Source organism: Nitrosomonas sp. GH22, assembly GCF_009833115.1.
GTDB classification, from domain to species: domain Bacteria; phylum Pseudomonadota; class Gammaproteobacteria; order Burkholderiales; family Nitrosomonadaceae; genus Nitrosomonas; species Nitrosomonas eutropha.
In genome coordinates this window covers 1-56776 of record NZ_QRCA01000026.1, presented here as the reverse complement: position 1 = coordinate 56776, position 56776 = coordinate 1, and the positions used below count along the sequence as shown (strand labels likewise).

Genomic DNA, 56776 nt, shown 5'->3' with positions numbered 1-56776 from the left:
GCTTACGGGCATGTTCCAGTAACAGTTTGAGTGAATGAGAAGTGGCCATGATTCATCTTATCCGGTTACAGATTCAGGGTAGTTAGTTTGTCCATGCTTTTGGCATAGTTTTCCTGCTCGAACATGCCTTGCTGCAGGAAAGATTCGAGTGCCGGATAAAGCGCGATAGCCTGATCCAGTTGAGGATCAGTGCCACTGATATATGCGCCAACGCTGATCAGATCATGGCTGCGCTGGTAGCGAGAGTACAGCGCCTTGAAACGCTGCGCCTGACCAAGCTGCTCGCGTGTTACCAAGCTGGCCATCACCCGGCTGATCGAGGACTCTATATCTATCGCCGGGTAATGACCGGCGTCGGCCAAGTGTCGTGAAAGAACAATGTGACCATCGAGAATGGCGCGTGCATTATCAGCGATGGGATCGTTTGGATCATCATTTTCGGCCAGCACGGTATAAAAGGCAGTAATTGATCCACTGCCCCGTCGGCCATTGCCAGCGCGTTCTACCAGTTGGGGCAAGCGAGCAAATACCGAGGGAGGATAACCCTTAGTGGCAGGCGGTTCGCCAATGGCAAGTGAAATCTCGCGTTGTGCCATGGCAAAGCGGGTGAGTGAATCCATGATCAGCAGCACATGCTTGCCTTCATCGCGGAAATATTCAGCTATCGCTGTCGCGTAGGCAGCGCCATGCAACCGCATTAGTGGTGAGGTATCAGCCGGGGCAGCCACGACCACTGAGCGTGCCAGGCCTTCCTCTCCCAGAATGGTTTCGATGAATTCCTGCACTTCCCGGCCCCGTTCCCCGATCAGTGCTACCACGATAACATCCGCGCTGGTATAACGCGCCATCATGCCGAGCAAGACACTTTTACCCACACCACTACCGGCAAACAATCCCATGCGCTGGCCACGACCCACGCTCAACAGGGTGTTAATCGCACGCACGCCAACATCCAGTATTTTTTCGATGGGTGCCCGTTCCAGTGGATTGAATGGACGGCCATAAAGTGGAACGTTGTGCCCGCACTGGAGCGGACCGAGCCGATCAAGTGGTTCACCGACTCCGTTCAGGACACGCCCCAGCAGTTCCGGGCCGACACTGATGTGCTTTGCCCGGTCAGCTGCACGTCGTCGCGGATGCTGTATCGCCCCGATGCGGGGAGGTGTACCGGTATATTCAACGGGAACTACTTTTGCGCCGGGAGTCAGTCCGTAGATATCGCCGGATGGCATCAGGAAAAGCCGTTCTCCGGAAAAGCCGACTACCTCCGCTGTAACACTGGTGCCATTTGGCAGAAAAACAATACAACTGGTCCCCACTGCCAGTTTGAGGCCGACTGCCTCCATCACCAATCCGGCTACACGGGTCAGTGTACCGCTGATGAGCAGAGGGTTGACAGGCTCAATCAGTTGTTGGCAATTCTGAATGAAGCCGCGCCAGAGCGAGGTATGTGTTGGCCCGATGGTGTCCATGATGGTGCCCGCCAGATAGTGTTATGTCAGCCAGTCTGGATCCTGGCTGAGAGCGGCCAGGGTGCGTTGCCAGCGAGTAGACAGTGTGGCGTCCACTTCACAACCACCTGATTCAACCCGGCAACCACCAGGTTCAATTTGTGCATCTTCCTGGATATGCCATTTGGGGTGTGCCGGATGATCTTCCAGATGCGTGCGGATGCGGGCAGCATCATCAGGATGCAAGGTTAGCTGGATTGGCTGTGAAACAGAAGTTAGCTGACGAATTGCATCTTCAACAATCGGAAGGATCAGTTCCGGTTTGATCTGCAAAGCCTGGCCGGTGATTTTTCTGGCCAGATCAACGGCTAATGCCAGCAAATCCTGCGCCATGGCCTGGTCAATGTCTTTCACCTCCCGTGCAAACGTATTTATCAGTGCTTGAAAGCGTTGTGCTTCCGCTGCGGCTGTTTGCTTTGCTTGTTTCATGCCTTCCTGATAACCCGCTGTTTTTCCTTCCTCATGAGCTTGCTGATAAATCTGTTCGATCTGCTCGGCAGTTGGTAAAACAATAGTGTCCTGTCCGGTTACTTCCTGATCAGATATCATCTGCTTTTCAGGTTGGTTAACTGGTTTTGTGGCCTGAGGTATTTTTTGTGAAAATTCCGTTTTCTGTCTGGATTTAAGTGGGTCAAGCGAACCGAATTCCCACTTTTGCCAGGAGGAAAGATCTTTCTTGGGGATGACGTAGGCTGCTTCCATATCTTTGCATTTCCTTTTTCATATATGCGGTATCTGAAAAATCTGCTGCTTACCCTGTGTGGCTAGATAGATAGCAGCGCCTTTTAGTCGTGATGCCAGATGATTTCAGCCTTTTCAAGGCTTGACAGGATAAAAGGGAGAGGATTCGTAACGACGCACAATTTTCTGTTATTCACAATAAATACAGGCATCTAAAGGAAACCATCTTCTCCTCTTCCACCCAGCGCGACACGACCATCATCGGCAAGCTGGCGTAAAATCTTGAGAATTTTCTTCTGTTCAGCTTCCACTTCGGAGACACGAACCGGCCCTTTACTTTCAAGGTCTTCACGCAGCACTTCAGCGGCACGTTGCGACATGTTCCTGAAAATCTTGCTGCGCAGTTCCTCTTTTGCGCCTTTGAGTGCCGTGATGAGCGAATCCGACTGAATTTCCCGCAGCAGCAGCTGTATACCCTGGTCGTCAACCTTTAACAGATCATCGAAGACAAACATCTCATCCATGATGCGTTGCGCGATTTCTTCGTCATACTGGGTGAAATTTTCAATAACACTGTTTTCCAGGGCAGTGGGCATAAAGTTCAGGATCTCTGCCGTGGTACGGACACCGCCCATACGCGGCTTTTTGATGCTATCAGTCCCTGACAGCAGTTTACTTAGCACGCCATTTAATTCACGCAATGCAATCGGCTGCACACTGTCTAGCGTGGCAATGCGCAGCAGGACATCGTTACGCAGCCGTTCGGCAAACTGTGCGAGAATTGTGCTGGATTGATCGCGCTCCAGGTGGACTAGAATCGTGGCGATAATTTGTGGATGTTCATTCTTGATCAGCTCTGCAGCGGCAATAGCATCCATCCACTTCAGACTTTCTATGCCGCTGGTGTCATCTCCCTGGTTGATACGATCCAGCAGATTGGCTGCTTTCTCCTCCCCCAGAGCCCTGATCAGCACGTTACGCAGATAGTCGAGTCCGTCCTGTCCCAGCGAGGTTCTGTCATCAGCTTGCTGGCAGAACTCTTCCAGTACCAGTTCTATTTTTTCCCGCTTGATGTCGTTGAGAGCGGCCATGGCCTCACTCAGTTTCTGTACTTCCTTGGGGCCAAGATAGCGAAAAACCCGGGAAGCTTCTTCTTCTCCCAGCGACATCAACAGGATTGCACTTTTTAATATTCCTTCATCGTTCATTGCCGGATACCCATCCCTTGACGACGTTGGCCACAATGGCCGGTTCATTGGCAGCCAGTAATCTGGCCTTTTCCAGATTTTGTTCCAGAGTCATTACCTTGATCGTATTGATCGCAGCTTCATCCTGTTCTGAATCCTTGGCAGTTAATGCCGGAACAGGAGCAGGCGGTGGAGGAGGCAACAGATTTTTCAGAAATGGCCGGAAGATTTTTTGCAGGAAGAACAGCACAATGGCGGCAATTAGCAACTGTTTGCCAATATCTTTGGCGAGCAGAACAGTATCCGGATCTTTCCAGAGCGGCAGTTCTTCCAGAATTTCCTCTTTCAACCTGAATTGACTGTTGGTGACGGTCAATGTGTCGCCGCGAGCCTCGCTGAAACCGATGGCCTGCTTGACCAACGCCGTAATCTTTTCAATTTCTTCGCCAGAAAGCGGTTCGTTGATCGGGTTGCCTTCTTCATTCATCCTTGTGCGGTAATTGACTACCACGGCTGCTGAAAGTCGGTTGATCTGCCCGGTTGACTGGCGGATATGTGAAATGGTTTTATCCACTTCGTAGTTAGTGGTGGATTCCTTCCGGGTATCGGTAGGCGTTGTCTGAGCAGTTTCCTCCTGACCTTCTTTGGTTTCTACCGGTGCCTGGGCCGGGGCAGGAGGGCGATTTGACAGCGCACCAGGCACGCCGCCATCGGGTTGTGAAATAGAAACCGATTCGGATTTCTGCTGGCTACGAACGGCTGCAGATTCTTCTGGGTTGTTGTTGGGTCGGTAAGTTTCTTCGGAACGCTCAATGCGGGAAAAATCGATATCCGCAGTCACCTGTGCATGTACATTATCCTGGCCGGTGACAGGCGTCAGAATAGCTTCAATGCGTCGGACGAAATTCTGTTCCATATCCTGTACATATTTAAGCTGGCCGGGGTCAAGCCCGGTTTCCATCTGATTTTCTTTCTGGCCGCTTAACAAATTGCCCTGCTGATCAACAACTGTGACATTTTTGACCGTCAGATCGGGAATGCTGCTGGAAACCAGATGGACGATGGCACTGACCTGTTCGGGGCTCAGCATGCGTCCATGGTGCAGGTTCAGCAGTACAGAAACACTTGGTTGTTGGCGTTCCCGGGTAAACACGCTTGGCCTGGCAATGGCCAGGTGCACCCGTGCTCCCTGCACGGCTGACAAGGACTGGATCGAGCGGGCTAGCTCGCCTTCCAGTGCGCGCTGGTAATTGACTTGTTCCAGAAACTGACTGGAGCCAAATTTCTGGTTTTCCAATATCTCGAAACCAGATAGATTGCCCTTGGGTAATCCCTGTCCTGCCAGATGCAGACGGACTTCATGCACCTGATTGACCGGAACCAGAATCGAGCCACCACTCTCGCTGAATTGGTATGGAACGTTCATCTTTTGCAGGGCATCGATGATTGCACCGCCTTCCTGTTCCGATAAGTTTGCATAAAGCACGCGGTAATCCGGTGTCTGACTCCACAGCCATGTTCCTGCGAATAGTGCGATCACGGCAGCTGCTGCCACCATCAATCCCAGCTTCTTTTGGGCCGGCAGTTGTTTGATTTTATCCAGCTGACTAAATGCCTTTTTCTCTCTCTGGATTTCTTCTTGAATAGTTGCCATGAAATCACCTCCTGCCCGGTTGATCGGGATTGACACAGCTTAACGAATATTTGAGCTGATTCTGGTTTGGCATATGAATATCGAACGTGGTTAAACGAATACCGGAATTATCAGGATATTCACCAAGCCTGAATTCCGGAACAGAGAACATTTGTTTGTGCTATTCCAACCGTAATCCGGGTAGGGGGTGGTGCTAAGCTGAGCAACGTCGAAATTGGGTTTGTTTTTCCATGAAAACAGAAGTTACTGCTACATCACTAGCCAACCATGAACAGCTCAGGCAGGCGTTTACTGTATTCAGCCAGGCCTCCAGCCAGCTTTCCGGAATCTATCGCGAATTACAGCAGCAGGTTTCCCGGTTGACTGAAGAGCTGGCGCTGGCCAATGGAGAATTGCAACGTGAGCTGGTTGCCAAGGAAGCACTTTCGCAACAGCTGGGTCAGTTGTTGACAGCACTGCCTGGTGGTGTTGTTGTGCTGGATCATCAGGACCGTATCAGCCGGGTAAATCCGGCGGCGATTCGTTTTCTGGGAGAACCATTACTGGGGATAACGTGGCAGCGGATCGAGCAGGAACGTCTGCAGCCAACTGGTCTGGCCGGGGAATGGTTGGCAGTAAAAACTGCTACTGCCGCACCTGATTTATGCAGGATCTTTATCGAAAACAGCCTCTCGGAAACCACCAGAGAAAGTATTTTGCTGCTGCATGACATCACAGAAGCCCATGCGCTACGCGAACAAAATCGCCGTAACCAGCGGCTGGCAGCAATGGGCGAGGTGGCTGCCGGCCTGGCGCATCAGTTGCGCACACCTTTATCAACCGCATTGCTATATGCCGGACACTTGAGCGCTGAAACACTTGATGCTCAGGAACGAAGCAGCTTTGCCGCTAAAACGATAGAGCGGCTCCATCATCTTGAGCATCTGATCCGTAACATGCTCCAGTTTGTAAAAGGAGAGTCTGTGCCTGCGGGGAAAGTGAAATTATCTGTGCTGTTACGTAAATTACAGCAGGTGATGGTACCTCAGATGCAGCAACGTCAGCTTCGCTTCGTGGTGGAGGATAACAGCATGGGGTCCAGCCTGAATGTGAATCGGGATGCGCTGAGTAATGCCGTAATGAATCTGCTTGATAACGCCGTGCAGATTGCGCCTGCGGGCAGCCTGATCACGCTGGTTTGTGAAACAACAATGAATGAAGCGAGGCTGATCATCAGTGACGAAGGCCCGGGAATTGATCCGGTGTTACACGAACGGGTGTTTGAGCCGTTTTTTACTACCCGGACAGAAGGAACCGGCCTGGGGTTGGCTATCGTGCATAACCTGATTCAGTCGATGCAGGGTGAAATCCGGATTGATTCAACGCCTGGTATTGGAACCCAGTTTACGATCTGCCTACCAAGAGCGGCAAAGGCACGAGCCAATAAATTTGTCCCGGCAGGTGAAATGGCAACAACTAAAAATGAGGACAGATAAAAGATGCAAAATTTGCCTGTACTGATTGTAGAAGATGATCCGGATTTGCTGGAAGCGTTGTGTGCAACCCTCAAATTGAAGGGTTACGCCAGTCTTGCCGCCAGCGGAGGTGAGCGGGCTCTTGATCTGTTACGCAGCCATCCAGTAGGGTTGGTTATCAGTGATGTACAAATGCGTCCGATGGATGGCCATACGCTGTTGCAGAATATCAGGCGAAGTCATCCGTGGATTCCGGTTGTGCTGATGACCGCTCATGGTGAGGTAGACAAGGCCGTAGCTGCAATGCGTGCTGGAGCGAGGGATTATCTGCCTAAGCCGTTTGATCCGCACAACTTGTTGGCGTATGTCGAACGTTACTTGCTGACGATCAGCAATGAGGATGAACCGGAAGTTGTGGCGGAAGATCCCCGTACCTTGACATTGTTGTCATTGGCAAAGAAAGTAGCTGCGACTGATGCGACCGTAATGCTGATGGGGGAAAGTGGCAGTGGCAAGGAGGTGTTGGCCCGGTTTGTGCATCGTCATTCGTCGCGTGTATCTCAACCTTTTGTCGCAATCAATTGTGCTGCCATTCCCGAAAATCTGCTGGAAGCAACCCTGTTCGGTTATGAAAAAGGAGCGTTTACTGGTGCATTTCAGGGGCAGGCAGGAAAGTTTGAGCAGGCCAATGGTGGCACTTTGCTGCTGGATGAAATTTCGGAAATGCCACTTAGCCTTCAGGTAAAACTATTGCGTGTATTGCAAGAGCGTGAAGTGGAGCGGGTGGGCAGCAATAAAGCTGTCAAGCTCGATATTCGTCTGATTGCCACTTCCAACCGGGATATGCAGGCGTATGTGCGGGCAAGCCAATTTCGTGAGGATTTGTACTACCGGCTGAATGTTTTTCCACTAGAGATTCCTCCGTTGCGTGAACGCGTGCAGGATATTGTGCCATTGGCGCAGTATATTCTGGATAAATCCACCCAACCTGGCTGTACGTTGACAAAATCAGCCATGCTGTCTCTGGAACGGTACACCTGGCCGGGAAATGTTCGTGAGCTGGAGAATGTGATGCAACGTGCCATGATTCTAGCGACAGGGCCAATTGAGCCTGCGCATCTGAACTTACCGGAGTCGCCGATGAACAAGTCTTCCCAGGAGAATGTGCAAGGAGTAGCTGAATCCTCTCTGTGTGACATCAAATCACTTGAGCGAGATCATATTCTGCAAACACTGGCGGCTGTGAACGGTTCACGCAAACTGGCTGTACAAAAACTCGGTATTTCCGAGCGGACATTGCGTTACAAGCTGCAGCAATACCGGCTTGCCGAATGCTGATCAATTTTACAAAAGCGGAGAACAAATATGAATATTGCATCAGGGATGGATCAGATGCTGGCGCAGCTCAAGGCAACCTCGGATCTGGCAGCGGGCGGCAATAAGCCCGCCGCGGTCGCGCCTGCAGCTTCCCAGGCGGATTTTGGCCAATTACTTAAGTCTGCGGTTGATCAGGTTAATACAGTGCAGCAGACTGCCAATCAACTCAGTCAGGAATTTGTGCGCGGCAATCAGGATGTCGAGCTGCACGATGTCATGATTTCCCTGCAGAAAGCCAATGTTTCCTTTCAATCCATGATTCAGGTACGCAACCGGCTGGTAACGGCTTATCAGGAAATAATGAATATGCAAGTGTAAGATCCTGGGCTGATAAAGAACAAAGGGACAGATTATGGCCATACTCCAAACATTTTCCGAGCAGGCGATCTCGCCAGCAAGAGCAAGCGATATAAAAGAGCCAGATTACAGCGTGAATTCCCGGCCGGAAATATGTTTTTTTCTGAATGGGATCATGGAGGAAAAATCTCTGATTTCACTGTACCTTGCGCGGGACAGTCACTCCGCTATTCTCTCATCCATTCTGGCGATTGATCCGCAGCAGAAGCTGTTGATAATGGATTACGGTATTAATGAAACACTCAATCAGATAGCGCTCAAAAGGGGATATCTGCGGTGTATTACCAGCCATAACCAGATCCGGATCGAATTTGATTGCGATAATCTGCAACGTGTCCAGTTTGAAGGTCGTCATGCATTCAGTGCTGATATTCCGGAATCACTGAAACGTTTGCAGCGGCGCAATTTTTACCGGGTCACTACGCCCATCACCAATCCTGCAGTTTGTACTATTCCTTTATTGCGGGCAGCAGACGAAGCGCCAGTTGTCTACAGCCTGCTGGATATCAGCTGTGGTGGCATGGCGTTGATAGATCAGCCAGATACCGATACGCTTCTGAAAGCTGGCGCAACGCTTGAACACTGCCGGATTGATTTACCAGGAGACGGTAACTTGTTCAGTTCAATTGAAGCCTCCATCCAGATCGCGTACGTCGGTACGGTTATTCTGAATAACGGAAATACTTGCCCGCGCATTGGTTGTGAATTTATCAATCTACCCGAGAAATCAAGGCTATTGATACAGCGTTACATTACAAAACTGGAGCAGCAGGCAAGAAAACTTGAAACTGAATCCGGTATTTGAAACCAGTGCCGCCGGTGTCATCAGGCGGGTGTTGTCACCATGCCGTTTTCCAGCCGATAGAGCCATGCCAGAAGCTCGGCTATGGCTACGTATAACTCCGGGGGGATGTGTTCGTCCAGGTCAACCTGCATCAGCAATGCTACCAGTTCTGCCGATTCATGCACGTATACTCCGGCTTCCTGCGCTCGGCGGATAATTTCCTCTGCAATTAGTCCTTGTCCCTTGGCAACTACCTGGGGGGCTGTCATGCCACTGTGGTAAGTGAGTGCTACCGCTCCGGGGGTGATCGCCCGTCCCGCTGTGGTGAGTGAGTCGATCGGCTCGCTTTGATTTTCTTGCTGATTCAATTCAGGATTCTTCATGCCGCTGGATCTCCATTGCGCGAATTGTTAGCCCGGTTACTTGCATGGCGTTGGCCAGTGCCATCTGTTCTTTTTTGAGTTGCTGCGTAATATTGTCGGAATCAGCATCTAGCCGGATGCGCATGCCTTGTGGATCAATCATAAGCGTGGCGGTAATTTTTCCCAGATTCGGTAAGTGCAAGTGGATACGAGTCTGCCAACGGCCGGATTTCCCGGTTATTTCGCCGTCAGCCTGCTCTTTTTCCTGATGATTACCGGGGTACTCGGTGATGTCCCATTCCATGGCCTGCCCCGGCCAGACTTCTCCTCGCCATTGGATGGTTCCAGTTTCCAGCGTGTGCAACTGTTGCTGCACCAGTGAAGCTGCCTCTGGCGTAACCAGCGCTGTTGACGTTGAAGCGGTGGCTATTGTGGGGCCAAGCAATTTTCCTTGTGGTTCCTGCTGAAGTTGCTGCAATGATCGCTTGCCATTTAGCCATCTAGCTAAATGTGCTTCATAAAATAATCCACTGATTGCCAGTGCCTGCTGCAATTGGCCTGGCAGTTGTGCTTTATCTGCGCTGATAACGGGGGGAGTCGGTAGTAGAGGAGCGGGGTTGCCTGCTGCTTTAGAGGTAGGCAGGCTGGGTTGACTCAGCAACTGTGCGATGAGTTTTCCGGCCGGGCTAAGCGTTGCCGGGTTACTGTTACTACCTGCTGGTGTATCAGTGTGTAACAGAAATTTTAAGCGTGGAGATTGCTCGATCAGTGTCAGTTCCAGAAGATCTCCGGTATCGACTGCAGCGGGCATACGCATTTGTAGCCATCTGCCCGCAACATTGACCATGGAATGACCATTTGCCAGCCGTTCCCCCATTTGCGCCATATACTTCTGACCCAGCGTAAAGGCTGGCGTATCGGATTGCGTTGCATCCGGCACCGGATTAACGGCACTAATCGGCCGGATCTGTGAAACCGTATCGGTAGGTGTGGCAGAAAGAATAACAGCAGGATTGACCGGGTGAGAAATCATAATGCTGCTCCGTCGTGACTGGTTTTTAAATCGGATTCAAAGAGTTCGTGCTCCAATCATATCCTGTCAGAGCAAAAAATTGCTCAACTGGTTATTGGCACTGCCGGTGGCCATGAAGATTATTATCACTTTGCGGGCTGCTTTTATTTTCACCTGCCGCATTTTTGCGAATGGTACACTTTAACCGCGAGTGCAGCGTGGCGGGTAAGGCAACGCATGGCTGACGGAACAAGGTGCTCTGCAAAAAAATTACTGAATACGGCCAATGCTCGCGCAGATGTGAGGCATTGGCTAGAGCATTTTTGATTTAAATATATGCATGTAATAGACTATTCTCTATCACAACTGATGGGGAAGGTTATGCATGCCTATTCACAAGATCTTCGAGATCGCATTCTGGGTGCGTTGGATCGTGGCGAAGGTCCAACGGCAATTGCCCGGCGCTTTGAGGTGAGTCGCATGTGGGTGTATCAGGTACGCAAGCGATGGAAAGAAGAAGGCCAGCGCCATAGCTTGCCGATGGGAGGTTATCGGCGATCCCGCATTGCGCACAAGGAAGCGCAGATTCGGCAATGGATAGAAGCCACGCCGGATCTAACGCTTGTCGAGCTTAGTGAACGTTTGGCTGCGGAAGGCATTCAGATCAAGGTGCCGGCGCTATGGCATCAACTGAACAAATGGGGGTTGAGTTTTAAAAAAAACCCTGCACGCCAGCGAGCAATCGCGCACAGACGTACGTCAGGCACGAACTGAGTGGGCCCGCGAGCAGCAATTGTGGTGGCCGACAACCTGTCTTGTCACAAGATTTAAGGCGTTCGCGCAGCCATTGAAGCGGCAGGTGCCACGCTGCTCTACTTACCGCCGTATTCATCACCTGATCTGAATCCAATCGAGAAAATGTTCTCCAAACTCAAAGCCCTATTATGCAAAGCCGCCAAACGAACCATGGATGCCTTATGGGCGCAGATCGGCAAAGTGTTGGATCTGTTCACTCCCGAGGAGTGTGCCAACTACTTCGCTTCATGTGGATATGTAAATAAGTAAACTAAAAATGCTCTAGGGTATGAAATAGCTGAGCAGTATTACGTCTACTATTTTGGCCTGTTCTCGATTCTGGTGTACCAGCCCTGATAGACTTCATCCGGCCACAGGGATTTTATCCAGATCAGGATGTCATCAATTTCCTGATCTGTAAGGATCCCTTCCCAACCAGGCATACGACCTTCTCCCGGAGGGCCGCCGTTTAGTATAAAGCGTTTCAGTTCTTCGGTGGAATGGTGCCAGGCGTGTGCAGTGCCATTCAGTGGTGGTGGTGGGTATCTGCCATTTTCCAGTGGTTTGCGCCAATCCGGAGTGCCTTCCGCATTCTGACCGTGACACACCGCACAGTTTTTCTGGAAAAGTGTTTGGCCATGCGCAACTTGATCGGGGTCAAAATCGCGTGTGATCTGTTCCGGAGATATATCCCTGCCCAAAATACGATCTAAGGCGCTGCCTGCCGAGCGAGTGTCAGTTTGCTCTGAGCAGGCAGCAATAAGTAACAATGACATGAGCGCTACGGCTCTTGCAGGTATCACGTTATTTAAGTCTTAGAATTGATTTGGTTGTACTATTTTCAGGTATTTTATCTGTCTGTGATTTGCCCGGACCATATCGGTTGTAGATTTCTGCTGCGCTGCGTTTGTCTCCAGGTTTTCTGATTAGCAGCACGTTATAGGCATCAACACGTCCGGTTTCCATACCCGGGGAGCCATGTGGCATTCCGGGGGCTGACAGGCCGACTGCTCTCGGGCGTTCTTTCAGTAATTGTTTGATGTCATCAACCGGAACATGCCCTTCTATGGCATAGCCATTAACCAGGGCGGTATGACACGACCCCAGTTCGGTGGAGATGCCAGCTTCTGCTCTGGCATTATCGTTACCGACATCATGGATGTTAACGGTGAATCCGTTGTCGCGCATGATATCCACCCATTTGGTACAACAGCCACAAGTTGGGCTTTTATACACTTCCATGGTTGCAGCCACTGCCGTGCTGGCAACGCCTGATAGTGCGATGGTTAGCAGGGAACGGGTAAAGAATTTATTGAGTTGTTTTTTCATGTGCTCTCCGATATGGTTTTGCCTTGTATTCGCTTGAATTGGTTGGGACTGAACAATTAATGATAAGCGCGTATCCTGGGCATTTAGAAAAATGGAATTGTTTCTTGCGCGGTTGGACATTGATAGCGTGTATAACGTTCTCCCTGATCCCTGGCTGGCAGTCGTTACATTGTTATAATTTTTTGCTTGAGTGGTATTGTTATTCAACAAATATGAAACCTTGAAGATATAACTATAACCGACTTTCTCATATATCCGTGATAGACAGCAGAAACAACTAATTATTGTATTGTTCAAGTGTTAATTTATACAAATGTTCTTTCCTTAACTTTGTGTGAAATAGTTACCTGGCTGATTTTTTTGATAGCTTTCTTATTTTATTTTTCTATAAATTCATATGATTACGGATACATTTTCCAGAAAATCCGAATACAGCACTAATAAGTTGCGTAAAAGACTGAGGCGGCTTGTTGGCACGGCTATTGCCGATTTTAATATGATTGAGAGCGGTGACCGGATTATGGTGTGTTTGTCCGGTGGAAAGGATAGCTATGCGCTGCTGGATATTTTGCGCAATTTGCAAGCACATGCGCCACTGGATTTCGAACTGATTGCAGTTAATCTGGACCAGAAGCAGCCGGGTTTTCCTGAGCATGTATTGCCTGGTTATTTGTCAGAAATAAATATGCCCTTTCGTATTGTTGAACAGGATACCTATAGTGTTGTAAAACGAGTGATTCCTGAGGGGAAAACGACCTGTAGCCTGTGTTCCCGTTTGCGTAGAGGAGTGCTTTACCGGGTGGCAACCGAGCTGGGGGCAACCAAGATTGCCCTGGGACACCATCGCGACGATATTCTGGAGACTTTTTTCCTGAATATGTTTTATGGGGGCAAACTGAAAGCAATGCCTCCCAAACTGGTAAGTGATGACGGGTGTCATGTGGTAATTCGACCGCTGGCATATTGCAAGGAAAAAGATCTGGCTGCTTATGCCCAGCTTGTCCAGTTTCCTATTATTCCTTGCAATTTATGTGGTTCGCAGCCGAACCTGCAGCGGCAGGTAATTAAGGAAATGATGCAGCAATGGAACAAGAAATACCCCGGTCGGCTTGAAACGATGTTTACAGCTTTACAAAATATTCAGCTTTCACACTTGGCGGATACCAGTCGCTATGATTTTGTCGGAATCAAACCACATGGTATTGCGACGGAAGAAGGGGACAAGGCATTTGATGAGGAGTTACTTCCTGACAGCCCGGTTGGTATGAATCATGATGATGCCGCATCCGAGCTGGATGAAGCATGCAGTACCGAGGCTGTCCAGGGTGGCACTATATAGCATGTCTTCTTCAGTATATCTCTGCTTTATTCAATCCCGGCTTCGTGCGCTTGTTGATCAGCATGATAGCTGGAGCGTACCATTGGACCGCAAGCAGCGTGGCTGAATCCAAGATTGGTGGCAATGCGTTCGAAGGTTTTAAAATCTTCGGGTGAAACATAGCGCATGACCGGGTGGTGACCAATGCTGGGTTGTAAATATTGGCCAATGGTTAGCATATTAACTTGATGTGCGCGTAAATCCTGCATAACCCCGATAATTTCTTCATCGGTTTCCCCCAGCCCCAGCATCAGACCGGATTTGGTCGGAATATGAGGGGAAGCTGCTTTAAAATCCTTGAGCAATTGCAATGAATGTACGTAGTCTGCGCCCGGCCGGCACTGCTTATATAAGCGCGGCACAGTTTCCAGGTTATGGTTCATCACATCAGGTGGACAGGCAGATAGTTTCTCCAGTGCGATTTCCAGTCGGCCACGAAAATCCGGGACCAGGATTTCAATCCGTGTTTGTGGAGATTGAGCGCGAATTGCGCGGATGCAATCTGCAAAGTGTTGTGCCCCTCCGTCTCTAAGATCATCGCGATCCACGCTTGTGATGACAACATAATTGAGTTTCAGCACTGCGATAGATTTGGCCAGATGCATAGGTTCATCCGGATCGGGGGCATGGGGCCGCCCATGCGCTACATCACAGAACGGGCAACGCCTGGTGCATAAGTCACCGAGTATCATGAAGGTTGCCGTACCGCGCCCGAAACATTCCCCAATATTCGGGCAGGAGGCTTCCTCGCAGACGGTATGTAATTTATTCTCGCGCAGCAGGCGTTTTACTTCCTGGTATCTCTGACTGTTAGGCGAACGCACGCGAATCCAGGAGGGTTTGCGCAATAGCTGGCCGGATTGTTCTAGATCAATTTTAATTGGGTTGCGTGCCGTTTTGGCGGTGCCTCTTTGGTGGGTATCAGCGACCATGGGGGGTGATTATCCTATGGGTTAGTTGAGCAATAAAATTCTGTGCCAGTTTGCCAGCAAGTACTTCTTTGTTATCCGATATGCCGAGCTCTTTTGCCTGTGTGACACGCAAGCCGGGATAACCGCAAGGATTGATTGCAACAAAGGGAGCAAGATCCATGTCTGCATTAAAGGCGATACCGTGGTAGCACGCGCCGCGTCTTATTTTCAGTCCCAACGAGGCAATTTTGGCGCCGTTGACATACACTCCGGGCGCATCTTGGCTGCCGTTTGCAACGATATCGTATTCATCCATCAAGTTTATCACGGCCCCTTCCATTTTTCTGACCAGTTGTCTGATACCAAGCTGCCAGCGATGTAAGTCCAGCAATAGATACATGATTATTTGCCCGGGGCCGTGATAGGTTATTTGCCCCCCTCGGTCGGTTTTGATGACGGGGATGTTGCTAGGAAAAAGCAGGTGCTCAGGTTTCCCGGCAATTCCCTGAGTGTAAACTGGAGGGTGTTCCAATAGCCAGATCTCATCAGGAGTTTCACGAGTACGCTGCTGCGTAAAATCTTTCATGGCCTGCCAGGCTGTGAGGTATTCCGTAATCCCCATGTTTTTTACTGTAACGGTAAACATATAGCCTGTTTTTGGAGCGTGATTCAGTTTTTTAGTTTGCATGCCCGTTGTTCAGGGTGGGACATGTGTTTTTCTACAGAATGGGCTTATTACTCGTGGTGAGTATGATGATATCGAACACTGATCAGCCTACAGAAGCATCGTTACCATTGGGTGGTTATGCAGTGTCTGATAGAGAGAATCCAGCTGTGTGCGCGAAGTTGCGCGGATTGTGCAGGTAAGGCTCAGGTAAGTTCCGCATTTACTGGTACGAACTTCGAGAGTTGTATCGTCAAAGTCAGGAGCATGTGTTTTGACAATGGCCAGCATGGATTGAGTGAATCCCTGCTGTGCCTTCCCCATAATTTTTATTGGGAAATCACAAGGATATTCAATAAGCGATTCTTCTGTCATGAGATTGTATTACTGGGGCGAGGTGTATCCGCGCATTACTGTCTGTTTATATGCTTGATAGTGCCGATTGAGTTGCTGAAATATGGGGCCGGGCACACCATTGCCAACCGACTGCCCATCGAGTCGGGTAATGGGAAGGATCTCTTTAGTGGAAGAGGTGAGCATAACTTCCTGAGCGGTACGTAATTCAGTCTCTGAGACATCTCTTATTGCGTGAGGAATGTCATGAGTTACGGCCAGTTCCAGTACCACATCGTAGGTGGTACCAGGCAATATACGATGATCTTTGGGGGGGGTCAGCAGCTGGTTGCCTTTCACAATAAAAATATTGCTGGCTGCTCCCTCGGTCAGCAATCCATTGCGCAGCAGGATGGTTTCCATGGCATGCTCATCCACCGAAAGCTGGCGTAATAATATATTAGGCAAGAGAGAAATGGTCTTGATATCGCAGCGACCCCAGCGATTGTCTTGTGCAGTGACAGCCGATGCTCCGGATGCGAGCAATCCTTCGGGCGGTGTCAGTAGAGGGCTGCTCATCATAAAGACGGTTGGTGTTATTCCGTGAGGGAATGCGTGATCACGTTTCGCTACGCCACGAGTAATATGCAAGTAAAGATACTGGTCATCGTATTCGTTCAGCTCAATTATGCGTGTAACCAGATCAATCCATTGTTTTTCAGTATGTGGATTCTGGAGGCGTATCCCATCAAGGCTGTACTGCAGGCGGGAAAGATGTTCGTTCAGCCGGAACGGTTTGCGCGAATAGACTGGTATAAGCTCATAGACCCCATCTCCAAAAATGAAACCTCTATCCAGTACCGGAACCGTAGCTTGTTCTATTGGTAGAAATTTTCCGTTGAGATAAATCATGCTTTTATTGTCCGCGAGATTAGTTGAACAGCATTTTCAGATTATCCCATGCGCGCCCGAAGAAATTGGCTGTATCAACAGCTTCCAGAGCAACCAGGGGGTAAGTGGCCACTTCCAATCCATCCAGGACAAATTTTACCTTTCCTATTTCCTGGCCTTGATCAATGGGTGCAATAAGTGGCTGGCGATATTCCATTCGAGCCTTTACCCCTTCGACCTTACCTTTAGGGAGTGAAAAATAGATATCCTGATTAAAGCCGACTTTTATTTTATTTTGTGTGCCTTTCCAGATTTGAACATTTGCGACCGGCTGGTTCTTTTTGTAAGGGTGTGCCGTATCGAAAAACTGGAACCCATAATTTAGTAGGCGTTGGCTTTCAATGCTGCGTGCATTAGGTGAAGCGGTACCCATCACTACAGAGATAAGGCGCCGATGATCACGTTTTGCTGAGGTAACCAGGCAGTATCCGGCAGCTTCCGTCCACCCTGTTTTCATGCCGTCAACATTAGGATCCGTCCATAGAAGGCGGTTACGGTTTTGCTGGGTAATGCCGTTGTAGGTATATTCGCGTAAGGAGTAGAGCGGGTAGTATTCTGGAAAATCCCTAATAATGGCGCCTGCCAATAATGCCAGATCATTAGCTGTGCTGTAGTGATCAGGATGAGTCAGACCAGTTGAGTTGGTGAAATGCGTGTTGTGCATGCCCAGGCGTTTTGCTTCTTCATTCATCATGTGCACAAGCAGATCCTCTGAACCGGCGATCAGCTCTGCTAGGGCAACGCAGGCATCGTTCCCTGATTGTACAATTACCCCATGAATTAACTCATCAACAGTTACTGGTTTGTTTGGCTCGATAAACATACGTGATCCTGCCATGCGCCAGGCTTTTTTGGATACGGGCACGACCTGGTCCAGCTTGATACGTTCCTGCTTCAGCGCGGAGAAGACAACGTAGGCTGTCATCAGCTTGGTGAGCGAAGCAGGATCCAGTCGTTCATGCGGGTTGGAGCTGGCGAGTGTCTGGCCGCTGTGAAAATCGGTCAGAGTAAAGGATTTGGCAGCAATTGACAGTTCCGGCTGTTGTGACCATGCCGGAAAAACGGGCATCAATAAGAACAGGAAGAGGATAAACTGTTTCATGAGGGTCAGCAAAAGCTTCATTATACTCTGACTTTGCAGCATGTATTTCTTGAATCCAGCTTGCCTGGATGCAAATTTGACATTCTTAATGCGCTAACTCATAATTCGCGGTTATCTTGTACTACAAAAACAAAGGATATTCAGTGAAAACCTTTTCTGCCAAGCCACATGAAGTAAAGCACGAGTGGTTTGTGGTTGACGCAACCGATAAAGTTCTGGGTAGATTGGCGGCAGCTATTGCTCATCGCTTGCGTGGCAAACATAAGCCTATTTATACACCGCACGTAGATACTGGTGATTATATTGTGGTTATCAACGTGGATAAATTGAGAGTCACTGGTAATAAGGCGGAAGATAAAATATATTATCGTCACAGTGGCTATCCCGGGGGGCTCTATGAGACCACCTTTAAAAAGATGCATGCGCGTTTTCCTGCCAGGCCACTTGAAAAAGCTGTGAAAGGTATGTTACCCAAGGGTCCACTTGGGTATGCCATGATAAAGAAATTGAAAATTTATGCCGGGGATATACATCCTCACGCGGCTCAGCAACCGCAGTCACTGGAAATTAACGCTTAATCTTATAAATTATGGCTATTCAATATAACTACGGAACCGGCCGTAGAAAAAGTGCAGTTGCACGGGTTTTTATTAAATCAGGTACAGGTGTTATCACGGTAAATCACAAACCTGCCGATGAGTATTTTTCTCGTGAAACAGGGCGTATGATTATCCGTCAGCCATTGGAGCTGACTGGGAACAGTACTAATCTGGATATTATGGTCAACATACACGGGGGTGGAGAATCCGGGCAGGCTGGTGCAGTCAGGCATGGCATTACCCGTGCGTTGATCGATTATGATGAAACGCTAAAGTCGGTTCTAAGTAAAGCAGGTTTTGTAACAAGAGATGCACGTGAAGTAGAGCGGAAGAAAGTTGGTTTTCGTAAAGCAAGACGTCGCAAACAGTTTTCTAAACGGTGATTGTTGTTGTTTTCTGGACAATACGAAAAAGCCGCCCTCTTTGTTGGGCGGCTTTTTCGTATTAGGTTCACAACACAAGATACCGACTGCTTTTTGATAAAAAATTAATTTTTTAGCTGTTGTTTCCTAGAGATGATTAATGTTGGTATTGTAGGTGGGACAGGTTATACGGGTGTCGAGTTATTACGTATTCTCGCACAGCACCCGAAAGCCAAGCTTAAAGTTATTACCTCTCGTCAAGAGGCTGGAATAGGAGTTGACGATCTTTTTTCCAGTTTGCGCGGACAGATTACGCTTAAATTCAGTGATCCGCTCAAGGTAGACTTTGGAAAATGTGATGTCGTCTTTTTCGCAACGCCAAATGGTATTGCTATGCAACAGGCAAGTGCATTACTTGGATCTGGAATAAAAGTTATTGATCTGTCTGCTGATTTCAGGATTAAAGACGTTGCGGAATGGGAGGAATGGTATGGCATGTCGCACACAGCTCCTGAATTGGTGGCTGAAGCAGTCTATGGTTTACCCGAAGTTAACCGTGAAAAAATCAGGAATGCAAGATTGATTGCTAATCCCGGTTGCTATCCAACAGCGGTGCAGCTGGGTTTTATCCCGCTGATCGAAGCAGGGGCCGTTGATGAAAATCATCTGATAGCCGATACCAAATCAGGTGTTTCCGGAGCAGGGCGCAAGGCCGAAATACACACACTATATGCAGAAGCATCAGACAATTTCAAGTCTTATGCCGTAGCGGGTCACCGTCATTTACCTGAAATCAGACAAGGCTTATCCGAAAGATCAGGTAAGCCGATTGACCTGACTTTCGTGCCTCATCTAACCCCAATGATTCGGGGCATTCATGCCACATTGTATGCAAGACTGACCCAAAATGTTGATTTACAAGCTTTATATGAAAGCCGTTATGCTAATGAACCCTTTGTTGATGTTCTTCCAGCAGGCAGCCATCCGGAAACACGTTCTGTACGTGGTTCAAATTTCTGCCGGATTGCAGTTCATCGTCCCCGGAATGGCGATACTGCAGTAATACTCTCGGTTACTGACAACTTGGTTAAAGGGGCTGCCGGACAGGCTGTTCAAAATATGAATATTATGTATGGGCTGCCAGAGAAGATGGGCATTCAGCATATTCCGTTGCTACCCTAGCAGTTTGTGATTAAAGAGTGAAGTGACTGAAAGAACGTCATATTGCAGATAATATATGCATAGTAATACCCCGGGAATTTCTGAAGAATAAGGGAACGAATTGCTGCATAACAAAAAAAATATTAATGCACCCAGGGTGGTTATACGTCCTCATGTTCCCTGGTATCGACGTTTGCTGATAGCGGCTATTGGGATATTACTGGTAGCCTTGCTTGCTTATGGAATGTACATGGTTGGGCAGGGAGCGGCTCAACCAGCCAGTAACGTTGTAGCCGATCCAGTTCTTGAACAGATACTGGAATCGAACAGTTGTCTAGAGAAATATGACTCTGCTCTTTGCTCACAGCTTGCAGAGCTTGTCAGGCAGCTGCAGATCAGCAACGCGACCCGCGCTGATCTGGTAAAGCAGGTTAAGTCTCTGGATGAGGAAAATGAGCGCCTGAGAGAGGACCTGAGCTTATTTCAGCAGATGGTTTCCGGTAATGAGGATTTACCTGGCGTCGAACTGGTTATTCATCGTTTTACGCTTGAACAAGGTCAGCTTCCTGGTGAATACCTGTATACACTATTACTTGCCCAAGGTAGTCAGCGTTCAAAAGAATTCAACGGTAAACTGGAGTTTGTGGTTGGGTTGCTTCAGAATGGTGAAGAAAAATTCATTTCTCTTGTAGACGAGAATGCATCCAAAGAATTTCCAATAAACTTTCGCTTCTACCACAGACTGGAGAAAAGCTTCCAAATACCAGCTGATACGGTAGTGAAAAATTTGCAGGTTTTTATCTATGAGAATGGTTTAAATGAAGCAGTGCTGACAAAAACGATTCAGTTATCTCAAAAGGAATCGGGGAATGTTCGGAAAAAAACGTAGGGTAGTCAGTGATATCGATACGTTAATCGGGGAAAATACCGTGATTACCGGTGATATCCAGTTTGCTGGCGGATTGCGGGTTGATGGCCGTATCAGCGGTAGCATCATGGCGGCGGGCAATAAGCAGCATTCCTTGCTTGTGTTGAGTGAACAAGGGGTGATTGAAGGAAAAATCAAGGTGCCGTATCTGGTGATTAATGGAATCGTCAAAGGACCGATTCACTCCGATGAGAGTCTTGAACTACAGCCTGGTGCAAAAATCACCGGGGATATTTACTACAAAACTATAAAAATTCACCAAGGTGCTGTAGTTGAAGGAAAAATGGTTTGTCATGAGAACTCGCAACCGGAGAAGCTGATTACCTACGTCGCATCAGCCGAGGAGCAGAAAGAAAAAGCGGAATAAAATTCTATTGCGGTTGATTTGACCTGTCTAACCCAGTATTTCTGTTGCGTGCTGAAGTGTGGCAGCGGTCAGATTTTCACCACCCAGCATACGAGCAATTTCCTCAACTCTTTCTGCTGCATCAAGTTCTGCAATATGGCTAGCTGGCAGTTGGTTATCATCTATTCCGGCAGTTTTAGATACACGCCAATGATGATCGCCTTTGGCCGCTACCTGCGGAAGATGAGTAATACTGATTACCTGCCGCGTTTCTCCCAGTTGATGCAGCAATTTACCGATTATTTCAGCGATGCGTCCACCTATTCCGGTGTCTATTTCGTCAAAAATAAGAGTGGGAGTGGTGCCAATCTTGCTTGTAATAACCTGAATCGCCAGGCTGATACGCGATAACTCACCGCCAGAGGCTACTTTATTCAGTGGCCGCAATGGCAGATCTTTGTGGGCGGATACCTGAAATTCGATCTGCTCCAGGCCATGCAGATTGCCCGATGGCACTGGTATCAATGCCACATTGAAGCGACCACCGTCCATTGCCAGCGCCTGCATGGATTCTGTGACTTGCTCGGACAGCTGATTTGCCGCACTCTGCCTTGCCTGACTTAATTTGTCTGCAAGATTTTTATAATCATTGCGAGCAGATTTCTCTGCTTCTGCCAACATTTCGTTGTTTGAAATGTTTCCCACTATCTCCAGATGCTGTCTGGTTGTTTCCAATAGCTCCGGTAGCATTTCCGGAGAGACGCGATATTTCCTGGCCGTTCCATGGATAGCAGCAATACGTGTCTCGATTTCCTGCAGCTTGCGGGGATCAATGTCCAGATGTTGCTGATAGTATTTCAGTTCATATACTGCTTCCTGAAGTTGTATTTGTGATGATTGTAACTGGCTGCAAATTGGTTCAAGTGTTTTGTCAATATTCGACAAGCTGTGCAAGTGGGCGATCACTGCGCTGAGTTGTGGCAATACCGCAGCTTCACTTTCCGATAATGCTTCCAGACTGGACTGAGCAGTTTCCAGCAGGCTGGCTGTATGCGTCAGCCGGTTGTGTTCTGCTTGCAGGGTTTCCCATTCTTCAGATGAAAAGTGCAGAGCAGTCAGTTCCTGCAGTTGCCATGACAGAAGTTCGTGCTCTCGTATATTTTGCTCGCTTTGCTGTTTCCACGAGAGTCTTTGCTGACATAGATCTTGCCAGTGCCGATAGGAGGAGGCGACTCGCCGGGCAAGATCTGATTCACCGGCCCAGGTGTCCAGCAGTTCGCGCTGTTTGTGGCCCTGCATCAGCAACTGGTGTGCATGTTGACCATGGATATCAACCAGCCATTCACCTGCTGTTCGCAATTGTTGCAGGGTGGCAGCGTGTCCATTGATGAAATTACGCGAACGTCCGCTGGTTTCCATGATTCTGCGCAGCAGACAAATGCCGGTTTCGTCTTCCAGTGCATTCTCCTGTAACCATGTCTGTAGCGCAGGAATGGCGCTTACATCAAATTGTGCGGTGATTTCGGCACGTTTACAGCCATGCCTGATTTGACTTGTGTCGGCGCGTCTGCCTAATACAAGTTCCAGTGCGTCGATTAGAATGGATTTTCCTGCACCTGTCTCACCTGTCAGAACGGTAAAACCGGGTTTGAAGAGCAGATCAATGTAATCAACTATAACGAAATTCTGAATAGATAGATTTTGCAACATGGATACTAACTAACGGCTGTTTTTCTGAAGGATGCTGCTCCAACCGAGTTTTTCCCGCAGCATACGGTAGTAACTGTGATGGACGGGATGCAGAAGTTTTATTGTTTCCGGACAGCGCCGAACCAATACTCTGTCATGCTCGCCCAGATCAAACCAGGAATGGCTATCTGTATAGATCTTTGTCTCAGTTGTATAATGAATTTTGATTTCAATGACTGCATCTGCACCGATTACGATCGGACGGTTGCTAAGTGTATGCGGACAGACAGGAACCAATATCATCAGGTTGAGTCCTGGGTGCAGGATCGGCCCACCGGAGGAAAGTGCATAGGCTGTTGATCCGGTAGGGGTTGCAATAATGAGGCCATCTGATCTTAAAGAATAAACATATTCTCCATTGATATGGACCTCAAGCTCGATCATGCCACTGCTGATGCCGCGATGAAGCACTACATCGTTGAAAGCCAGTTCTTTAAAGACGCTTTCCCCATGACGTGTGACTTCGGTGGTGAGCAGCATCCTGTTCTCTACAATAAATTGGCCCGCTAGCATGTCATTCAGGGTTGCATACATGGTATCGACTGTAAGATCTGTCAGAAATCCTAATCTGCCCTGATTGATACCGATCAACGGAACACTAAATGGAACAAGTGTACGAGCAATATTAAGCATGGTGCCATCTCCCCCCAGCACAATTGCAAGATCAGCCTGTCTGCCGATTTCTTCCAGAGCCACTACGGGATATTGGTTTTTGCCAATATGCGCGGCTGTTAAATCATCCAGTACCACGCTGGTGCCCCGATCAGTCAGATATTCTGCCAGATTCAGCAGAGGCGTCATGATATCGGGATTTTTGTGTTTCCCGATCAATGCGATTGTTTTGAATAAAGTGCTGCCCATGTATGAAAAGGGAGGTGGAACAGTAAAAATATCCGGATTCCTGCTGCAGGTGATCAGGATGAATTCAAGTGATTGTAAGTACTGGATATTACCGTAGCCTATCCCAAAAAAGTAAAAATGAGTTGAAAAACTGTATTCCACTTATATGTAGCATTTGAAATCCCCGCTTTAGGCTGTCTCTGCTCGTGGCAGGACCGATTCGTGTAAAATAAATATATGCTTAACGAACGCGCGAAAATTCTGCTTAAAACCTTGGTTGAACGGTATATCCATGAAGGCCAACCTGTTGGTTCGCGTTCGCTCGCCAAGTTTTCAGGACTGGATCTGAGTCCGGCCACGATTCGTAATGTAATGACTGATCTGGAGGAAATGGGGTTTGTTTCCAGCCCGCATACATCTGCCGGGCGTATGCCAACCACACTTGGCTACCGTTTTTTTGTTGATACCTTGTTGGTGGTGCAATCTCTGGATAATGAACAGATTACTCTACTGGAAAACCGGATGCACCCAAATAACCCATCGCATTTGATTAATGTTACCTCTCGCTTGCTTTCAGATTTGACCCAGTTTGTTGGTGTGGTGGTAACACCCAAGCGAATGGGAGGGGCGGTATTTCGCCATATTGAATTTGTGCCATTATCTGAAAAACGGATTCTCCTGATTCTGGTAACGCCAGAGGGGGATGTTCAGAACCGGATTATTTTTACTGAAACGGTTTATAACCAGTCTGACCTAATTGAGGCTGGGAATTTTCTCAATCAGCACTATGCTGGTTGTGCGCTGGAAGAAATTCGTTCCGGGTTACAGCACGAATTGACACAGTTGCGCCGGAATATGACAGATCTTATGAATGCGGCAATAGAAATAGGTAATGCTGCGCTGCAGGAAAGCAGTGAAGCAGTGGTGATTGCCGGAGAACACAAACTGTTTGATGTTCGTGATTTATCGGAAAATCTGTCTAGTTTGAAACAATTATTCGAGCTGTTTGAGCGAAAATCAAAGTTGTTGCAGTTAATGGAATTAAGTCGCCAGGCGTGCGGCGTTAAAATCTTTATTGGTGGTGAGTCTGATGAAACCATGCTGGAAGAGATCAGTGTGGTAACTGCACCCTATGAAATGGAAGGTAAAATTGTAGGTACTGTGGGGGTGATCGGTCCACGACGTATGGCTTATGAGCGCATTATCCCTATTGTTGATATAACTGCCCGCCTGCTTTCAAATAATCTGTCGTAATATCCCGCCCTCTATTTTTATGTCACGAATAATATTACCGGAGCCGGCTTATCAACACGGTTCAATTGATAGAGTCGGTGTTCTGCTGATTAATCTGGGTACGCCAGATGCTCCGAATGCCAAGTCCCTGCGAACCTATCTAAGACAATTTCTGAGTGAGCCTCGTATTGTGGAGTTCCCGCGCTGGTTGTGGTGGCTTATTCTGAACGGTATTATTTTGAATATCCGGCCAGGTAAATCAGCAAAGAAGTATGCGCAAATCTGGACGCCAGAAGGTTCTCCACTGAAAATACATACCGAGCGTCAGACAGAACTTGTCGCAGCTTTACTGAAGAAACAGCTCAATTCGGTTCCGATAGTTGAATATGCAATGATTGTCGGCAATCCATCTATCGCAGAGAGGTTACAGCGGATGAGAGAGCAGGGTTGCAGCCGGATTTTGGTGCTGTCATTATTTCCCCAGTATGCTGCCAGTAGCGCCGGTTGTGCATTGGATAGTGTTTTTACTGAGTTGGGAAAGATGCGTAATATCCCTGATATTCGCACCGTCAAGCACTACCACGATGATCCGGGCTATATTGCAGCATTGGCGCAGAATGTTCGTGATTACTGGGAGAAACACGGGAGGCCTGACAAGCTGGTTATCAGCTTTCACGGTGTGCCGCGTAAAACTCTGGAGATGGGCGATCCTTATCATTGTGAATGTCAAAAAACCGGGCGATTACTGGCTGAGGCACTGGAACTAACGAATGACCAGTATCAAGTATGCTTTCAGTCGCGTTTTGGCTTTTCTCAGTGGTTGAGTCCCTATACTTCAGAAGTTCTAAAAGAATTAGGCAAACAGGAAACCGGGCGGGTGGATGTTGTCTGCCCAGGATTCGTCTCGGACTGTCTGGAAACACTCGAGGAAATCGCAATGGAAGGTAAAACAACCTTTACCGAGGCCGGAGGGGGGGAATTTCACTACATTCCCAGCCTCAATGAACATCCGGAGTGGATTAAAGCGATGAGAGACATGATTCAAGCACACTTAACAGGCTGGGTTGTCCGGCAACCTTCCGAAGAGGATGCTGAGCAGTCGCGTAAACGGGCGCTGGAGCTGGGAGCAGAAGAATGATTAGTGCATCATTTGTATTCTTGTTGATTGATAATCCGCGCAGGGGATTTGCTCTGAATTGGAGCTGAAGATATGATCGATTTATATCTGGTTATGGTCGGGGGAGAAGAATGAGTACATTAATGATGAAGCTATTGTTCGCCTTCCTGTGGATCAACTTTCTGACAGCCTGTGCAACTTCTCCTACCGGCCGAACGCAGCTTGTATTTATGCCGGATACAGAGGTAAACAGCATGGGTCTACAGGCATTTGATACCTTGAAGCGTGAAAAGCAGATCAGTCATGATGCGGTGAGTAATCGGTTTGTCAGTTGTGTTGCCAGCGCAATTACCCGGGAAGTGGGGGGTGAATGGGAAGTGGTCGTATTTGAAGACCAGTCACTGAATGCATTTGCGTTGCCTGGTGGGAAAATTGGTGTGCATACTGGCTTACTCAATCTGGTGGATAACCAGGATCAACTGGCAGTTATCATTGGTCATGAAGTCGGGCATGTGATGGCTCGCCATAGTAATGAACGTTTATCTCAGCAGGTTGGAACAAACTTAGGAATATCGCTTGTCCAGGCAGTTGCTGCGCCTCAATCTACGTTGGGGCAAACTGCAATCGGTTTACTGGGGATTGGGGCACAGTATGGGATTATCATGCCGTATAGCAGATTACAGGAATCCGAGGCGGATATGATTGGTTTGGATTTGATGGCCAAGGCAGGATTTAACCCGTCGGAAAGTATAAAACTATGGCAAAAGATGGAGCAGGCTAGCCAGGGTGCACCGGTAGAATTCCTTTCCACCCACCCCTCGCACGCGTCCCGTATCCAGAATCTGCAGGCATATTTACCAAAAGCGCAACAATTACAGAAACAAGCGAATATTGCAGGGAAAAATCCACATTGTACTAAATGAAGAATATCAAATTCATTGGTAACTGCAGGCTGATGAGCAGCATCATTCGCTATGCGGTGACTAAATAGCTGTCTACTAATTGCTGGAAATTATTTTTTATATTTAGGAGATAAAAACAAATGTCGCAGAAACACCCTGTTATCGCTGTAACTGGATCTTCCGGAGCCGGAACATCCACTGTCAAGGCAAGTTTTGAGCATATTTTTCGGCGTGAACGACTGAATGTTGCTGTGGTAGAAGGTGACAGCTTCCATCGTTATGACCGTGAATCCATGAAGCGAGTGGTTGAAGAATCGGAAAAGAGTGGCGGGCGGCCTATCAGCCATTTTGGCCCGGAAGCCAATGAGTTTGAAAAGTTGGAGACCTTATTCCGGACATATGGAGAAAGTGGATCTGGAGAAATTCGTCTTTATCTGCATAATGAAGAGGAAGCCAAACCCTACAATCAGAAACCCGGTACATTTACTCCCTGGAAGACAATTGCACCCGGCACAAACCTGTTGTTCTATGAAGGTCTGCATGGCGGAGTGAAGAGTGATACAGCGGATGTCGGCCAGTATGTAGATCTACTGGTGGGTGTGGTTCCAATTGTTAACTTGGAATGGATTCAAAAAATATACCGTGATACTGCTGCGAGAGGGTATTCGTGCGAAGCGGTGACACATACCATTCTGCGTCGCATGCACGATTACGTTCATTACATTACCCCTCAGTTCTCACGTACACACATTAATTTCCAGCGTGTGCCAACAGTTGATACTTCCAATCCATTCATTGCACGGGATATTCCTGCACTGGATGAAAGTATGGTCGTTATCCGTTTTCGTGATTATCACGGTGCTGATTTTTTTCCTTATCTACTTAGCATGCTAAACGGATCGTTTATGTCCCGTCCCAATACTATCGTTGTTCCTGGTGGCAAAATGGGTATGGCGATTGAATTGATTCTGACGCCGCTGATTCTGGATCTGGTGGCAAAAAGCAAGAAATAGTTTTTCTGATATCCCCCCGTCTGGCTCTGATAGCAGACGGGAAATTCGGCTGTTCCCTCTTATATGACTGCTCTACTTACTGATCTCAACCCGGAACAGCTGGAAGCCGTAACCTGGCCACACCAGTCTGCTCTGATACTGGCGGGTGCCGGAAGTGGCAAAACCCGAGTGCTGACTACACGGATTGCGTATTTACTGCAATCAGGCCTTACTCAGCCGCAGAATCTTCTGGCAGTTACATTCACTAATAAAGCGGCACGTGAAATGGTTGCGCGTATCAGCACGATGCTGCCTATCAATATTCGTGGCATGTGGATTGGCACATTTCATGGCTTGTGTCATCGCATGCTGCGTGCCCATTATGAAGATGCAGGGTTGCCGCAGGCATTCCAAATACTGGATATGGCCGATCAGCTGGCTATTATCAAGCGGATACTGAAAGAGCGCTCGTTGGATGAAAAAGTGCTGGCACCCAGACAACTGCAATGGTTTATCAATAACGCCAAGGAAGAAGGATTACGAGCCTCACAGGTTGATACGCATGGCAGTTTCAATCGGACTCTGGCTGAATGCTATCAGGTGTACGAAGCTGTCAGTATGCGGGGAGGTACTGTTGATTTTGCAGAACTGTTGCTGCGTTGCTATGAGTTGTTGAGTCGCAATGAAATTCTACGGGACCATTATCGTGGCCGTTTCGAACATATATTGGTAGATGAATTTCAGGATACCAACCAATTGCAATATCAATGGATCAAATTACTGGCAGGCTCGGGCTCACAACAACATGCTGCTATTTTTGCTGTCGGGGATGATGATCAAAGCATCTATGCATTCCGAGGAGCGCATGTTGGAAATATGCGTGATCTTGAGAAAGATTTCAGTGTACCCAAAATTATCAGACTGGAACAGAATTATCGCTCGCAAGGCAATATTCTGGATGCAGCCAATGCACTGATCGAGAATAACAAAGGGCGTCTAGGTAAGAATCTGTGGACTGCTGCGGGGAAAGGTGAGTCTGTGCGGATTTATTACGCCGCTACGGATGTGGATGAAACCAGCTTTATTGTTGATGAAATCAAGGCTCTGCACGCTGAAGGATTGTCCCTCTCCGAGATAGCTCTGCTTTATCGTTCCAATGCGCAATCACGGGTGCTGGAACACGGTTTGTTCAATGCATCTATTTCTTACCGTGTTTACGGTGGTATGCGTTTTTTTGATCGGCAGGAAGTAAAGCATGCACTGGCTTATTTGCGACTGGTTGCTTCGCCGGATGATGACAATGCTCTACTACGGGTTATCAATTTTCCTCCCAGAGGAATTGGTGCACGCACATTGGAGCAATTGCAGGACCAGGCGGAAATACTTGGAACCAGTCTTTGGCAAGCGGCACTTAAGGCATGCGAGGGAAGGAAAGCTGTTACCACCAGGGGTGACCAGCCAGGAAGAGGGATAGCAGGTTTTGTTAATCTGATTCTATCCATGCAGCAGGCATGTGAAGGCCAGCCGTTGCCGGAAATAATCCGGCGTGTAGTGGATCAGAGTGGGTTGGTGGCACATTACCAGGCTGAGCGTGAGGATAACAATGAGCGCCTGGAAAATCTTAAAGAGCTGGTCAATGCTGCGACCAGTTTTGTGCATGAAGCCGAAGATGACAGTCTCACGGCTTTTCTGGCACATGCCTCACTTGAAGGTGGTGAGCATCAGGCGAAGGGCTATCAGGATGCAGTTCAATTGATGACAGTGCATGCTGCAAAAGGATTGGAATTTCATTCAGTATTTATCAGTGGCCTGGAGGAAGGGTTGTTTCCTCATGGAAACAGTCGTAATGAGCCGAATGGGCTGGAAGAAGAAAGACGTCTGATGTATGTGGCAATGACGCGCGCGCGTCAACGCTTGTATCTGAGCTATGCAGAGAGCCGTATGTTACACGGCCAGGTACGGGTGAATGTGCCTTCCAGGTTTGTTGATGAAATTCCGGAGGAGCTGCTGAAAAGGTTGCGATCATCCGGTTTTTCTGGAGCAGGGTATCGGCAGGAACTGTCAGGAACCGGGCAAAATACTGTTAGCACTGCCTATTCTCGCCAAGGAAGAGGGAAGCATACACCAGTTTCAGCAGCAGTCAGGGTGGCCCCGCAAGGACCGAATACGGCGGGGTTGCATATTGGTCAGCAGGTATCACACACAAAATTTGGTACGGGCACTATTGTAAATTATGAGGGCAGTGGATCTGATATGCGGGTTCAAGTGAATTTCCACCAGACAGGTACAAAATGGCTCTCACTTACCTATGCAAAACTGGTTCCTTTATAAATTGGATTATTTTGGTTCATCGTTCTCAATCTGGCTGATATTTTCCTTGTTTCCACCTGTGTCCTGATCAGATCTGGTATTTTCGTCTTGTTCGTAGTGAAAAATATCCTTGTAGCTGACATATGCTGAGGCAAATGCAACCGGGAACCATACGATGAAACCAAGTCCGTAGAGCATGGCTGAAAGCATGGCAAGAATAAACAGGACAATAAAGTAAATCTGGAAAGCAAAGAGATTTTTCAGGCACGCAAAAAAACTTTTACGTATAGCGATGAGAGGGGGCATTTTCTCAAAGATCACCAGCATGGGAGCAAACCAGATTGCCATCAGCAGCGGAATAGTTAGTAGCAGGGAAAATAAAGTAGCAGATAATATGTCGTTCATGACCCCGGCCAGCTCGGTTTCATCAAATCGTTTGCCATGCAGCCACATGTCAATGGCGGCATCTCCTCCACGCAGCATGAAGAACCCAGTAATCAGAACATCACCGACCAGGTAAATTCCACCGATCGTAATAAGGGGTAGGGTATATTTCTTGAATCCGTAAAACAGATATTCCAGTTCCAGTTTACCGTTTAGATCCAGCTGCCTGCATCCAGCCATAATGCCGGCCACAAAGACAGGTACGGTCAATATGCCGACAAGACTCCCCAAGTAAGGGATAAGCCCCAGCGTCGTTCCGATCAGCAAATAAGTAAAACATAGAAAGATCCAGTTAAGGGGTGCCTGGCGGAAAAAGTAAAAACCACTCAAAATCCACTGTAATCCCTGTTTTCCGCGTACATATCGTGCTTCCATCGTATTTCTCCAGTAATTAAAGTACGCCCGGCCAGAATTTTAATTGTTTATAGAGCGTATGTGAAAAGGATAACGATAATCTGTTTGGCTTCAAGCCTGAAGAGAGGGTAGTACACTCGGATTGGTCAGATGGTATTCCAGAATTTTTCTGAAGTATTTTGGATCCTTTTTATGTGTCAACTCACCCGGGCGAGGCAGATAATAGTCATATAGACGTGATAACCAAAAACGCAGTGCACCTGCCCGTAGCATAGCAGGCCAGGCAGGGTATTCTTCCGCTGTTAATGGTCGGGCGGCCTGGTAGGCCTTCACGAGAGCATGCATGCGCGCTTTGTCCATTACGCCGTCCCCAAGCGTACACCAGTCGTTTGCAGTAATAGCCAGATCGTATAGTAAAGCATCATTACAGGCAAAGTAGAAGTCGATAATTCCGCCAATGCCGGTGGATGTAAATAAAACGTTATCACGGAAAAGATCGGCATGGATAATGCCTTGAGGAAGGTTGGTTGTGCGCTGCTTTATCTGGAATTGCAACTCCTCATCGAGCAGGCTTTGCTCCGAGCGGGAAAGGAAGGGCATGACTGTTCCAGCAGTAGTTTGCCACCAATCCAGTCCGCGTGGGTTTCTGTTTTTACCATTGTAGTTTAGTCCTGCCAGGTGCATTTTGGCGAGTATTTCTCCGACCTGTGCACATTGTTCTTCTCTGATTTGTGTCATGGATTGCCCGGGTAGAAAGCTCACAATAGAGGCCGGTTTGCCATTGAGAGTACCTAGCAAAGCGTGATCTTGTGATTCAATAGGTTTGGGGCAGGGAATACCCTGCTCGGAGAGATACGCCATCAGATTGAGATAAAAGGGCAATTCAGTGCTGGTTAGCTTCTCGAACAGAGTGAGAATAAATTTGCCTTGTGTCGTGGTAACAAAATAATTGGTATTTTCGATTCCGGATGAAATACCCTGCAAATCAGTCAGTGATCCAAGTGAGTAATTCTGCAGCCAGACGGCAAGTTGCTTTTTGGTAACCGGGGTGAAAACAGACATGAATGAAGTACTGAAAAGGCAGTTTGTAAAGGATGGGATGGCAAATAAACCAGCAAGTTTACTGGAGATCGCTCAGGTTCCGGTGAATCTTGCTCAAAAGCGGTAAATCTCCCACATTGGAACACTTACACCAGATCCCATATCCCCAGGGTGAGTTATGCCGGCAGCACTGCGCCGGTTCAGGAGGTAATAAGGTTTTCCGATTCGAGGGGTGATTTTGATCATGTATAACTCACCATTAACACGATATTCCTCGATTGTTCTGTCTTTTCCTTCATGGATTGTTATTTCTGGCTCAAGAGATGGATCCAGCCCCAGTTCGGGGGGAAGGACACTCTCTTCGCCGCTAGAAGGAGGTTCCGGAATCTCTGGTAATGGAATCAGGTTATCCGGTTGCGGTTTGTTTTGTGCGAATACCAAAGAGGATATCCAGACCAGATTGCTGCAGAAAAATAAAATAATTACTGGCCTCATGCTGATATCCGGATGGTTGGAATATTCTGGTATTTGTCTGATGAAATAAATCTGTCGATGTCAAAGATTGAGTTGTATGTTACGTTCAGTAGCTGAAGGCTCAAACCCGGAAGTTTCGTAGTAACGGAAAATTGCGTCTACGACTTGAGCGGGTTCATCAACAATTTGAATGAGATCCATATCTTCTGGAGAGATGAAATTATCCTGGACGAGTACCTGGCGAAACCAGTCTATTATTCCCTGCCAGAAATCTGAGCAGACCAGAATGATTGGCATCTTGCGGGTTTTTCCAGTTTGGACTAGGGTCAGTGCTTCCATTAGTTCATCTAGTGTGCCGAATCCACCCGGCATCACGACGTAGGCAGTTGCAAACTTGATGAACATATACTTGCGAGCAAAGAAATGGCGGAAAGTCTGGCTGATATCCTGATAAACGTTGCGGCGTTGTTCGTGTGGTAGCTGAATGTTTAGCCCTACACTGGGAGATTTGCCATAAAAAGCGCCTTTGTTGGCAGCTTCCATAATGCCTGGCCCTCCACCGGATATGACTGAGAATCCAGCATCCGACAATTGTCTTGCAATTGCTTCGGTTAATTTATAATGCGGATGGTCGGGATGAGTTCTGGCGCTGCCAAAAATACTGATGGCGGGCTGGATACATTCGAGTCGCTCCGTGCCTTCAACAAATTCTGCCACAATACCGAAAACCCGCCATGATTCTCTGGCTGACCAGGGTTTTTCCAGGGTAAGGGCATCCCCCAACTTTGCTTGTAAACTCATAAAGGTCCTTATTTGATGAAAACACTCGTGCTGGTTGATGGCTCTTCTTACCTGTATCGTGCCTTTCATGCGTTGCCCGATTTACGTAATCGCCTGAATGAACCGACTGGTGCAATTTATGGCGTACTGAATATGCTGCGTCGCTTGTATAAGGAATACCAGCCAGATTATAGCGCGTGTGTGTTTGACGCAAAAGGTAAAACGTTCCGGGAAGAGATTTATCCGCAATATAAAGCAAACCGTCCGCCGATGCCGGCAGATTTGGCTGGCCAGATAGATCCCTTGTATGCCTGTATCCGGGCAATGGGCTGGCCGCTACTGGTGGAAGAGCGGGTCGAGGCGGATGATGTCATCGGTACGCTGGCCAGACGTGCAGCAGGTGAACGGATACAATGTGTTATATCGACGGGTGACAAGGATATTGCGCAATTGGTTGCGCCAGGTATACGACTGGTAAATACCATGAATAGTGAATCACTGGATGAGGCGGGTGTGCTGCAAAAATTCGGTGTGATGCCTGCGCAAATCATCGATTTTCTGGCGTTGGTGGGGGATAGTGTAGATAACATTCCCGGCGTAGAAAAAGTAGGCCCCAAAACTGCGGTGAAATGGCTTAATCAATATGGCTCGTTGAATAATCTGATCGCACATGCACATGAAATAAAGGGTGTGGTGGGTGAAAATTTGCGCAAGGCACTGGATTGGTTACAGGTTTCAAGAGAGTTGCTAACAATCAAGTGCGATGTTCCGCTTGCAATGGGTTGGCAGGATCTGGTTGCTGCTCCTCTTGATGTTGCTCGGTTGATGGCGCTTTATGAGCATCTTGAATTCCGAAGTTGGTTACGTGAACTCAGGCAATCAGATTCTGAAACAGGCCCAGCAACTATACCTATGTATGATCCATTAGTGCCGGGAGAAAGAAACAGCGATAGCCGGGATTATCAAATCATCCTGACTGATTCCCAATTTGAAGAATGGGTCCAGCAATGCGAGTCTGCTGAACTGGTTTCGATTGATACCGAAACAACCAGCCTGAATCCAATGGAGGCTGAACTGGTGGGGCTTTCGTTATGTACGGAGCCGAGGCACGCAGCTTATATACCGCTGGCACATCATTATCAGGGTGTGCCTTCACAGCTAAATCGTGAACAGGTACTGCAACGGTTGAAGCCCTGGCTGGAAAATAGTGATATACCCAAGGTAGGGCAGAATCTGAAATACGATCGGCATGTGTTTGCTAACCATGGGGTCATGCTGAACGGAATCGCGCACGATACGCTGTTGCAATCGTATGTGCTGGAATCCCATCTGTCACACGATCTGGACAGTCTGGCCCGCCGACATTTGGATATCCAGACCATCAGCTATGATGATGTAACCGGGAAGGGCGCAAAGCGTATCGGGTTTGAACAGGTGGAAATTCAACAAGCGGGGATTTATGCTGCTGAAGATGCTGATATTCCCTTGCGTCTGCATCATTTTTTGTATCCAATCATCAGTAAGGATGCTCATCTTGGACATATTTATCAGCAGATTGAAATGCCATTGCTGGAGGTTCTGTTCCGGATAGAGCGTAATGGTGTGTTGCTTGATACCGATCTTCTACGGGAGCAAAGTGGTGAACTGGCGCGGCAACTGGTCATACTTGAGCAGCAGGCCCATTCCCTGGCTGGCCGTGCTTTTAATCTGAACTCAACTAAACAGATACAAGAGATTTTATTTGGGCAGCATAAGTTGCCAGTTATTAAAAAAACACCAAAAGGTGCGCCATCCACTGATGAAGAAGTTTTACAACAGCTGGCTCTGGATTATCCGTTACCCAAGATCTTGCTGGATTACCGGAGTCTTGCCAAGCTCAGATCGACTTATATCGATAAGCTACCGCAAATGGTGAATAGACAGACCGGTCGTGTCCATACAAATTATGCGCAGGCGGTGGCAGTTACCGGTCGCCTGGCGAGTAACGATCCCAATTTGCAGAATATTCCGGTACGCACACCGGAAGGCAGGCGTATCCGTGAGGCATTTATTGCTCCGAGTGGCTGGTATATTATTTCAGCAGATTATTCCCAGATTGAGTTGCGTATCATGGCGCATATTTCCCAGGACGCTGGGTTGATACGGGCATTTTTAGGAGGGCAGGACATTCATAGCGCTACTGCTGCCGAGGTATTTGGCATTTCTGTTGGTCAGGTGAATGCAGAGCAGCGCCGCTACGCTAAAGTCATCAATTTTGGTCTGATTTATGGTATGTCGGAATTTGGGCTGGCCACACAGCTAGGTATTGATCGTAGCGCTGCGCGAGCGTTTATTGATCGTTATTTTGCGCGTTACCCAGGAGTGGCAGATTACATGCAACGTACAAGAGAGCTTGCGAGACAGAATGGATATGTTGAAACTGTGCTGGGAAGAAGACTGCAGCTACCTGATATTCGCAGTAGCCAGCATAATCGCCGGATGGGAGCTGAACGGGCGGCGATTAATGCCCCAATGCAGGGTACAGCTGCTGATATTATTAAATTAGCAATGATTTCCGTACATCAATGGCTGGTAAAAGCGCCGCTTCAAAGTAAATTGATCATGCAGGTACATGATGAATTGGTGTTGGAGGTGATTGAGGATGAACTATTTGTAGTTAAGGAAAATCTAATAATATTGATGGAAAATACGTTTAAGTTGGATGTGCCATTAAAGGTTGAGGTCGGGGTTGGGAAAAATTGGGATCAGGCGCATTAACTTTCTATTTGATCCACCTTCTTTTCGAGAATCTTATGAAATTTCTTGACTAATAAGTAGCATCTATTTAGATTGAGCTGTTATAGAATAATTTATGATTACAAAGGAGAACATTTACAGATATGGATATCGCATCGGTATTGTTAACTGGACTTATTGATCTGCCGTGGTGGGGATATATTATTGTGACACTGGTGTTTACCCACATAACGATTGCCAGTATTACTATCTTTTTGCATCGTCATCAGGCACATCGGGCATTGGATTTGCACCCCATACCTAGCCATTTTTTCCGTTTCTGGCTGTGGTTATCGTCTGGGATGGTAACTAAGGAGTGGGCGGCAATCCATCGGAAGCATCATGCAAAATGTGAAACTGTGGATGATCCTCACAGTCCGCAAATTTTTGGGATTAGAAAGGTATTGAGTGAAGGAGCAGAGCTCTACAAGATCGAGGCCAAAAATCAGGAAACACTTGATCGCTACGGGCATGGTACCCCGGATGATTGGATGGAGCGTAATGTGTATTCCAAACATAGTGTGGCAGGTATCGCATTAATGCTAATCATCAATGTGGTATTGTTCGGTCCGATCGGTTTATCGATCTGGGCTGTACAAATGATGTGGACACCGGTATTTGCAGCGGGTGTCATCAACGGCATTGGCCACTACTGGGGTTATCGCAATTTCCGTCCTGGGGATGCGAGTCGCAATATTAGCCCATGGGGGATATTGATTGGTGGGGAAGAGTTGCATAATAATCACCATGCCTACCCAACCTCTGCCAGATTGTCCAACAAGTGGTATGAGTTTGATATCGGTTGGATGTATATCCGCATACTGGAAATGATGGGATTGGCGAAGGTGAAAAAAACAGCTCCCAAGCTGCAACTTAATAAAGCCAAAACCCAGTGTGATCTGGAGACATTGCAGGCGGTTATTTCCCATCGATATGAGGTGTTAGCGAAATATACCAAATCATTGAAAATTGCATTCAAGAATGAGCTGTCATCTTTACAGCAAGCAGCGGTTGAGCTTGGTGTAGATGGCTCAACTCTGAAAAACTGGATACTGGCTGATGCGAAAACCTTGAAGGAAGAGGAACGTACCAAGCTGGATCAGGTGTTGAGCCATACTCAGAAGCTGGATACGCTTTATCGTATGAGAGAAGAGCTGTCTGCGATATGGGAACGGTCAGCGGCAACCAAGGATGAGTTGCTCAAGCAACTTGAAGACTGGTGTCGGCGCGCAGAAGAAAGTGGTATTGAGCTGCTGGAGAATTTTTCACGCAGACTAAGATGCTATGCATAATACTTTCTTTCTGCTTCGGAAGGATGTAAGTTAAGCAATAAAAAACCCGCTAAAAGCGGGTTTTTTATTGCTGGTAACAATTTATTTTAGTTTTGTTTCTTTGTACATAACATGTTTTCTTGCTACCGGATCAAACTTTTTGAGCTCCAACTTTTCCGGGTTGGCACGCTTGTTTTTGGTCGTGGTATAAAAGTGACCAGTACCTGCTGAGGATTCCAGTTTTATTTTTTCACGCATAAATACACCTTCCTTGGTTCGTCGTCTTGCCGAGTGTCAATCAGATACGTTCTCCGCGCGCACGCATGTCGGCAATTACTACATCGATGCCGTTTTTATCTATGGTACGTAACGCGGCATTGGTAAGACGTAAACGTATCCAGCGATTTTCACTTTCTAACCAAAAGCGGCGTGACTGAAGGTTGGGCAGAAAGCGGCGTTTGGTTTTGTTGTTTGCATGAGAGACATGATGGCCGCTCATGGGACGCTTTCCCGTGACTTGACATACACGCGCCATGTTACTAACTCCTGTCATTAAAATACTGAAGCCTTGCATTATAGCTTGTAGAGATATGTTTTTTCAATTTAAATCAAGCCCCGTTCTGCAAATGATACGGTTTCATTATTGCCAATTACAAAGTGATCAAGCACTTTCACATCCACCAGCGCAAGCGCCTGTTTGAGAGATTGAGTCAACATTTCATCTGCCCTGCTGGGTTCGGCAACTCCGGAAGGGTGATTGTGCGCAAAAATCATGGCGGCTGCGTTATGATACAGGGCGCGCTTGACTACTTCACGTGGATAAACACTGGCTTGGGTGAGTGTACCGCGAAATAGTTCTTCGATCATTATGGTTCGGTGTCTGGCATCCAGAAAAATACCGACAAAAACTTCATGTGGCTTTCCTCCCAGGCTAAGACGGAGATAACTGCGCACAGACTGTGGTGAATCCATAATGTCACCGCTTTTGAGCTCTTCTGCCAGTGCACGTCTTGCCATTTCCATAACTGCCTGCAATTGTGCAAATTTTGCCGGCCCCATTCCAGGCAATTTACTGAATTCGTGTAAATTCGCTGCACATAGTTTTGTCAGGCTGCCAAAATGAGTCAACAGATTGCGTGCCAGCTCAACTGCACTTTTTCCGGTAATCCCGGTACGCAGAAAAATAGCCAGTAATTCCGCATCGGAAAGTACGGTTGCACCTTTCTGGATTAACTTTTCCCGTGGACGTTCGGCTTCCGGCCAGTCTGAGATTGCCATATTTAAATGAATCCTGTAAAAATGAGTGTGTTTAATTTAGTGATACGAATGAACGGTCATTCTGGGTAAAAATGAATAGCTATTTGTTTTTATTCAAAAATATATCTAACCAACTGAATATAGATTTATTGTCATGATTTCAACTTGCTCGCTTGCAGGAAAGCGCCTGTTATTGGGAGTAACAGGCGGTATTGCTGCCTATAAGGTAGCAGAACTGACCCGGTTGCTGATGCAGGAAGGAGTGGAGGTACAGGTTGTAATGACTGAATCTGCTTGCCGGTTTGTCGGCATAGCCACGTTTCAGGGGTTAACAGGCAAAAAAGTATTTACTGAGCTTTGGGATACTGATGTACCAAACAGCATGGCACATATCAATCTTTCCCGGGAAGCAGATGCGATTTTGATTGCACCAGCGAGTGCGGATTTCATTGCCAAAATCACGCATGGCTTGGCTGATGATTTGCTTTCTACGCTTTGTTTAGCACGAAACTGTCCTTTGCTGATCGCCCCCGCCATGAACTTACAAATGTGGGAAAACGCTGCAACTCGACGTAATCTGGCTACCTTGCAACAGGATGGGATCACAGTACTCGGCCCGGGTAGTGGTTATCAGGCTTGTGGAGAAACCGGGACAGGGCGCATGCTGGAGCCGAAGAATTTGCTGGATGCGGTACAAAGTTTCTTCCAGCCCAAATATCTTGATGGCAGGCGGGTACTGATTACAGCCGGGCCTACTTTTGAAGCGATTGATACGGTCAGGGGGTTAACCAACCGGAGTTCCGGGAAAATGGGATTGGCAATTGCGCAAGCTGCGCTTGCAGCTGGAGCACAAGTGACGCTTGTATGCGGCCCAATCTGCCTGCCATTTCCGGCCGTCCACAAACTTATTCGTATTGTTAGTACTGAAGAAATGTTTGCTGCTGTCAAAGATGAAGTGAGCAGCAGTGATATCTTTATCAGTGTGGCAGCAGTTGCGGATTACCGTCCGGCTGAACAGCATTCTTTCAAGCTGAAAAAGACAGCGGCGGATATTACACTGACACTGATTCCCAATCCGGATATTTTGCAATATGTGGCCAGCCTGTCCAATCCTCCGTTTTGTGTCGGATTCGCGGCAGAAACGGATGCCGTCCAACAATATGCGGAAGAAAAAAGAAAAAGGAAAAAATTACCACTGATTGTTGCTAACAATGCTGTAGAAGCCATTGGCACAAATGAGAGTGCACTGATTCTACTGGATGATGACGGATCACATTATTTGCCAAGAGCTGACAAGAATGCACAAGCAAGGCTGGTGATGGCGCACATTGCCGGCCTCTACGATAAACACAAAGGATGAATTATCGCAATGAAACAAGTTGATATCAAACTGTTCGATCCACGTCTGAAAGATTGCTTTCCCGGTTATGCCACACCCGGATCGGCTGGCCTGGATTTGCGCGCCTGCATTGATGAACGCACTGAGATTCACCCGGGTGAGACACTCCTGATTCCCTCCGGGATAGCTATTCATCTAGCTAACCCTGGTTTCGCTGCCGTGGTTCTGCCACGTTCCGGCTTGGGGCATAAACATGGAATCGTGCTGGGTAATCTGGTGGGGCTGATTGATTCGGATTATCAGGGACAAATCCTGGTTTCCTGCTGGAATCGGGGACAGACTACATTTGTACTGGAACCATTGGAGCGGATTGCGCAACTGGTCATCGTTCCGGTGATACAAGCCAGCTTTAATGTGGTGAATGATTTTCAGCACAGTCAGCGCGGAGAGCAGGGATTCGGTAGTACCGGCAAATGCTGAGAGCCTGTTTCACTGTACTGTTGATAATCAGTGTATTGAATACAGCCGGTGCCGAAAATCAACAATTACCAATCATGAAGCTCAGTATTCTGGATCACGTAATTACTGTCGAGCTGGCGGATACTGCCTCGGCTCGCATGATTGGGCTGATGCATCGACGTAATCTGCCAAAAAATAGTGGTATGCTTTTTGTTTTTCCAGCTCCCGGTATTCATTGCATGTGGATGAAAGATACCGTTATCCCTTTGAGTGTCGCTTTCTTAGATGAAACGGGAAAGATCATCAATCTCGCTGAAATGGCATCTGAAACACTCGCTCCACACTGCTCGACCAGTGCAGCACGATATGCACTTGAAATGAATTCTGGTTGGTTTGCAGCACGAAAGATCAAAGTGGGTGATCGGATGATCGGACTATAGAAACCATAAATTCCGGCACAGCATGTGGTGGTAGGAAATGTGCGAGCTATTGCAAGTGTGGATGCTTCTGTTTGACAGCAGATCAGTTTCTGCCTTTCGTATGTGAAAATTTCTATCTTTGTTTGTAGTATCCAGAAGGGTACTGTAAGACAGAATTAGTTTAAAAATTATCTAACCTCATGCGAGTGAAGATGAGTAGAGAGGCCAATAGTTAAAACGTGGAATAGAGCTGGTATTGTAGATTATTAATCTGGGATTCTGAATACGTTTACTGATAAACAGAGCGTTTTATCTTTGAATGGATCTTTTTGCAGGATGTACGAAAAAGCCCACCAGATTTGGCGGGCTTTTTAGCAGTGGAGCCTAACTTCTAATTATAGTAGCGGAATAATCAGTAGTGCTACGATATTGATAATTTTGATAAGTGGGTTAATAGCCGGGCCCGCAGTATCCTTGTAAGGATCACCAACCGTATCACCCGTTACAGCAGCTTTGTGGGCATCACTGCCTTTGCCACCATAATTTCCGTCTTCGATATATTTCTTTGCATTATCCCATGCTCCGCCACCAGCAGTCATGGAGATAGCAAGGAACAAGCCCGTAATGATTGAGCCCATCAATACACCTCCCAGAGCCTGCGGGCCGAGGAAAACTCCGACCAGCACTGGTATCAGTACAGGCAGCAAGGATGGAATGATCATTTCCCGAATCGCTGCCTTGGTCAGCATATCGACCGCACGGGAGTAATCAGGTTTACTCGTACCATCCATGATTCCCGGGATTTCTTTGAATTGGCGACGTACTTCAATTACAACAGAGCTTGCTGCACGACCAACCGCTTCCATCGACATTGCACCAAACAGGAAAGGGACCATGCCGCCAATAAATAACCCAATAATCACCAGGTGATTAGATAAATCAAAGGTAAGCAGTTTGTCAGCATGTTCTAGTCCGTGAGTATAGTCGGCGAACAGCACCAGTGCAGCCAGGCCGGCCGAGCCAATCGCGTAGCCTTTGGTAACGGCCTTGGTGGTGTTGCCTACCGCATCCAGCGGGTCGGTAATGGCACGGACGGATTCGGGCATACCCGACATTTCAGCAATACCGCCAGCGTTGTCAGTAATCGGACCATAGGCATCCAGTGCTACGATGATCCCGGTCATGGATAACATGGCGGTTGCAGCGATCGCAATTCCATAAAGACCGGCGAGTGAATAGGCAATGATGATACTTGCACAGATTGCTAGCACAGGAGCTGCAGTAGCACGCATGCCCACGCCGAGCCCGGCAATGATATTGGTGGCGTGTCCGGTGGTGGAAGCATTGGCGATATGCTGTACTGGCGGATATTCAGTAGAAGTGTAGTATTCGGTGATGATAACTAATAGACCGGTTAGAGCCAGGCCAACGGCTGTACTGGCAAACAGACGCATGACCAGCTCGCCGCCCCCGACTTCGACACCGCCCAGTGACAAGGTTGCTCCCCCCATAAACCATACGGTTATCGGCAAATAAGCGAAGAAAGCAATTCCACCGGCAACTGCCAGTCCGCGATACAGGGCGTTCATGATCTTGCCACCTTCACGCATCTTGACAAAATAGCAGCCGATAATTGAAGCAATGATGGATACTGCACCCAGTGCGAGTGGGTAGACTACTGCATTGCCAGTTTCGGTCTGGAACAATAAAGCACCCAGCAACATTGTTGCAATGATTGTGACTGCATAGGTTTCAAAAAGATCAGCTGCCATCCCGGCACAGTCACCTACATTGTCGCCTACGTTGTCTGCAATCACTGCCGGATTGCGCGGATCATCTTCAGGGATTCCGGCTTCGACTTTACCGACCAGATCAGCGCCAACATCCGCGCCTTTCGTGAAAATACCACCACCCAGCCGTGCGAAAATTGAAATGAGTGAGCCACCAAAAGCAAAACCGATCAGTGGGTGGATGAGGTTGCTGATATTGCTACTTACATCTGCACCATTGACCAGCAACGCTGTATAACCGGCTACACCAAGCAAGCCGAGCCCCACAACCAGCATCCCGGTTACAGCACCGCCACGGAAGGCGATGGCCAACGCTTCGCTCAATCCGCTGCGTGCGGCTTCAGCTGTCCGAACGTTGGACTGAACCGAGACATTCATTCCCATGAAACCGGCCAGGCCGGAAAGTATAGCTCCCAGCGCAAAACCAAAGGCTGTATCCCAGGAAAGTGTCAAGCCGATAATTAGGAATAAAACCATACCTACCATACCAATGGTTAGATATTGTCGCTTGAGGTAAGCCGACGCACCTTCCTGTATGGCGGCTGCAATTTCCTGCATGTGCGCATTGCCCGCGGGTTGTGCGTAGATACGCCGAATCCACAGGCCACTAAAAATCAGGGCAAGTATCGCGCTGCAGATTGCAATCGTTAAACCGTTTGCCATAAAGAACTCCAGTTAAAATCAGACCATCCTAAATATGTACGGAGCCAGGCCTGATAGCCCCGCATCAATCTACAATCAAAATCGTGAACAGCTTGAGTATATATAGCTTAAACACATATTTTATATGCTCTTACTGCTAAAAAACAAAACAGATTAAATTTTGAACTCAGCCAGCTTTTTAGCAACTGCCGTATTTTTAAGCCGAATATAGTCGGGCAGTCCATTCTTGTAGGGTGGATAGTCTTCCCCCTCGATTAAAGGGCTGAGATATTCGCGGCATTTGTCGGTAATGCCAAAGCCATCTTCACTGATAAAGTCTGCTGGCATCATTTTTTCTACATTGGCAACTTTGGAAAGTTCAACCATACCGATTTTCCAGGTATAGGGCGAATTGGAGGTGCGTTCGATAGTCGGCATCACCGAATTGTATCCGGCAATTGCATATTCCACGGCAGCTTTGCCTGTGGCGTAGGCTTGCTCCACGTCTGTTCGGGAAGCAATATGCCGGGCAGCACGCTGCAGATAATCCGCGACTCCCCAATGATATTTTAATCCCAGGCCATTTCTGACCATATTTGCGATTACTGGCGCCACACCACCCAGCTGCGCATGTCCAAACGCATCGCGCAATCCCTGATCGGACAGAAATTTGCCGTCAGCTCCTTTCACTCCCTCTGATACCACCACCGTACAATAACCGTATTCCTTGACGTAACGATCCGTTTTGGCCAGGAATTTCTCTTCATCGAATGTAACTTCTGGAAACAGGATGATAATTGGGACATGGCGATCCTTGCTGGACGCCAACCCGCCTGCGGCTGCAATCCATCCAGCATGACGCCCCATCACTTCCAGAATGAACACTTTGGTTGAAGTCTTGGCCATACTGGCGACATCAAAACTGGCTTCCAGCATGGAAACAGCTACATATTTGGCAACTGAACCAAACCCTGGGCAACAATCCGTGACAGGCAGATCATTGTCAACTGTCTTAGGTATGTGAATTGCCTGGATTGGATAGCCGAGTGTATCGGCCAGCTGTGAGACTTTTAGGCAGGTATCGGCCGAATCGCCGCCACCGTTATAGAAAAAGTAGCCGATATTATGGGCCTTGAATACTTCTATCAGACGTTCGTATTCCCGTCGGTTATCTTCCAGACTTTTCAGTTTGTAGCGACAAGAGCCAAAAGCGCCGGATGGTGTGTGGCGCAATGCCCGGATTGCTTCGGGGGGCTCTGCGCCGGTATCAATTAAGTCTTCAGTGAGTGCCCCGATAATGCCATTGCGACCGGCATAAACGTTTCCAATTTTATCCGGGTGTGCACGTGCTGTTTCCAGTAAACCTGCCGCTGAAGCATTGATTACAGCCGTTACACCGCCAGATTGGGCATAGAATGCATTTTTTATAGTCATACTCCACTCCTGGTTGATCAAAACCTGTTTCTCGTCCGCGTATCGTGTAAATAAATGTCACGCAGCAGAAGTCTTTGAAAAACCAGCTGCCTGATCAGGTAGTTACAATCTGCCCGACGTTTACTTTAGTCATTTTTCAGCAAATGATCTGGTCTGGAACAGGGAACGGTTCAAAGAAGCGCTTGCCCTGTTTGTTTGAGCGCTGCGAGAATATTTTCCTGTATGGTTTCCACGCTGCCGGTTCCGGCAATTTTGACGTAACCTGGTGCATCGGGATCGCTACTGTTTGACCATTCAAGGTAGTATCCAGCCAATGGCTGAGTCTGCTCATGGTAGACCTGCAGACGTTTGCGCACGGTTTCTTCCCGGTCATCATCACGTAGAACCAGCGCTTCGCCAGTCACATCATCCCGATCAGCAACTGCTGGCGGGTTAAATTCAATATGGTAAATCCGACCCGAGGACGGGTGTACGCGGCGGCCTGATAAACGTTTTATGATCTCAGCATCAGGCACATCGATTTCGATGACATAGTCTATATGCACATTGGCCGTTCTAAGTGCATCGGCCTGAGGAATGGTGCGGGGGAAGCCATCAAACAAAAAGCCGTTAGTGCAATCAGGTTCTTTAATTCGGTGGCGGACCAGATCAATAATGATTTCATCCGAAACCAGGCCGCCAGATTCCATGATTTTTTTTGCCATTATGCCTAGCTCGGTTCCTGCTTTTACAGCATTGCGGAGTATATCGCCGGTGGAAATCTGTGGAATTGAAAAATGTTCGCGGATAAAACCTGCCTGTGTGCCTTTGCCCGCGCCTGGTGCGCCTAGTAAGATGATACGAATGATTGGCCTCCTTTATTTTTATCTGGATGTTAACCATCCTGAAGCTACGCGTGCCATAGATATCCTGTGAGTAATCGGTGTTAGACAAATCGGCATTCTGCTCTGTAGATTTTGCTGTGAATTATATCTCAGGCCAGCCAGTGGCTTGAAGTTTTTGGAGACATTTAGCGCGTCGGCATAGCAGTTGATGCTGGATGGCGTTTTTTACAGATTGAATATGCGATAATTTCAGCTGTCTTTTTCGGGGATAGCTATGGACGAAAACAAAAATAAGGCACTTACGGCTGCATTGGCGCAGATTGAAAAACAGTATGGCAAGGGCTCAATCATGCGGCTTGGTGATAGCGATGTGGCTAAAGATATCCAGGTGGTATCTACCGGTTCGCTGAGTTTGGATATTGCACTGGGTGTGGGCGGACTTCCGCGCGGGCGTATTATCGAGATTTACGGTCCGGAATCTTCAGGTAAAACTACCCTGACGCTGCAGGTGATAGCAGAAATGCAAAAGCTTGGTGGAACAGCCGCTTTTATTGATGCAGAACATGCACTGGATCCACAGTATGCTCAAAAAATCGGCGTTAACGTACAGGAATTGCTGATTTCCCAGCCAGATAACGGTGAACAGGCGCTGGAGATCACGGATATGCTGGTTCGATCCGGATCGGTTGATATTGTTGTAATCGATTCGGTTGCGGCACTGACGCCCCGCGCTGAAATAGAAGGAGAAATGGGCGAGCCGCAGATGGGGTTGCAGGCAAGGTTAATGTCGCAGGCCTTGCGTAAGCTGACCGCCAATATCAAGCGCACCAACACCACGGTAATTTTTATCAATCAGATACGCATGAAAATTGGTGTGATGTTTGGTAATCCGGAAACAACCACGGGTGGTAATGCGCTGAAATTTTATGCTTCCGTTCGCCTGGATATTCGTCGTACCGGATCAATTAAACGTGGTGAAGAAATAGTTGGTAATGAGACCCGTGTCAAGGTCGTTAAAAACAAGGTTGCCCCTCCCTTCAAACAGGCAGATTTCGCTATTTTGTACGGCGAAGGCATCTCGCGCGAGAGCGAGATTATAGAACTGGGTGTGTTGCATAAACTGATCGAGAAAGCCGGCGCTTGGTATTCCTATAATGGTGAGAAAATCGGGCAGGGCAGAGATAATGTGCGTGACTACCTGAAAGAGCACAAGGATCTTGCACATGAGATTGAACAGAAAATACGTGCGGCAGTTGACCTTGCTGAAACAAATAACCGGACTGTTCCACCTTCTCCTAGCGAATAAAGATGAATTTATATACGCGCGCGCTGGGATATCTTGCTCGACGGGAGTATTCGCGGCAGGAGCTGGAAAGAAAGCTATCGCGCCATGAGTGCACACTTGCAGAAATAAAAAATATTCTTGACAGACTTGAGCAGCAAAAACTACTGTCAGATGAAAGGGCAGCTGAGCAGATTCTCCATACGCGCAGTCGTAAATATGGAAGCAGGCGAATACGCTATGAGTTGCAAATGAAGGGAATTACCGATCATCTGATTGAAGCTGCCATGAAAGATTTTGAGCAAACAGAATTTTGCTGTGCACGAGCGCTTTGGTACAAAAAATTTGGCGGGGTTCCGTCTACTCCGGCGGAACGAGGGAAGCAAATTCGTTATTTGGCAGGAAAAGGCTTTCCTTCCGAAGTGATAAGCAGGGTTTTGTGTGATGCTCGGGAAATAGAGAATTGAGTCATGAGGTTTTCAGGATGAAAAGCAGTGAAATCAGGCAGAAATTTCTTGATTTTTTTGAGACACATGGGCATGTCGTCGTGCCATCCAGTCCGCTGGTGCCAGGGAATGACCCCACCTTGCTGTTTACCAATGCAGGTATGGTGCAATTCAAGGACGTGTTTCTTGGTCAGGATAAACGCCCTTACGTTCGTGCCGTCAGTGCCCAGCGTTGCGTGCGTGCAGGTGGCAAGCATAATGATCTGGAAAATGTAGGTTATACCGCGCGGCATCATACTTTTTTTGAAATGCTCGGTAATTTCAGCTTTGGAGATTATTTTAAGCGTAATGCTATTTTGTTTGCCTGGGAATTTCTGACCGGTCCGTTAAATATTCCCAAGGATAAGCTATGGGCAACTGTATATGCGGAGGATGATGAAGCAGCGGATATCTGGCTGAATGAGGTGAAGATTGCTCCTTCCCGGCTGGTGCGTATTGCAACATCAGATAATTTCTGGCAGATGGGGGAGACAGGGCCTTGTGGCCCCTGTTCCGAAATTTTTTATGATCATGGCCCGGAAGTGGCGGGTGGCCCACCCGGATCCGAGGATGCAGATGGTGATCGTTATGTCGAAATCTGGAATCTGGTATTCATGCAATATAACCGCGATACCAGTGGCGAGCTGCATCCTTTACCCAAACCATCGGTGGATACTGGCATGGGTCTGGAGCGTATTGCAGCTGTTATGCAACAGGTTCACAGCAATTATGAAATCGACCTGTTTCGCTGTTTGATTGAAGCGGCTGCCAGAGTGACCGGTGAACAGGATTTGTCAAACAACTCGCTCAAGGTTATTGCTGATCATATCCGTGCCTGTGCTTTCCTGATTACGGATGGTGTGATTCCAGGCAACGAAGGACGAGGTTATGTGTTGCGGCGTATCCTGCGTCGCGCCATTCGGCATGGATACCGGCTCGGACAGAAACAGTCCTTTTTTCATTTGCTGGTGGATGATCTGGTTGATGTCATGGGGCAGGCCTATCCGGAATTGATGGCTGCCAAGAAGCATGTGATCGCTGTTATCAGGCAGGAAGAAGAACGTTTTGCTGAAACACTGGAGAATGGCATGGGAGTGCTGGAAGCAGCATTGGCTCGGGAAAGTAATATGCTTCCGGGCGATGTTGTTTTCCGTCTGTACGATACCTTCGGTTTTCCGGTTGATTTGACTGCGGATATTGCTCGTGAACGGGGAGGTGGAATTGATCTGGCCGGATTTGAGATGTGTATGGCCCAACAACGGGATCGCGCACGTGCCAGCGGCAAATTCACTATGCAGGCGGGTCTTGAATATGTTGGATTACCAACCGAGTTTCACGGCTATGAAACGTTGCAGCATGAAGCGCATATTTTGGTGTTGTATAAGGAAGGCAGCCATGTGGATTTCATAGAGGCCGGTGATGAAGCTGTGGTTGTGCTGGATCAGACTCCTTTTTATGCAGAATCAGGTGGCCAAGCCGGCGACAGCGGAGAACTTCTGTCAGGTAGCGGCACTTTTACCGTAAAAGATACTCAGAAAATTCAGGCCAAGGTATTTGGCCATGCCGGAATGCTGAGTAGTGGTCGGCTGGTGACAGGTGATCGGGTGATCGCCAGGGTTAATCCGATTGCTCGAATCAATACTGCCTACAATCATTCCGCGACACATTTGCTGCATGCTGCATTACGCCAGATATTGGGTAATCATGTCACGCAAAAAGGATCACTGGTTGATGCTGATAGGTTGCGCTTCGATTTTTCCCATAACAGTGCTATGCAGGCAAACGAGATTCGCCAGGTTGAAAATCTCGTCAATGCGCAAATCCGTAAGAACCATGAGGTGGCGACACAGTTGATGGCCTATGATGAGGCCGTCAAGCAAGGTGCCATGGCATTATTCGGTGAAAAATACAGTGATACGGTACGTGTTGTATCAATGGGCGATTTTTCAACCGAGCTATGTGGTGGTACTCATGTGCAACACAGTGGCGATATCGGTTTCTTCCGGATTGTTGCTGAATCTGGCGTGGCAGCGGGTATTCGCCGGATTGAAGCATTGACGGGTGAGGCTGCATTGGCTTACACACAGCAACAGGAGCAACAGTTGCAACAGGTTTCTGATGTGCTCAAGGCAGCACCACACGAAGCTGCTCTGAAGTTATCCCAAGTGCTGGATCATGTCAGACAAGTAGAGAAGGAAATCACAGTTTTGCGATCGAAGCTTGCTGGCATGCAAAGTTCTTCCCTGATTGAGCAGGCGCAGGAAATCAAGGGAATACGAGTGTTGGCGGCAGCGCTGGAAAATGTGAACGTTAGAACATTGCGTGAAACACTGGATAATTTCAAGAGTCGGTTGAAATCGTGTGTTGTCGTGCTGGGTACCATCGAAGACGATAAAGTAATGCTTATTGCCGGTGTAACCAATGATCTGACAGCAAAGCTCAAAGCAGGTGACCTGATCAACTTTGTTGCGCAACAGGTGGGCGGGAAAGGCGGCGGGCGTGCGGATATGGCGCAGGCCGGCGGGACGCTGCCAGACAAGCTACCGCAAGCTCTGACAAGTGTGGCGGGCTGGGTGGAACGCAATCTTTAACCTGTAATTAAAAATTATTCAAATACCTCTTATTCAATATGACAACAACCAGACATTGCAAATTACTCATTCTCGGATCCGGCCCAGCCGGCTATACAGCAGCCATTTATGCTGCACGGGCGAATCTCAATCCGGTGCTGATTACCGGGATGGCGCAAGGTGGGCAACTCACGACGACGACGGATGTGGATAACTGGCCGGCGGATGTTGCCGGGGTGCAGGGTCCAGAGTTGATGGAGCGCTTTCTGAAGCATGCTGAGCGTTTTCAGACTGAAATCATATTTGATCATATCCATACCGCCAAATTGTCAGGAAAGTCGTTTGAACTGACAGGCGACCAAGGAACCTACACCTGTGATGCACTGATTATTGCGACAGGCGCTTCGGCGAAATATCTCGGGCTGCCTTCAGAGGAAGCTTTTATGGGGAAAGGGGTTTCAGCCTGTGCAACTTGTGATGGGTTTTTCTATAAAAATCAGGATGTGGCTGTCATTGGGGGAGGGAATACCGCAGTAGAGGAAGCGTTGTATCTCTCTAATATTGCTCGTAAGGTAACTGTGGTACATCGTCGTGACAAGTTCCGTTCAGAAAAAAATCTGATCGACAAATTGATGGAAAAGGTACAAAGCGGCAAGATTGAGCTAGCGCTTGATCACGTTCTGGAAGAGGTGAAGGGTGATGACAGTGGCGTTACCGGAGTTCGCATTCGTCATGTCCGGGACGATACGGCACGTGATCTTGATTTGCAGGGTGTGTTCATCGCTATCGGGCATCATCCCAATACTGATCTATTCCAGGGACAGCTGGAAATGAAAAATGGCTACATTATTACGCAAGGTGGGAACGAGGGTAATGCAACAGCGACCAGTATCCCGGGTGTATTCGCGGCTGGTGACGTGCAGGATCATATTTATCGCCAGGCGGTTACCAGTGCCGGCAGTGGCTGTATGGCTGCTCTGGATGCGGAAAGATATCTTGAAAAATCCAGCTGAGTGCCATGAATTTTCTGTCCGCATATTTACGTATAGAGAAGGATAACCCGTCATCCAGTCAGGAGACTATCCATGATGCTGCTGCCTTGTTCCGCGAGGCTATGCAGGGAGTTAAACCGCTTGCCAAGACTGGGAGGAAAGTGATGCTTTCTCAATCAAAACGCCGGCTGTTTATTCAACCTCATGTACCAATCCTGCCTTGTGTTGACCATGACTTGCCCGGCGGTCATCAGCAAGAGATAGGAGAGGGTGATGAATGGTCGTTTGCCCGTCCTGGTCTGCAGCGATATACCTTGCGCAAGCTACGGCGTGGATATTGGTCTATTCAGGATGAACTTGATCTGCATGGATTAAATCGGGATGAAGCGTATCGGGTATTGATGACATTTCTGGAGGCTGTTATTTTGCAGGGATATCGCTGTGTACGTGTTATTCATGGCAGAGGACTCAGTTCAAAGAACCGCAGACCGGTACTAAAAATTCTGACAGGCAACTGGCTGATGCGCCATGATGATGTGCTCGCTTTTTGCCAGGCGCTGCCTGAACATGGGGGAAGTGGCGCTGTACTGGTTCTTTTGAGAAATGCGGATAAGTCACCCTGAAAATTGCAGTTGATCGTTTATCTGTTTCTGGAAGCCTGGAAATAACTCTGCCGCTTCGTCGCCCTTTGCCCAACATGCATCCAACATACAGAAATTTTTTACCTGTTTTTATAAAGTATTGAACCCTCCCCGAGCCTTGTATCGAACGATTCACAAATGGCTATCATCGTTTTTCTACATGCAGGAGTGATATTGAGAAACAGGTGAATTCCAAATGTGGTGCAGTCAAGGGCGCGTGCCACGGTATCAAACTGGGCAATCTGACTACTTTGCTGGATAACAAGGAAATTGCTTTGGAAGGTGGAATGTACGATGTGGATACAGGGATAGTTACGTTTTATGACAAGTAATCATCTTTAAGACGTAACTATCCCCCATTAGTTAGAAACTGCTTTTGTAATAATGATTTTAGAATCCCAATTTTGCCAGCAGATCATTAACCTGTGCCTGGTTGACGTAAACATCTTCTTGTTTTTTGGGTTAATTTCCGGGCCGTTTAATAGATTGTTACTCGGTTTGGTTGCTATTTCTTTGCTGGCCGGAGTATCTCCCAACAATTGTTGAGTTTCCCCTCTCAATTGTTTCAATTGTTTGCAAGATTCTCTGGACAAACTGGCCTGTCAGATCATGAAAGTTTTGTGCTGCCAGAATTTCTGTCAGATAGATTTGTGTGGCAGCCGTTTGATCCGGAACTTCATTCAGAAAATCAAGAGTCTGCTTGAGTGCACGATGTATAACAGGTTCGTTTGCTATGGTGGTTACGGTTTCTTCAGGTATCTGCTTCTATAATTTATGTAAACTTTCGGCGTTTGCAGACAGATTCTCAAGGATGGGCTTGGCATCCTCTACCGCGAACGGAGTAGATTTGGCAGATTGAGTTGTTTTGCTAATAATGTAATTTGTTGCAAACGCTGATCATGTCCAAGCTCGGCCAATCAACTGTATATCACTCTCGTAACCCATTTCAGATGATCTACAATTTTTTCATTAGTATCCAAGCTGCTGTTCATTTTTTGGCAATACCTATTGACTAATCAATAAAAACTCCAGGTTTACGCATGTACCGCCATATTCTGAAGAATTTTGTTCAGTTTCTCGTCGAGTGTGGCTGCAGTAAAAGGTTTGGCGATATACCTGCTTGCGCCGGCTTGAGCCGCGACAATAATGTTTTCTTTCTTGGCTTCGGCGGTGATCATTAGCACGGGGATGTCTTTCAATGCATCATCCGCACGGACATTTTGTAACATGGCTAATCCATCCATATTGGGTATGTTCCAGTCGGAAACAACAAAATCAAAACCACCATCGCGAAGTTTTTAGATAGTGTAGTCATGAGATTAAAAATTTGAGATTCTTTTAAAAAACAAAAGGATTTCATATGACACAATCACATCGCAGACATGATATTTCGGATAAGGTATGGACATTGCTGGAGGGTCATTTACCGGGGCGCGAAGGAGTATAGGGAGAGGTGGCTGCAGATAATCGTCGATTTTCAATGCTGTTTTCTGGATATAAGAACAGGCGCTCCATGGAGGGATTTACCGCCGGACTACGGAGGCTGGAGCAACACCCATCGCTGCTTTATTCGCTGGCGTGATAAGGGTATCTGGGAAAAGTTGCTGGAAATTCTGATTGATGACCCAGATTATGAATAGCTGATGATTGATGCCAGCCACTGCAAGGTTCACCCCCATGCCAGTGGAGCCAGAGGTGGTAATCAGGATATGAGTCGGACAAAAGGAAGCTCAACACCAAAATATATCTGGCTGTGGATGCGCATGGTATGCCGATCAGAATCCTTGTCACGCAAGATGCCACTGCTGATTGCACGCAAGCTGGCCACCTGATGAAGGAATCGATGTCGATTATCTATTGGCTGATTACGGTTATGACAGTAATGTTCATTATTGAACAGGCGAAAAAACAGAAGATGAACGTTGTTATTTCACCAAAAAAATAGGAAAATGCAAAGATCATTATGATAATGAATTGTATAAACTGAGGTATCTCTTTGAAAATACTTTCCTTCATCTAAAAAGATGGCGTGGTATTGCTACACGATATGCTAAAAATACCTCTTCCTTTCTTACTGCCGTGCAAATCAGGTGTATCGCTCTTGGGGCAAATATCTTGTGACTACACTGCCCGGGTAAAGCATAATTTTTTCTTATGTTCTAAATAAGAATTTCAAATTTTCATTATCCTTTGACTGCCTTTAGGATGGCATTGCCGATGCGAATGGATGGATAGGGTTCGCCTCGGTTCAGAAACGGGCGTCCAGTGCAATCCGGAAGAGCGGGTCCACATCTTGACGCATTTCTCTTTCCCTTTATCGAGGACATATCTGTCGTGAACGATTGGGTCGCGTTTTGTCTAGTGGCTTTGCCGGCCCTGCCGGTTCTTTCTGCCGTCGTCGCACCGTTGCTGTCTCGCTCCGCCAAGCATCTGGCGGCGCGGATCAGCACAGGTTTCATGGGATTGACTCTGCTGCTGGCGCTGGCCCTCTTGATTGCGGTACTGCAAATGCCGGCTGAACAGGTCCTGGTGTTGCGCGCCGGGCCGCTGGCCTTAATCCTTGATCACTTAGCCGTAGTCATGGCGATACTGGTCTCGGGCATTAGTTTGATCGTGCATATGTACGCGGTGCAGTATATGGCTGACGAGCCCAGCTATGCGCGGTTCTTCGCGTTGCTGGATCTGATGACGGCGAACATTTTGCTGCTGGTGTGCGCATCCGACTTGCTCACGCTGGTCATGTCCTGGTTCCTGGTGGGGGTGCTACTGTACTTCCTGCTGGGACACGACACCACGCGCGCGGCCAGCGGACGCTATGCGTTCTGGACTTTCATCACCTATCGCGCCGGCGACCTGCCTTTGCTCGGTGCGGCTCTTGTGCTTGGACACGCTTACGGCACGATGCAGTTGTCCGAACTGTTCGCGCGCATCGCGGCCAATCCCGACGTGACAGTCGCCGGCTGGCCGGCGACAAGCACTGCAGCGATGCTGGTGGCGTTGGCTGCGTTTGCGCGTTCCGCGCAGTTTCCGCTGCATTCCTGGTTGCCGTACACAATGGAGGGGCCAACCCCGGTGTCGGCACTGATGCATGCTGGTATCGTCAACGCCGGCGGCTTTTTGCTCAACCGTTTTGCCCCCTTGTTCGTACACACGTCGGACGTGCTGCACGTGGTGTTCACGGTTGGATTGTTGACCGCGCTGATTGGATCGGCACTGATGCTCACGCAAAACGATATCAAGAAATCGCTGGGTTACTCAACGATGGGTCAGATGGGTTTCATGGTGATGGAGTGCGGGCTCGGAGCGTTTTCGCTCGCAGTGTACCATCTTGTTGCCCACGGTCTGTTCAAGGCTACGCTGTTTCTCGGGTCGGGTGGTGTGATCAGCGATGCGCGCCGCAACGATGGCGTGCCTCCTGACGATATCTACACCTCGGTAGTCGAACGTAAGCCGTTGCGCTTGGTGCGCCTGCCCTGGTTGGTCGCATTGGCAGTGACAGTGCTAGTTCCGGCCTTCGTGCTCGGCTTTTCGCATCTGCTGGTGGCAGCTGATTTCGTGCATAAGCAAGGGGCGGTCATTCTGCTGTTTTTCGGCTGGATCACGGGTGCCCAGGTCTTTTTCTCGATTCACCGTTTGTCTACCGAGAATCCATGGCGGTTGATGGGAATGATCTTCCTGTCGTTTGTCATCGTCGTTGTGGGTTATACGATAATAGGGCATCTGTTCGAGCAGTTCCTCTATCCCGACGCAACTCTGGTAAATGCGATATATGCCGCAGCAGGAGTCGATCTGATTGTTTTCGATATCATCGTGGTGGTGCTGACCTTGATCTTGGTGGCAGCATGGCTCGTCATTTTGTACGCTGACTCATCGAATATGGGTGGACGTTCGAGGGTCAGGAATATCGTTTACCTCAATCTTTACGCTTTGTTCTCGCGCGAGTTCTACGTGGTTGATGTGTTTGCGCGTCTGGGGCGCATGCTACAAGACGGCTCCAAGCGCGTGAACGTATGGCTGCGCTGGGTTTGATTCATGGAGACGACACCGATGATGATCTCACTGATGGCATTGTTGGCAGTTTTTTTTCTGCCACTATTCCCGTTTAGCATGGTTTTCAACACCGTATTGCGTGCGGTGCGCTTGGTGTGGTTGCGCGCAGCCTTGCTGCTGATTTGGCCGCAAATCGGCGTGTGGCTGATTTCCGGAGCCAGCATGCATCTTTCACAGGCATGGACATCTGCCGTGCTTGCGTGGGCAACCGGCACATCTCTTTTCTATGCTTGGCGTATGCTGTCGACTCGCGATCTCGACATCTGGATCGGATTTTATGCGAGCTCGGCCTGGGCGCTGGCTTGGATCGGCGTCATTGGCGGGGCCGGCGCAATAGAGCTGAGCGCGGTAATGGCATGCCTATCTGTGACCGTGCTGGCGCTAGCTCTGGTCAGTCATTGCTTGTGCAACCGCTGGGGTGATGCCTACGTCGGCCTGCGGCCGGGCTTGGCGCGGGCGATGCCGCGTCTGGGTGCGGCAACCACGCTCTCAGTTCTCGCCGCCCTCGGCGCGCCGGTATTTCCTGTATTTTTCGCGATGATCTATTTGTTGAGCCTGAGTAATGCTGCGACCGTTGTCAGTGTTCTCATCGTTTGGCTGCTGTGGAGTTGGGCGGGAGCGCAGATATGGCAGGGATTTCTGTTTGGAGTGCCGCACGCTGAATATGTTTTCAAATCTGCAGTGCACGACATCCCGGTATTCTGGACTGTTCTGGCCGCGTTGCTGGCCGTGGCCGTGATTGTGGCCGCTTCTCTTTGGAGCATGACATGGTTGATGCATTGAACTTAGGCAAGATCTTGCGCGTGCATGCCACGGTCTATGTGGCTGCCGAGCCTGTACCGTTGTTCTGGCCGATGCGCACATTTATTTACAATAATCCCCTGCATGGGCTGGAAGGCTTGCCGTTCACAGAGGCGGTTCAGGCTGCGCGCGGGCTTTTCCATGCCCGCGTGTACCTTCCACGCACTACCTATCAGCATTATCTGCGCGAAGGCAAGGGCGATGTGCGCATGCTCGACGCGATTACCGCGCAGTTCGCGCAGACCGCACCCAGTATCGATGGCATCGACTG

General features: G+C 48.2%; 57 protein-coding genes and 3 pseudogenes (1 of these 60 cut by a window edge). 32 read left to right on the top strand and 28 right to left on the bottom strand.

Annotated elements, in window-relative coordinates; genetic code table 11:
- The 5 genes from fliJ to fliF all read right to left on the bottom strand — a co-directional run.
- Positions 1-49: the 5' end (the start) of a flagellar export protein FliJ gene (fliJ, locus tag ABF86_RS08685; protein WP_074684860.1), read on the bottom strand. 404 nt of this gene lie to the left of the window's left edge; the window shows 49 of its 453 coding nt (coding positions 1-49); it begins with the start codon at positions 47-49; its stop codon lies off the left edge, out of view.
- 16 nt (positions 50-65) lie between these two features.
- Positions 66-1472 (bottom strand): flagellar protein export ATPase FliI, encoded by a 1407-nt coding sequence (gene fliI, locus ABF86_RS08680; protein WP_011633837.1) that lies wholly within the window; start codon positions 1470-1472, stop codon positions 66-68.
- Positions 1473-1493: 21 nt separating this feature from the next.
- Positions 1494-2213, bottom strand: a complete 720-nt coding sequence (locus ABF86_RS08675; RefSeq protein ID WP_074684859.1) for a flagellar assembly protein FliH — start codon at positions 2211-2213, stop codon at positions 1494-1496.
- A 191-nt stretch (positions 2214-2404) separates the two neighbouring features.
- A complete protein-coding gene (gene fliG, locus ABF86_RS08670) occupies positions 2405-3400 on the bottom strand; it encodes a flagellar motor switch protein FliG (protein ID WP_011633839.1) in 996 nt (331 codons plus the stop codon).
- Entirely contained in the window at positions 3390-5033 is a 1644-nt protein-coding gene (gene fliF, locus ABF86_RS08665) for a flagellar basal-body MS-ring/collar protein FliF (protein WP_074684858.1), read from the bottom strand. The genes fliG and fliF overlap by 11 nt, the downstream gene beginning before the upstream one ends.
- 230 nt (positions 5034-5263) lie before the next feature.
- On the opposite strand from fliF, the gene ABF86_RS08660 reads away from it, so the two are divergent.
- The 4 genes from ABF86_RS08660 to ABF86_RS08645 are packed head-to-tail and all read left to right on the top strand — an operon-like array spanning position 5264 to position 9026.
- On the top strand, positions 5264-6508 hold the full coding sequence (locus tag ABF86_RS08660; RefSeq protein ID WP_074684857.1) for an ATP-binding protein: 1245 nt from the start codon (positions 5264-5266) through the stop codon (positions 6506-6508).
- A 3-nt stretch (positions 6509-6511) separates the two neighbouring features.
- Entirely contained in the window at positions 6512-7825 is a 1314-nt protein-coding gene (locus tag ABF86_RS08655; protein ID WP_074456231.1) for a sigma-54 dependent transcriptional regulator, read from the top strand.
- Between the two features lie 27 nt (positions 7826-7852).
- A complete protein-coding gene (gene fliE / locus ABF86_RS08650) occupies positions 7853-8182 on the top strand; it encodes a flagellar hook-basal body complex protein FliE (RefSeq protein ID WP_074684856.1) in 330 nt (109 codons plus the stop codon).
- 34 nt (positions 8183-8216) lie between these two features.
- Positions 8217-9026: a flagellar brake protein gene (locus tag ABF86_RS08645; RefSeq protein WP_074456229.1), complete on the top strand. Its 810-nt coding sequence runs from the start codon at positions 8217-8219 to the stop codon at positions 9024-9026.
- Between the two features lie 20 nt (positions 9027-9046).
- Here the strand turns inward: ABF86_RS08645 and ABF86_RS08640 are convergent, their stop codons facing one another.
- Positions 9047-9388: an EscU/YscU/HrcU family type III secretion system export apparatus switch protein gene (locus ABF86_RS08640; protein WP_074456228.1), complete on the bottom strand. Its 342-nt coding sequence runs from the start codon at positions 9386-9388 to the stop codon at positions 9047-9049.
- Entirely contained in the window at positions 9375-10400 is a 1026-nt protein-coding gene (locus ABF86_RS08635; protein ID WP_074456227.1) for a flagellar hook-length control protein FliK, read from the bottom strand. Before ABF86_RS08635 ends, ABF86_RS08640 begins: the two co-directional genes overlap by 14 nt.
- 315 nt (positions 10401-10715) lie before the next feature.
- Between ABF86_RS08635 and ABF86_RS08630 the strand changes: the two genes are divergently transcribed.
- Positions 10716-11153, top strand: a complete 438-nt coding sequence (locus tag ABF86_RS08630; RefSeq protein ID WP_011634797.1) for a helix-turn-helix domain-containing protein — start codon at positions 10716-10718, stop codon at positions 11151-11153.
- Between the two features lie 18 nt (positions 11154-11171).
- A pseudogene (locus tag ABF86_RS08625) lies at positions 11172-11444 on the top strand (transposase); the annotation flags it as partial.
- A 47-nt stretch (positions 11445-11491) separates the two neighbouring features.
- On the opposite strand, the gene ABF86_RS08620 reads toward ABF86_RS08625, so the two are convergent.
- The gene (locus ABF86_RS08620; RefSeq protein WP_011633849.1) at positions 11492-11950 is read right to left on the bottom strand and encodes a cytochrome c; all 459 of its coding nucleotides are present in this window, start codon (positions 11948-11950) and stop codon (positions 11492-11494) included.
- Positions 11951-11978: 28 nt separating this feature from the next.
- Positions 11979-12503, bottom strand: a complete 525-nt coding sequence (locus ABF86_RS08615) for a DUF411 domain-containing protein (RefSeq protein WP_074455571.1) — start codon at positions 12501-12503, stop codon at positions 11979-11981.
- 397 nt (positions 12504-12900) lie between these two features.
- On the opposite strand from ABF86_RS08615, the gene ttcA reads away from it, so the two are divergent.
- The gene (gene ttcA, locus ABF86_RS08610) at positions 12901-13842 is read left to right on the top strand and encodes a tRNA 2-thiocytidine(32) synthetase TtcA (RefSeq protein WP_011633851.1); all 942 of its coding nucleotides are present in this window, start codon (positions 12901-12903) and stop codon (positions 13840-13842) included.
- A 26-nt stretch (positions 13843-13868) separates the two neighbouring features.
- Here the strand turns inward: ttcA and lipA are convergent, their stop codons facing one another.
- The 5 genes from lipA to ABF86_RS08585 all read right to left on the bottom strand — a co-directional run bounded on the left by lipA (position 13869) and on the right by ABF86_RS08585 (position 17842).
- Positions 13869-14813 carry a lipoyl synthase gene (lipA, locus tag ABF86_RS08605; protein WP_011633852.1) on the bottom strand — a complete coding sequence of 315 codons (945 nt, stop codon included), beginning with the start codon at positions 14811-14813 and terminating at the stop codon, positions 13869-13871.
- The gene (gene lipB / locus ABF86_RS08600) at positions 14803-15480 is read right to left on the bottom strand and encodes a lipoyl(octanoyl) transferase LipB (RefSeq protein ID WP_011633853.1); all 678 of its coding nucleotides are present in this window, start codon (positions 15478-15480) and stop codon (positions 14803-14805) included. Before lipB ends, lipA begins: the two co-directional genes overlap by 11 nt.
- Before the next feature lie 87 nt (positions 15481-15567).
- The gene (locus ABF86_RS08595) at positions 15568-15831 is read right to left on the bottom strand and encodes a DUF493 domain-containing protein (protein ID WP_011633854.1); all 264 of its coding nucleotides are present in this window, start codon (positions 15829-15831) and stop codon (positions 15568-15570) included.
- A 9-nt stretch (positions 15832-15840) separates the two neighbouring features.
- Entirely contained in the window at positions 15841-16701 is an 861-nt protein-coding gene (locus ABF86_RS08590) for a D-amino acid aminotransferase (RefSeq protein ID WP_011633855.1), read from the bottom strand.
- Between the two features lie 19 nt (positions 16702-16720).
- Positions 16721-17842, bottom strand: a complete 1122-nt coding sequence (locus ABF86_RS08585) for a D-alanyl-D-alanine carboxypeptidase family protein (RefSeq protein WP_041353704.1) — start codon at positions 17840-17842, stop codon at positions 16721-16723.
- A 143-nt stretch (positions 17843-17985) separates the two neighbouring features.
- On the opposite strand from ABF86_RS08585, the gene rplM reads away from it, so the two are divergent.
- From rplM to ABF86_RS08560, 5 genes are all read left to right on the top strand, one after another.
- Entirely contained in the window at positions 17986-18420 is a 435-nt protein-coding gene (gene rplM, locus ABF86_RS08580; protein ID WP_011633857.1) for a 50S ribosomal protein L13, read from the top strand.
- 11 nt (positions 18421-18431) lie between these two features.
- The gene (gene rpsI, locus ABF86_RS08575) at positions 18432-18824 is read left to right on the top strand and encodes a 30S ribosomal protein S9 (RefSeq protein ID WP_074455558.1); all 393 of its coding nucleotides are present in this window, start codon (positions 18432-18434) and stop codon (positions 18822-18824) included.
- A gap of 132 nt (positions 18825-18956) precedes the next feature.
- The gene (argC, locus tag ABF86_RS08570; protein ID WP_074684855.1) at positions 18957-19985 is read left to right on the top strand and encodes an N-acetyl-gamma-glutamyl-phosphate reductase; all 1029 of its coding nucleotides are present in this window, start codon (positions 18957-18959) and stop codon (positions 19983-19985) included.
- Between the two features lie 100 nt (positions 19986-20085).
- Positions 20086-20853, top strand: a complete 768-nt coding sequence (locus ABF86_RS08565) for a DUF6776 family protein (protein ID WP_074684854.1) — start codon at positions 20086-20088, stop codon at positions 20851-20853.
- Entirely contained in the window at positions 20834-21259 is a 426-nt protein-coding gene (locus ABF86_RS08560; protein ID WP_074684853.1) for a polymer-forming cytoskeletal protein, read from the top strand. The genes ABF86_RS08565 and ABF86_RS08560 overlap by 20 nt, the downstream gene beginning before the upstream one ends.
- A 27-nt stretch (positions 21260-21286) precedes the next feature.
- On the opposite strand, the gene recN is transcribed toward ABF86_RS08560, so the two are convergent.
- Both recN and ABF86_RS08550 read right to left on the bottom strand, forming a co-directional pair.
- Positions 21287-22948: a DNA repair protein RecN gene (gene recN, locus ABF86_RS08555; RefSeq protein WP_074684852.1), complete on the bottom strand. Its 1662-nt coding sequence runs from the start codon at positions 22946-22948 to the stop codon at positions 21287-21289.
- 9 nt (positions 22949-22957) lie between these two features.
- The gene (locus ABF86_RS08550) at positions 22958-23848 is read right to left on the bottom strand and encodes an NAD kinase (RefSeq protein WP_011633863.1); all 891 of its coding nucleotides are present in this window, start codon (positions 23846-23848) and stop codon (positions 22958-22960) included.
- Between the two features lie 216 nt (positions 23849-24064).
- Between ABF86_RS08550 and hrcA the strand changes: the two genes are divergently transcribed.
- The 5 genes from hrcA to ABF86_RS08525 all read left to right on the top strand — a co-directional run bounded on the left by hrcA (position 24065) and on the right by ABF86_RS08525 (position 30402).
- Positions 24065-25081, top strand: a complete 1017-nt coding sequence (hrcA, locus tag ABF86_RS08545; RefSeq protein ID WP_011633864.1) for a heat-inducible transcriptional repressor HrcA — start codon at positions 24065-24067, stop codon at positions 25079-25081.
- 19 nt (positions 25082-25100) lie between these two features.
- Positions 25101-26198 (top strand): ferrochelatase, encoded by a 1098-nt coding sequence (gene hemH, locus ABF86_RS08540; RefSeq protein ID WP_074684851.1) that lies wholly within the window; start codon positions 25101-25103, stop codon positions 26196-26198.
- Between the two features lie 110 nt (positions 26199-26308).
- On the top strand, positions 26309-27100 hold the full coding sequence (locus tag ABF86_RS08535) for a M48 family metallopeptidase (RefSeq protein ID WP_074455553.1): 792 nt from the start codon (positions 26309-26311) through the stop codon (positions 27098-27100).
- A gap of 119 nt (positions 27101-27219) precedes the next feature.
- Positions 27220-28092, top strand: a complete 873-nt coding sequence (locus ABF86_RS08530) for a phosphoribulokinase (protein WP_074455552.1) — start codon at positions 27220-27222, stop codon at positions 28090-28092.
- 63 nt (positions 28093-28155) lie between these two features.
- A complete protein-coding gene (locus ABF86_RS08525; RefSeq protein ID WP_074684850.1) occupies positions 28156-30402 on the top strand; it encodes a UvrD-helicase domain-containing protein in 2247 nt (748 codons plus the stop codon).
- 6 nt (positions 30403-30408) lie between these two features.
- Here the strand turns inward: ABF86_RS08525 and ABF86_RS08520 are convergent, their stop codons facing one another.
- From ABF86_RS08520 to ABF86_RS08505, 4 genes are all read right to left on the bottom strand, one after another.
- Positions 30409-31200, bottom strand: coding sequence for a BPSS1780 family membrane protein (locus ABF86_RS08520; protein WP_011633869.1), 792 nt, complete (start codon positions 31198-31200; stop codon positions 30409-30411).
- 90 nt (positions 31201-31290) lie between these two features.
- The gene (locus tag ABF86_RS08515) at positions 31291-32241 is read right to left on the bottom strand and encodes a homoserine kinase (protein WP_074684849.1); all 951 of its coding nucleotides are present in this window, start codon (positions 32239-32241) and stop codon (positions 31291-31293) included.
- A 93-nt stretch (positions 32242-32334) separates the two neighbouring features.
- Positions 32335-32715 carry a DUF2782 domain-containing protein gene (locus ABF86_RS08510; protein WP_011633871.1) on the bottom strand — a complete coding sequence of 127 codons (381 nt, stop codon included), beginning with the start codon at positions 32713-32715 and terminating at the stop codon, positions 32335-32337.
- A gap of 60 nt (positions 32716-32775) precedes the next feature.
- Positions 32776-33495, bottom strand: a complete 720-nt coding sequence (locus ABF86_RS08505) for a TIGR00730 family Rossman fold protein (protein WP_011633872.1) — start codon at positions 33493-33495, stop codon at positions 32776-32778.
- A 15-nt stretch (positions 33496-33510) separates the two neighbouring features.
- On the opposite strand from ABF86_RS08505, the gene polA reads away from it, so the two are divergent.
- Complete coding sequence (gene polA / locus ABF86_RS08500; RefSeq protein ID WP_160803535.1) at positions 33511-36231, top strand: DNA polymerase I; 2721 nt, start codon at positions 33511-33513, stop codon at positions 36229-36231.
- 122 nt (positions 36232-36353) lie between these two features.
- Positions 36354-37541, top strand: a complete 1188-nt coding sequence (locus ABF86_RS08495) for a fatty acid desaturase (protein ID WP_011633874.1) — start codon at positions 36354-36356, stop codon at positions 37539-37541.
- An 81-nt stretch (positions 37542-37622) separates the two neighbouring features.
- Here ABF86_RS08495 and rpmG read toward each other — a convergent pair whose 3' ends face one another.
- The 3 genes from rpmG to radC form a co-directional block, all read right to left on the bottom strand.
- Positions 37623-37778, bottom strand: coding sequence for a 50S ribosomal protein L33 (gene rpmG / locus ABF86_RS08490; RefSeq protein ID WP_011633875.1), 156 nt, complete (start codon positions 37776-37778; stop codon positions 37623-37625).
- Positions 37779-37818: 40 nt separating this feature from the next.
- Entirely contained in the window at positions 37819-38055 is a 237-nt protein-coding gene (gene rpmB / locus ABF86_RS08485; protein WP_011633876.1) for a 50S ribosomal protein L28, read from the bottom strand.
- A 68-nt stretch (positions 38056-38123) separates the two neighbouring features.
- Positions 38124-38798 carry a DNA repair protein RadC gene (gene radC / locus ABF86_RS08480; protein WP_011633877.1) on the bottom strand — a complete coding sequence of 225 codons (675 nt, stop codon included), beginning with the start codon at positions 38796-38798 and terminating at the stop codon, positions 38124-38126.
- 133 nt (positions 38799-38931) lie between these two features.
- Between radC and coaBC the strand changes: the two genes are divergently transcribed.
- The 3 genes from coaBC to ABF86_RS08465 all read left to right on the top strand — a co-directional run bounded on the left by coaBC (position 38932) and on the right by ABF86_RS08465 (position 41015).
- Positions 38932-40137 (top strand): bifunctional phosphopantothenoylcysteine decarboxylase/phosphopantothenate--cysteine ligase CoaBC, encoded by a 1206-nt coding sequence (coaBC, locus tag ABF86_RS08475; protein ID WP_011633878.1) that lies wholly within the window; start codon positions 38932-38934, stop codon positions 40135-40137.
- Between the two features lie 9 nt (positions 40138-40146).
- Positions 40147-40596, top strand: coding sequence for a dUTP diphosphatase (gene dut, locus ABF86_RS08470; RefSeq protein ID WP_074684846.1), 450 nt, complete (start codon positions 40147-40149; stop codon positions 40594-40596).
- 74 nt (positions 40597-40670) lie between these two features.
- Positions 40671-41015, top strand: a complete 345-nt coding sequence (locus ABF86_RS08465) for a DUF192 domain-containing protein (RefSeq protein ID WP_240142283.1) — start codon at positions 40671-40673, stop codon at positions 41013-41015.
- A 374-nt stretch (positions 41016-41389) separates the two neighbouring features.
- Here the strand turns inward: ABF86_RS08465 and ABF86_RS08460 are convergent, their stop codons facing one another.
- The 3 genes from ABF86_RS08460 to adk form a co-directional block, all read right to left on the bottom strand.
- A complete protein-coding gene (locus tag ABF86_RS08460) occupies positions 41390-43447 on the bottom strand; it encodes a sodium-translocating pyrophosphatase (RefSeq protein ID WP_074684844.1) in 2058 nt (685 codons plus the stop codon).
- A gap of 153 nt (positions 43448-43600) precedes the next feature.
- Positions 43601-44860, bottom strand: a complete 1260-nt coding sequence (locus tag ABF86_RS08455) for a 6-phosphofructokinase (RefSeq protein WP_074684843.1) — start codon at positions 44858-44860, stop codon at positions 43601-43603.
- A gap of 170 nt (positions 44861-45030) precedes the next feature.
- Positions 45031-45705 (bottom strand): adenylate kinase, encoded by a 675-nt coding sequence (adk, locus tag ABF86_RS08450; RefSeq protein WP_074455546.1) that lies wholly within the window; start codon positions 45703-45705, stop codon positions 45031-45033.
- A 253-nt stretch (positions 45706-45958) separates the two neighbouring features.
- On the opposite strand from adk, the gene recA reads away from it, so the two are divergent.
- From recA to ABF86_RS12445, 6 genes are all read left to right on the top strand, one after another.
- A complete protein-coding gene (gene recA / locus ABF86_RS08445) occupies positions 45959-46990 on the top strand; it encodes a recombinase RecA (RefSeq protein WP_011633883.1) in 1032 nt (343 codons plus the stop codon).
- Positions 46991-46992: 2 nt separating this feature from the next.
- Positions 46993-47433 (top strand): recombination regulator RecX, encoded by a 441-nt coding sequence (gene recX / locus ABF86_RS08440; RefSeq protein ID WP_011633884.1) that lies wholly within the window; start codon positions 46993-46995, stop codon positions 47431-47433.
- A 17-nt stretch (positions 47434-47450) separates the two neighbouring features.
- On the top strand, positions 47451-50042 hold the full coding sequence (alaS, locus tag ABF86_RS08435) for an alanine--tRNA ligase (RefSeq protein WP_011633885.1): 2592 nt from the start codon (positions 47451-47453) through the stop codon (positions 50040-50042).
- 38 nt (positions 50043-50080) lie between these two features.
- The gene (gene trxB, locus ABF86_RS08430) at positions 50081-51034 is read left to right on the top strand and encodes a thioredoxin-disulfide reductase (protein WP_160803534.1); all 954 of its coding nucleotides are present in this window, start codon (positions 50081-50083) and stop codon (positions 51032-51034) included.
- Positions 51035-51039: 5 nt separating this feature from the next.
- Positions 51040-51636, top strand: coding sequence for a Smr/MutS family protein (locus ABF86_RS08425; protein WP_110332542.1), 597 nt, complete (start codon positions 51040-51042; stop codon positions 51634-51636).
- Positions 51637-51839: 203 nt separating this feature from the next.
- A complete protein-coding gene (locus ABF86_RS12445; RefSeq protein WP_011633888.1) occupies positions 51840-51986 on the top strand; it encodes a hypothetical protein in 147 nt (48 codons plus the stop codon).
- Between the two features lie 157 nt (positions 51987-52143).
- On the opposite strand, the gene ABF86_RS12860 is transcribed toward ABF86_RS12445, so the two are convergent.
- A complete protein-coding gene (locus tag ABF86_RS12860; RefSeq protein WP_240142284.1) occupies positions 52144-52338 on the bottom strand; it encodes a protein phosphatase CheZ in 195 nt (64 codons plus the stop codon).
- A 350-nt stretch (positions 52339-52688) separates the two neighbouring features.
- Positions 52689-52952: pseudogene (locus ABF86_RS08415) on the bottom strand (response regulator); the annotation flags it as partial.
- A 62-nt stretch (positions 52953-53014) separates the two neighbouring features.
- Between ABF86_RS08415 and ABF86_RS08410 the strand changes: the two are divergent.
- From ABF86_RS08410 to ABF86_RS08395, 4 genes and pseudogenes are all read left to right on the top strand, one after another.
- A pseudogene (locus ABF86_RS08410) lies at positions 53015-53775 on the top strand (IS5 family transposase).
- Between the two features lie 213 nt (positions 53776-53988).
- Entirely contained in the window at positions 53989-55683 is a 1695-nt protein-coding gene (locus tag ABF86_RS08405) for a proton-conducting transporter membrane subunit (RefSeq protein WP_074455569.1), read from the top strand.
- 3 nt (positions 55684-55686) lie between these two features.
- Positions 55687-56487 (top strand): hypothetical protein, encoded by an 801-nt coding sequence (locus ABF86_RS08400; protein ID WP_143000368.1) that lies wholly within the window; start codon positions 55687-55689, stop codon positions 56485-56487.
- Positions 56472-56776 (top strand): putative inorganic carbon transporter subunit DabA (locus ABF86_RS08395; protein ID WP_160803533.1); only part of this gene is annotated, 305 nt, incomplete at its 3' end. The genes ABF86_RS08400 and ABF86_RS08395, both read left to right, overlap by 16 nt.

Coding starts and splice junctions, on each gene's coding strand:
- ABF86_RS08530 (WP_074455552.1), top strand. CDS start 27,220: ATGTCGCAGAAACACCCTGTTATCGCTGTAACTGGATCTTCCGGAGCC.
- fliI (WP_011633837.1), bottom strand. CDS start 1,472: ATGGACACCATCGGGCCAACACATACCTCGCTCTGGCGCGGCTTCATT.
- ABF86_RS08645 (WP_074456229.1), top strand. CDS start 8,217: ATGGCCATACTCCAAACATTTTCCGAGCAGGCGATCTCGCCAGCAAGA.
- recA (WP_011633883.1), top strand. CDS start 45,959: ATGGACGAAAACAAAAATAAGGCACTTACGGCTGCATTGGCGCAGATT.
- rpsI (WP_074455558.1), top strand. CDS start 18,432: ATGGCTATTCAATATAACTACGGAACCGGCCGTAGAAAAAGTGCAGTT.
- ABF86_RS08635 (WP_074456227.1), bottom strand. CDS start 10,400: ATGATTTCTCACCCGGTCAATCCTGCTGTTATTCTTTCTGCCACACCT.
- coaBC (WP_011633878.1), top strand. CDS start 38,932: ATGATTTCAACTTGCTCGCTTGCAGGAAAGCGCCTGTTATTGGGAGTA.
- fliE (WP_074684856.1), top strand. CDS start 7,853: ATGAATATTGCATCAGGGATGGATCAGATGCTGGCGCAGCTCAAGGCA.
- ABF86_RS08560 (WP_074684853.1), top strand. CDS start 20,834: ATGTTCGGAAAAAAACGTAGGGTAGTCAGTGATATCGATACGTTAATC.
- lipA (WP_011633852.1), bottom strand. CDS start 14,813: ATGGTCGCTGATACCCACCAAAGAGGCACCGCCAAAACGGCACGCAAC.
- ABF86_RS08615 (WP_074455571.1), bottom strand. CDS start 12,503: ATGAAAAAACAACTCAATAAATTCTTTACCCGTTCCCTGCTAACCATC.
- ABF86_RS08400 (WP_143000368.1), top strand. CDS start 55,687: ATGGAGACGACACCGATGATGATCTCACTGATGGCATTGTTGGCAGTT.
- radC (WP_011633877.1), bottom strand. CDS start 38,798: ATGGCAATCTCAGACTGGCCGGAAGCCGAACGTCCACGGGAAAAGTTA.
- ABF86_RS08520 (WP_011633869.1), bottom strand. CDS start 31,200: ATGGAAGCACGATATGTACGCGGAAAACAGGGATTACAGTGGATTTTG.
- dut (WP_074684846.1), top strand. CDS start 40,147: ATGAAACAAGTTGATATCAAACTGTTCGATCCACGTCTGAAAGATTGC.
- ABF86_RS08505 (WP_011633872.1), bottom strand. CDS start 33,495: ATGAGTTTACAAGCAAAGTTGGGGGATGCCCTTACCCTGGAAAAACCC.
- ABF86_RS08620 (WP_011633849.1), bottom strand. CDS start 11,950: ATGTCATTGTTACTTATTGCTGCCTGCTCAGAGCAAACTGACACTCGC.
- trxB (WP_160803534.1), top strand. CDS start 50,081: ATGACAACAACCAGACATTGCAAATTACTCATTCTCGGATCCGGCCCA.
- ABF86_RS08460 (WP_074684844.1), bottom strand. CDS start 43,447: ATGGCAAACGGTTTAACGATTGCAATCTGCAGCGCGATACTTGCCCTG.
- ABF86_RS08660 (WP_074684857.1), top strand. CDS start 5,264: ATGAAAACAGAAGTTACTGCTACATCACTAGCCAACCATGAACAGCTC.
- rpmB (WP_011633876.1), bottom strand. CDS start 38,055: ATGGCGCGTGTATGTCAAGTCACGGGAAAGCGTCCCATGAGCGGCCAT.
- ABF86_RS08585 (WP_041353704.1), bottom strand. CDS start 17,842: ATGAAACAGTTTATCCTCTTCCTGTTCTTATTGATGCCCGTTTTTCCG.
- recN (WP_074684852.1), bottom strand. CDS start 22,948: ATGTTGCAAAATCTATCTATTCAGAATTTCGTTATAGTTGATTACATT.
- fliF (WP_074684858.1), bottom strand. CDS start 5,033: ATGGCAACTATTCAAGAAGAAATCCAGAGAGAGAAAAAGGCATTTAGT.
- hrcA (WP_011633864.1), top strand. CDS start 24,065: ATGCTTAACGAACGCGCGAAAATTCTGCTTAAAACCTTGGTTGAACGG.
- ABF86_RS08515 (WP_074684849.1), bottom strand. CDS start 32,241: ATGTCTGTTTTCACCCCGGTTACCAAAAAGCAACTTGCCGTCTGGCTG.
- ABF86_RS08640 (WP_074456228.1), bottom strand. CDS start 9,388: ATGAAGAATCCTGAATTGAATCAGCAAGAAAATCAAAGCGAGCCGATC.
- ABF86_RS08535 (WP_074455553.1), top strand. CDS start 26,309: ATGAGTACATTAATGATGAAGCTATTGTTCGCCTTCCTGTGGATCAAC.
- ABF86_RS08465 (WP_240142283.1), top strand. CDS start 40,671: ATGAAGCTCAGTATTCTGGATCACGTAATTACTGTCGAGCTGGCGGAT.
- ABF86_RS08425 (WP_110332542.1), top strand. CDS start 51,040: ATGAATTTTCTGTCCGCATATTTACGTATAGAGAAGGATAACCCGTCA.
- recX (WP_011633884.1), top strand. CDS start 46,993: ATGAATTTATATACGCGCGCGCTGGGATATCTTGCTCGACGGGAGTAT.
- ABF86_RS08510 (WP_011633871.1), bottom strand. CDS start 32,715: ATGAGGCCAGTAATTATTTTATTTTTCTGCAGCAATCTGGTCTGGATA.
- ABF86_RS08525 (WP_074684850.1), top strand. CDS start 28,156: ATGACTGCTCTACTTACTGATCTCAACCCGGAACAGCTGGAAGCCGTA.
- fliG (WP_011633839.1), bottom strand. CDS start 3,400: ATGAACGATGAAGGAATATTAAAAAGTGCAATCCTGTTGATGTCGCTG.
- lipB (WP_011633853.1), bottom strand. CDS start 15,480: ATGCAAACTAAAAAACTGAATCACGCTCCAAAAACAGGCTATATGTTT.
- ABF86_RS08675 (WP_074684859.1), bottom strand. CDS start 2,213: ATGGAAGCAGCCTACGTCATCCCCAAGAAAGATCTTTCCTCCTGGCAA.
- rpmG (WP_011633875.1), bottom strand. CDS start 37,778: ATGCGTGAAAAAATAAAACTGGAATCCTCAGCAGGTACTGGTCACTTT.
- ABF86_RS08590 (WP_011633855.1), bottom strand. CDS start 16,701: ATGATTTATCTCAACGGAAAATTTCTACCAATAGAACAAGCTACGGTT.
- alaS (WP_011633885.1), top strand. CDS start 47,451: ATGAAAAGCAGTGAAATCAGGCAGAAATTTCTTGATTTTTTTGAGACA.
- ABF86_RS08455 (WP_074684843.1), bottom strand. CDS start 44,860: ATGACTATAAAAAATGCATTCTATGCCCAATCTGGCGGTGTAACGGCT.
- hemH (WP_074684851.1), top strand. CDS start 25,101: ATGTCACGAATAATATTACCGGAGCCGGCTTATCAACACGGTTCAATT.
- ABF86_RS08655 (WP_074456231.1), top strand. CDS start 6,512: ATGCAAAATTTGCCTGTACTGATTGTAGAAGATGATCCGGATTTGCTG.
- ttcA (WP_011633851.1), top strand. CDS start 12,901: ATGATTACGGATACATTTTCCAGAAAATCCGAATACAGCACTAATAAG.
- ABF86_RS08550 (WP_011633863.1), bottom strand. CDS start 23,848: ATGGGCAGCACTTTATTCAAAACAATCGCATTGATCGGGAAACACAAA.
- ABF86_RS08495 (WP_011633874.1), top strand. CDS start 36,354: ATGGATATCGCATCGGTATTGTTAACTGGACTTATTGATCTGCCGTGG.
- argC (WP_074684855.1), top strand. CDS start 18,957: ATGATTAATGTTGGTATTGTAGGTGGGACAGGTTATACGGGTGTCGAG.
- ABF86_RS08630 (WP_011634797.1), top strand. CDS start 10,716: ATGCATGTAATAGACTATTCTCTATCACAACTGATGGGGAAGGTTATG.
- ABF86_RS08595 (WP_011633854.1), bottom strand. CDS start 15,831: ATGACAGAAGAATCGCTTATTGAATATCCTTGTGATTTCCCAATAAAA.
- polA (WP_160803535.1), top strand. CDS start 33,511: ATGAAAACACTCGTGCTGGTTGATGGCTCTTCTTACCTGTATCGTGCC.